The 57,167-nt window shown below is 61.7% G+C and carries 54 protein-coding genes and 1 tRNA gene (1 of these 55 running past the window's edge); 32 read left to right on the forward strand and 23 right to left on the reverse strand.

Going from position 1 to position 57,167, the window contains the following annotated elements; genetic code table 11:
- Together VFG26_RS07185 and VFG26_RS07190 are read right to left on the reverse strand one after the other, a co-directional pair.
- A partial coding sequence (locus VFG26_RS07185; protein ID WP_325023726.1) for an NAD(P)-binding protein occupies positions 1–527 on the reverse strand: 527 nt, incomplete at its 3' end.
- A gap of 183 nt (positions 528–710) precedes the next feature.
- Positions 711–795, reverse strand: a tRNA-Leu gene (locus tag VFG26_RS07190).
- A gap of 241 nt (positions 796–1,036) precedes the next feature.
- Here VFG26_RS07190 and sseA point away from each other — a divergent pair.
- Positions 1,037–1,900, forward strand: coding sequence for a 3-mercaptopyruvate sulfurtransferase (gene sseA / locus VFG26_RS07195; protein WP_325023728.1), 864 nt, complete (start codon positions 1,037–1,039; stop codon positions 1,898–1,900).
- A gap of 146 nt (positions 1,901–2,046) precedes the next feature.
- Here sseA and VFG26_RS07200 read toward each other — a convergent pair whose 3' ends face one another.
- Both VFG26_RS07200 and VFG26_RS07205 read right to left on the reverse strand, forming a co-directional pair.
- Positions 2,047–3,648: a glucan biosynthesis protein gene (locus VFG26_RS07200; RefSeq protein ID WP_325023730.1), complete on the reverse strand. Its 1,602-nt coding sequence runs from the start codon at positions 3,646–3,648 to the stop codon at positions 2,047–2,049.
- Positions 3,649–3,734: 86 nt separating this feature from the next.
- Positions 3,735–4,286 carry a glutathione peroxidase gene (locus VFG26_RS07205; RefSeq protein WP_325023732.1) on the reverse strand — a complete coding sequence of 184 codons (552 nt, stop codon included), beginning with the start codon at positions 4,284–4,286 and terminating at the stop codon, positions 3,735–3,737.
- Positions 4,287–4,511: 225 nt separating this feature from the next.
- Here VFG26_RS07205 and VFG26_RS07210 point away from each other — a divergent pair, with 225 nt between their 5' ends.
- From VFG26_RS07210 to VFG26_RS07260, 11 genes are all read left to right on the forward strand, one after another.
- On the forward strand, positions 4,512–4,787 hold the full coding sequence (locus tag VFG26_RS07210; protein WP_325023734.1) for a hypothetical protein: 276 nt from the start codon (positions 4,512–4,514) through the stop codon (positions 4,785–4,787).
- Between the two features lie 255 nt (positions 4,788–5,042).
- Positions 5,043–6,122 carry an HlyD family secretion protein gene (locus VFG26_RS07215; RefSeq protein ID WP_325023736.1) on the forward strand — a complete coding sequence of 360 codons (1,080 nt, stop codon included), beginning with the start codon at positions 5,043–5,045 and terminating at the stop codon, positions 6,120–6,122.
- Between the two features lie 355 nt (positions 6,123–6,477).
- Positions 6,478–6,696 (forward strand): hypothetical protein, encoded by a 219-nt coding sequence (locus tag VFG26_RS07220; RefSeq protein ID WP_325023738.1) that lies wholly within the window; start codon positions 6,478–6,480, stop codon positions 6,694–6,696.
- A gap of 23 nt (positions 6,697–6,719) precedes the next feature.
- On the forward strand, positions 6,720–7,142 hold the full coding sequence (locus tag VFG26_RS07225) for a hypothetical protein (RefSeq protein WP_325023739.1): 423 nt from the start codon (positions 6,720–6,722) through the stop codon (positions 7,140–7,142).
- 213 nt (positions 7,143–7,355) lie between these two features.
- Positions 7,356–7,901 (forward strand): hypothetical protein, encoded by a 546-nt coding sequence (locus tag VFG26_RS07230; RefSeq protein WP_325023742.1) that lies wholly within the window; start codon positions 7,356–7,358, stop codon positions 7,899–7,901.
- Positions 7,902–8,009: 108 nt separating this feature from the next.
- Positions 8,010–9,224 (forward strand): ABC transporter permease, encoded by a 1,215-nt coding sequence (locus VFG26_RS07235; RefSeq protein ID WP_325023744.1) that lies wholly within the window; start codon positions 8,010–8,012, stop codon positions 9,222–9,224.
- Positions 9,225–9,246: 22 nt separating this feature from the next.
- Positions 9,247–9,987, forward strand: coding sequence for an ABC transporter ATP-binding protein (locus VFG26_RS07240; RefSeq protein ID WP_325023746.1), 741 nt, complete (start codon positions 9,247–9,249; stop codon positions 9,985–9,987).
- Positions 9,988–10,170: 183 nt separating this feature from the next.
- A complete protein-coding gene (gene fabI / locus VFG26_RS07245) occupies positions 10,171–11,019 on the forward strand; it encodes an enoyl-ACP reductase FabI (RefSeq protein ID WP_325023748.1) in 849 nt (282 codons plus the stop codon).
- Entirely contained in the window at positions 11,016–11,633 is a 618-nt protein-coding gene (locus VFG26_RS07250) for a histidine phosphatase family protein (protein ID WP_325023750.1), read from the forward strand. Before fabI ends, VFG26_RS07250 begins: the two co-directional genes overlap by 4 nt.
- A 671-nt stretch (positions 11,634–12,304) precedes the next feature.
- Positions 12,305–13,393 carry a chorismate synthase gene (gene aroC, locus VFG26_RS07255; RefSeq protein WP_325023752.1) on the forward strand — a complete coding sequence of 363 codons (1,089 nt, stop codon included), beginning with the start codon at positions 12,305–12,307 and terminating at the stop codon, positions 13,391–13,393.
- A gap of 30 nt (positions 13,394–13,423) precedes the next feature.
- A complete protein-coding gene (locus VFG26_RS07260) occupies positions 13,424–14,128 on the forward strand; it encodes an NAD-dependent deacylase (protein ID WP_325024273.1) in 705 nt (234 codons plus the stop codon).
- On the opposite strand, the gene VFG26_RS07265 is transcribed toward VFG26_RS07260, so the two are convergent.
- The 9 genes from VFG26_RS07265 to VFG26_RS07305 form a co-directional block, all read right to left on the reverse strand.
- Positions 14,125–15,357: a class I SAM-dependent RNA methyltransferase gene (locus VFG26_RS07265; protein ID WP_325023754.1), complete on the reverse strand. Its 1,233-nt coding sequence runs from the start codon at positions 15,355–15,357 to the stop codon at positions 14,125–14,127. The genes VFG26_RS07260 and VFG26_RS07265 overlap by 4 nt on opposite strands.
- Positions 15,350–16,081: a TlyA family RNA methyltransferase gene (locus VFG26_RS07270; protein ID WP_325023755.1), complete on the reverse strand. Its 732-nt coding sequence runs from the start codon at positions 16,079–16,081 to the stop codon at positions 15,350–15,352. The genes VFG26_RS07265 and VFG26_RS07270 overlap by 8 nt, the downstream gene beginning before the upstream one ends.
- A gap of 24 nt (positions 16,082–16,105) precedes the next feature.
- Complete coding sequence (locus VFG26_RS07275; protein WP_325023757.1) at positions 16,106–16,474, reverse strand: DoxX family protein; 369 nt, start codon at positions 16,472–16,474, stop codon at positions 16,106–16,108.
- Between the two features lie 37 nt (positions 16,475–16,511).
- Positions 16,512–18,419 carry a 1-deoxy-D-xylulose-5-phosphate synthase gene (dxs, locus tag VFG26_RS07280; protein ID WP_325023759.1) on the reverse strand — a complete coding sequence of 636 codons (1,908 nt, stop codon included), beginning with the start codon at positions 18,417–18,419 and terminating at the stop codon, positions 16,512–16,514.
- A gap of 217 nt (positions 18,420–18,636) precedes the next feature.
- Positions 18,637–18,912, reverse strand: coding sequence for an exodeoxyribonuclease VII small subunit (locus VFG26_RS07285; protein WP_325023761.1), 276 nt, complete (start codon positions 18,910–18,912; stop codon positions 18,637–18,639).
- A 48-nt stretch (positions 18,913–18,960) separates the two neighbouring features.
- Entirely contained in the window at positions 18,961–19,905 is a 945-nt protein-coding gene (locus VFG26_RS07290; RefSeq protein ID WP_325023763.1) for a histone deacetylase family protein, read from the reverse strand.
- Positions 19,906–19,937: 32 nt separating this feature from the next.
- A complete protein-coding gene (locus VFG26_RS07295) occupies positions 19,938–20,819 on the reverse strand; it encodes an NAD(P)-dependent oxidoreductase (RefSeq protein WP_325023765.1) in 882 nt (293 codons plus the stop codon).
- Between the two features lie 99 nt (positions 20,820–20,918).
- Positions 20,919–21,701, reverse strand: coding sequence for a crotonase/enoyl-CoA hydratase family protein (locus tag VFG26_RS07300; RefSeq protein ID WP_325023767.1), 783 nt, complete (start codon positions 21,699–21,701; stop codon positions 20,919–20,921).
- Entirely contained in the window at positions 21,698–23,467 is a 1,770-nt protein-coding gene (locus VFG26_RS07305; RefSeq protein WP_325023769.1) for an acyl-CoA dehydrogenase, read from the reverse strand. Before VFG26_RS07305 ends, VFG26_RS07300 begins: the two co-directional genes overlap by 4 nt.
- Positions 23,468–23,509: 42 nt before the next feature.
- Here VFG26_RS07305 and VFG26_RS07310 point away from each other — a divergent pair, with 42 nt between their 5' ends.
- The gene (locus VFG26_RS07310; protein ID WP_325023771.1) at positions 23,510–24,511 is read left to right on the forward strand and encodes an L-threonylcarbamoyladenylate synthase; all 1,002 of its coding nucleotides are present in this window, start codon (positions 23,510–23,512) and stop codon (positions 24,509–24,511) included.
- 12 nt (positions 24,512–24,523) lie between these two features.
- On the opposite strand, the gene VFG26_RS07315 is transcribed toward VFG26_RS07310, so the two are convergent.
- From VFG26_RS07315 to VFG26_RS07330, 4 genes are all read right to left on the reverse strand, one after another.
- On the reverse strand, positions 24,524–24,706 hold the full coding sequence (locus VFG26_RS07315) for a hypothetical protein (RefSeq protein WP_325023773.1): 183 nt from the start codon (positions 24,704–24,706) through the stop codon (positions 24,524–24,526).
- Between the two features lie 96 nt (positions 24,707–24,802).
- Positions 24,803–25,912, reverse strand: coding sequence for an acyltransferase (locus tag VFG26_RS07320; protein ID WP_325023775.1), 1,110 nt, complete (start codon positions 25,910–25,912; stop codon positions 24,803–24,805).
- A gap of 125 nt (positions 25,913–26,037) precedes the next feature.
- Complete coding sequence (locus VFG26_RS07325; RefSeq protein ID WP_325023778.1) at positions 26,038–27,720, reverse strand: Clp protease N-terminal domain-containing protein; 1,683 nt, start codon at positions 27,718–27,720, stop codon at positions 26,038–26,040.
- 166 nt (positions 27,721–27,886) lie between these two features.
- Entirely contained in the window at positions 27,887–28,570 is a 684-nt protein-coding gene (locus VFG26_RS07330) for an SOS response-associated peptidase (RefSeq protein WP_325023780.1), read from the reverse strand.
- An 86-nt stretch (positions 28,571–28,656) separates the two neighbouring features.
- Between VFG26_RS07330 and VFG26_RS07335 the strand changes: the two genes are divergently transcribed.
- The gene (locus VFG26_RS07335) at positions 28,657–29,073 is read left to right on the forward strand and encodes a TIGR02301 family protein (protein WP_325023782.1); all 417 of its coding nucleotides are present in this window, start codon (positions 28,657–28,659) and stop codon (positions 29,071–29,073) included.
- Between the two features lie 158 nt (positions 29,074–29,231).
- The gene (locus VFG26_RS07340) at positions 29,232–29,477 is read left to right on the forward strand and encodes a hypothetical protein (RefSeq protein WP_013215949.1); all 246 of its coding nucleotides are present in this window, start codon (positions 29,232–29,234) and stop codon (positions 29,475–29,477) included.
- Positions 29,478–29,510: 33 nt separating this feature from the next.
- On the opposite strand, the gene VFG26_RS07345 is transcribed toward VFG26_RS07340, so the two are convergent.
- Positions 29,511–30,176, reverse strand: coding sequence for a LysE family translocator (locus tag VFG26_RS07345; RefSeq protein ID WP_325023787.1), 666 nt, complete (start codon positions 30,174–30,176; stop codon positions 29,511–29,513).
- A gap of 274 nt (positions 30,177–30,450) precedes the next feature.
- Between VFG26_RS07345 and VFG26_RS07350 the strand changes: the two genes are divergently transcribed.
- On the forward strand, positions 30,451–30,900 hold the full coding sequence (locus VFG26_RS07350; protein ID WP_325023789.1) for a hypothetical protein: 450 nt from the start codon (positions 30,451–30,453) through the stop codon (positions 30,898–30,900).
- Between the two features lie 124 nt (positions 30,901–31,024).
- Positions 31,025–31,786, forward strand: a complete 762-nt coding sequence (locus VFG26_RS07355; RefSeq protein ID WP_325023791.1) for a L,D-transpeptidase — start codon at positions 31,025–31,027, stop codon at positions 31,784–31,786.
- Between the two features lie 31 nt (positions 31,787–31,817).
- On the opposite strand, the gene VFG26_RS07360 is transcribed toward VFG26_RS07355, so the two are convergent.
- Positions 31,818–33,152 carry a dihydroorotase gene (locus VFG26_RS07360; RefSeq protein ID WP_325023793.1) on the reverse strand — a complete coding sequence of 445 codons (1,335 nt, stop codon included), beginning with the start codon at positions 33,150–33,152 and terminating at the stop codon, positions 31,818–31,820.
- Positions 33,153–33,233: 81 nt separating this feature from the next.
- Between VFG26_RS07360 and VFG26_RS07365 the strand changes: the two genes are divergently transcribed.
- From VFG26_RS07365 to VFG26_RS07400, 8 genes are all read left to right on the forward strand, one after another.
- A complete protein-coding gene (locus VFG26_RS07365; RefSeq protein WP_325023795.1) occupies positions 33,234–34,139 on the forward strand; it encodes a folate-binding protein in 906 nt (301 codons plus the stop codon).
- Positions 34,136–34,744, forward strand: a complete 609-nt coding sequence (locus tag VFG26_RS07370; RefSeq protein ID WP_325023797.1) for a DNA-3-methyladenine glycosylase I — start codon at positions 34,136–34,138, stop codon at positions 34,742–34,744. Before VFG26_RS07365 ends, VFG26_RS07370 begins: the two co-directional genes overlap by 4 nt.
- A 38-nt stretch (positions 34,745–34,782) precedes the next feature.
- Entirely contained in the window at positions 34,783–35,349 is a 567-nt protein-coding gene (locus tag VFG26_RS07375) for an HD family hydrolase (protein WP_325023799.1), read from the forward strand.
- Between the two features lie 109 nt (positions 35,350–35,458).
- A complete protein-coding gene (locus tag VFG26_RS07380; protein ID WP_325023801.1) occupies positions 35,459–36,511 on the forward strand; it encodes an NUDIX hydrolase in 1,053 nt (350 codons plus the stop codon).
- 186 nt (positions 36,512–36,697) lie between these two features.
- Complete coding sequence (nadA, locus tag VFG26_RS07385) at positions 36,698–37,756, forward strand: quinolinate synthase NadA (protein WP_325023803.1); 1,059 nt, start codon at positions 36,698–36,700, stop codon at positions 37,754–37,756.
- A gap of 39 nt (positions 37,757–37,795) precedes the next feature.
- The gene (locus VFG26_RS07390; RefSeq protein ID WP_325023805.1) at positions 37,796–39,454 is read left to right on the forward strand and encodes an L-aspartate oxidase; all 1,659 of its coding nucleotides are present in this window, start codon (positions 37,796–37,798) and stop codon (positions 39,452–39,454) included.
- The gene (nadC, locus tag VFG26_RS07395) at positions 39,451–40,332 is read left to right on the forward strand and encodes a carboxylating nicotinate-nucleotide diphosphorylase (protein WP_325023807.1); all 882 of its coding nucleotides are present in this window, start codon (positions 39,451–39,453) and stop codon (positions 40,330–40,332) included. The genes VFG26_RS07390 and nadC overlap by 4 nt, the downstream gene beginning before the upstream one ends.
- Before the next feature lie 99 nt (positions 40,333–40,431).
- Entirely contained in the window at positions 40,432–40,659 is a 228-nt protein-coding gene (locus VFG26_RS07400; protein ID WP_325023808.1) for a hypothetical protein, read from the forward strand.
- On the opposite strand, the gene ppdK is transcribed toward VFG26_RS07400, so the two are convergent.
- Positions 40,656–43,367: a pyruvate, phosphate dikinase gene (gene ppdK / locus VFG26_RS07405; RefSeq protein WP_325023810.1), complete on the reverse strand. Its 2,712-nt coding sequence runs from the start codon at positions 43,365–43,367 to the stop codon at positions 40,656–40,658. The two genes, VFG26_RS07400 and ppdK, sit on opposite strands and share 4 nt — an antisense overlap.
- 150 nt (positions 43,368–43,517) lie before the next feature.
- Here ppdK and VFG26_RS07410 point away from each other — a divergent pair, with 150 nt between their 5' ends.
- Together VFG26_RS07410 and VFG26_RS07415 are read left to right on the forward strand one after the other, a co-directional pair.
- On the forward strand, positions 43,518–44,924 hold the full coding sequence (locus VFG26_RS07410; protein ID WP_325023812.1) for a M20/M25/M40 family metallo-hydrolase: 1,407 nt from the start codon (positions 43,518–43,520) through the stop codon (positions 44,922–44,924).
- Between the two features lie 52 nt (positions 44,925–44,976).
- Entirely contained in the window at positions 44,977–45,909 is a 933-nt protein-coding gene (locus tag VFG26_RS07415) for a ribonuclease T2 (RefSeq protein ID WP_325023814.1), read from the forward strand.
- A gap of 45 nt (positions 45,910–45,954) precedes the next feature.
- Here the strand turns inward: VFG26_RS07415 and VFG26_RS07420 are convergent, their stop codons facing one another.
- Both VFG26_RS07420 and VFG26_RS07425 read right to left on the reverse strand, forming a co-directional pair.
- Positions 45,955–46,710 carry a hypothetical protein gene (locus VFG26_RS07420; protein WP_325023817.1) on the reverse strand — a complete coding sequence of 252 codons (756 nt, stop codon included), beginning with the start codon at positions 46,708–46,710 and terminating at the stop codon, positions 45,955–45,957.
- A 239-nt stretch (positions 46,711–46,949) separates the two neighbouring features.
- Positions 46,950–47,678 carry a TorF family putative porin gene (locus VFG26_RS07425; RefSeq protein ID WP_325023819.1) on the reverse strand — a complete coding sequence of 243 codons (729 nt, stop codon included), beginning with the start codon at positions 47,676–47,678 and terminating at the stop codon, positions 46,950–46,952.
- 443 nt (positions 47,679–48,121) lie between these two features.
- Here VFG26_RS07425 and VFG26_RS07430 point away from each other — a divergent pair, with 443 nt between their 5' ends.
- The 3 genes from VFG26_RS07430 to VFG26_RS07440 all read left to right on the forward strand — a co-directional run bounded on the left by VFG26_RS07430 (position 48,122) and on the right by VFG26_RS07440 (position 51,935).
- Positions 48,122–48,862, forward strand: a complete 741-nt coding sequence (locus tag VFG26_RS07430) for an SDR family oxidoreductase (RefSeq protein WP_325023821.1) — start codon at positions 48,122–48,124, stop codon at positions 48,860–48,862.
- A gap of 174 nt (positions 48,863–49,036) precedes the next feature.
- On the forward strand, positions 49,037–50,437 hold the full coding sequence (locus VFG26_RS07435; protein ID WP_325023823.1) for a glucosaminidase domain-containing protein: 1,401 nt from the start codon (positions 49,037–49,039) through the stop codon (positions 50,435–50,437).
- Positions 50,438–50,468: 31 nt separating this feature from the next.
- Positions 50,469–51,935, forward strand: coding sequence for a glucosaminidase domain-containing protein (locus tag VFG26_RS07440; RefSeq protein WP_325023825.1), 1,467 nt, complete (start codon positions 50,469–50,471; stop codon positions 51,933–51,935).
- A gap of 50 nt (positions 51,936–51,985) precedes the next feature.
- Here VFG26_RS07440 and VFG26_RS07445 read toward each other — a convergent pair whose 3' ends face one another.
- A complete protein-coding gene (locus tag VFG26_RS07445; RefSeq protein ID WP_325023827.1) occupies positions 51,986–52,957 on the reverse strand; it encodes a hypothetical protein in 972 nt (323 codons plus the stop codon).
- A gap of 132 nt (positions 52,958–53,089) precedes the next feature.
- Between VFG26_RS07445 and uvrC the strand changes: the two genes are divergently transcribed.
- Together uvrC and VFG26_RS07455 are read left to right on the forward strand one after the other, a co-directional pair.
- Positions 53,090–55,081 (forward strand): excinuclease ABC subunit UvrC, encoded by a 1,992-nt coding sequence (gene uvrC / locus VFG26_RS07450; protein WP_325023829.1) that lies wholly within the window; start codon positions 53,090–53,092, stop codon positions 55,079–55,081.
- Between the two features lie 69 nt (positions 55,082–55,150).
- Positions 55,151–57,167: the 5' portion of a mechanosensitive ion channel domain-containing protein gene (locus tag VFG26_RS07455; protein ID WP_325023831.1), read on the forward strand. Its footprint extends 647 nt past the window's final position; only the first 2,017 of its 2,664 coding nucleotides appear in the window; it begins with the start codon at positions 55,151–55,153; the stop codon falls past the right edge of the window.

A 57,167-nucleotide genomic window follows, 5' to 3' on the forward strand; every position in this document is an offset into this window, starting at 1 on the left:
AAAAAGCGTTTCACCGCGCCGATCGACAGCCGGCTGAGCGGCGTCGCCATGGTCTTTTCGTTTTGCGGAATGAGGAAGCGGTCGGCGACGGCGTTGCCGAAGCCCGCGACGATGAACTCGCGAAAACCTGTGACGTCACCGTCCGCCGCCGGACGGGCGTTGTAGGAGGCTTCGCACTCCCGGCGCAGGTCATCCGGCAGTTCGCCTAAGTGATACTGAATCGGCGCGTTTACGAGACGGCCGCCGGCGTAGAAGTAGGACTTGCGCTCGACGGTTGCCCAGTCGTCATCGCTCAGGTGGGCGAATGGGATCTGGGACGGCGATGCGTAGCGGCGCAGATGGAGAAAGTGGCCGGTGTAGTCGAAGCAGAAGGCATCGACCTCAGTCGTGCGGGTGAGCCCGCCGACCGCCGGGCAGCGCTCGAGCAAGAGATAATCGCGGCCGCTTGCCTGCAGGGATTGCGCTGCCGCAAGGCCCGAAATCCCTCCCCCAGCTACGAGCCATTTTCGCGGCGTTTGCGTCAGCATGCGAGGTTGTTGGCCTTAGAATGGGCCTGACGCAAGACGTAAATCGGCGACAAATTCCGCGATCGCGAAGCGGCTTGGCGATATCGGCCCTGGCGACGGGCTCGGCAATGAGACGGCACGCGGGAAAACCTTGGGTTGAGGATGCGGACGAAGCGGCGTTTTTCCGCGCTTCAAAGGAAGACGTGGTGCGGGCGGAGGGATTTGAACCCCCACGGCTTGCGCCGCTGGAACCTAAATCCAGTGCGTCTACCAGTTCCGCCACGCCCGCACGGGCTTCCGGCTGCCGGGCTTTCAACCCGCCGGCCGGTCGCGAAGGGCGTCTCATACTGAAAAGTGCGCTCGAAAACAACGCGTAAACGCGGCTTCCCCCTATGCCGAGATGCCGCAAAATGAACGGCCGGGCAGGCCGGCTGGTCTAATTCGCCGCTTCAACTTGCGGGCCCGTTCAGATTTGCCTATGTGCTTTGAACCGCCCGACACAGATGACCAGCTAACCCGTGGGATTTTCCTTGCCTGTTACAGCCAAGAATTGGATCGTCGAGACCGATTGGCTCGCTGATCACCTTTCCTCGCCCGATTTGATCATTCTCGATGGCAGTTGGCACCTACCGACCGCCAACCGCGACGCCAAAAAAGAGTATTTGGCAGAGCATATCCCGGGCGCCCTGTTTTTCGACATTGACGACCTGAGCGACGAGAAATCATCGCTGCCACACATGCTGCCCTCGACGGTGAAATTCGCCTCGCGGATGAAGAAGATGGGCATTGGCGACGGCGCCCGTATCGTTGTCTATGACTCGACAGGCATTTTCTCAGCCGCGCGCGTCTGGTGGACCTTCCGGGCCATGGGGCATCGCGACGTTGCCGTCTTGAACGGCGGTCTGCGTAAGTGGAAAGCCGAGGGCCGGCCGGTTGAAGACGGATTGCCGCCGAAGCGTTCGGAGCGACACTATTCGCCTCTGCAAAATACCGAAATCATTCGTGATCTCGATGACATGAAGGCGCTGCTCAAAAAGAACGGCGTGCAGATCGTCGATGCGCGGCCCGCGGGTCGCTTTGAAGGAACCGAGCCGGAACCCCGGCCGGGCTTGCGGCAGGGCCACATTCCGGGCTCCAAGAACATTCCTTCGCAGGAACTGCTCAACCCGGACGGCACGTATAAGTCGCCGGAGGAAATCGAGAAGCTGTTCAAGGCCGTCGGCATCGACATCACGAAGCCCGTGGTGACGACGTGCGGCTCGGGTGTTACGGCCTCGATGCTGGCGCTGGCGCTTGCTGTCGTCGGGCAGACGAACGCTGCTGTCTACGACGGCAGCTGGGCCGAGTGGGGCCAGGAGAACGGGCTACCCATCGAGACGGGCCCGGCGAAGTAAAAAATAGATGGTGGCGTGGGGCTCCCCCAACGGGGGGCCGGCCGCACGCGACGACCCTAGCGGAGCCTTTGCGGGCTCCGCTTTATGATCGATACGACGCGTCGCGCGGGAAGCGCGGCGCGTTTTTCGTTCCAAGCCGTTTCGTCTCAGGCCGATGCGGGGAAGTACTGGTAGAGCCACGTCTCGGACAGCGCGGCATCGCCTCTTCGCAGATAGGCGCGCAGATCAATCGGCCCGGCGCCCGCCTGCTTCAGATCGAACATCGCGCGCCAGCGATGGCGCTGGCCGACCACCGGATAGCTGGCAATATCCGAGATCGACCCGCGCGACGTGTTGACGACGAGTTCGACGCCGCTGCTGCGGTCCAAGCCCTCGAAGACCTCTCCCGCGAAGTCGATGACGAACTTCCGCGTGCCTACGGGCCTCGAATTGAAGTCCAGTCCCGGAGGGCCGCCGATGCCGGACCACGTTCCCACCGTTTGCGCGAGTTTTTCCGGGAACGGAATATCGTCGAGCCACGAGAGGCGGTAGCGGAAGACGCGCCGCTGACCGGCGGTGGCCTTCTCCTTCGGCACCCAGAAGGCGACGATGTTGTCCCACGTCTCGGTGTCGGTCGGCAGCTCGATGAGGTGCACGGCGCCCTCGCCCCAGGCATCCAACGGCTCCACCCAAACGGAAGGCCGCTTTTCGTAAAAGACGCCATCGTCCATGTAGTGGTCGAAGTTGCGATCTCTTTGCAGCAGTCCGAAGCCCTTGGGATCGCGATCCGAAAACGCGTTCGTCATGACGTGCGGAGGATTGATGATCGGCCGCCAGATGCGCTCACCATTGCCGGTCAGAATGGCAAGGCCGTCGCTGTCGTGAATTTCCGGCCGCCAGTCCCGCGGCTCCTGGCGCGTATCTTCCCCGTACCAGAACATGCTCGAGAATGGCGCGATGCCGATGTGGTCGATGTCGGCGCGAATGTGCAGCCGGGCCTCGATCTCCATCTCGATGCGGAAGGTACCGTTGGTCTGCTGCACCCGCTTCGTCTGCATGCGGTAGGCGCCGGCAACGCTTGGCCCGTCGAGCAACGCGTAGATGATCACGCCGCCGTCTGACTCCGGCGAGGCTTCAAGCCAATAATGCTTGAAGCGCGGAAATTCCTCGGGCTTCGACGTCGCCGTGTTGATGGCGAGGCCGCGCGCGGAGAGACCGTACTGGTTGTAGGGGGCTGAACTCCGGAAATATGAGGCGCCGATAGCTGCGAACCAATCGGTTTTGAGATCTTCCGCCATAATGCGGAAGCCCGCGAACCCGGCGCCGGTGCGCAGATCTTCGGCAGGATGACCGGCCGGGATCTCAAACAGATCATGGTTGTAGATGAGTTCGCGTGCCTGGCCGCCTTCGACAAGGCTGATGCGGACCGGATCGTGCGCGTATTTGTTCAGGTGGAAAAACTGCAGCGGATAATGGTCGGCATCGCCGACATGGACGGTTCGGTCGGCCCGGTAACGAACGCGCTGCGCCTGGTCATAGTCGATTGCCGCCAGCACATTCGGCGACGGGTTGATGGGTGGCTCATACGAATTGTGAGCAATGCGCCGCGCCTCCTCATCCAAGATGTCGAATGAGAACGGCTGGGGCGCCTTGAACTCGTTCTGCGGAATACCGGTCGCGGCGAGAGCCTTGAGTGGATGAGCGGCCAGGAACCCAGCCAGCCCTAAAGCTCCGCCCGACTTCAGAAGCATGCGGCGGCTGGCATTCATCGTCCGCCCTCTTTGATAATCTTTCCCACTCACGATCTGCTGCCCCTCTTGAACCGAACCTGAACAGAAACGCTCGAAGATGGATTTTAGTGCTGTGGGCCGGAAGATTTCTCCAAAGCCTTTTCGATCCAAGTGATTATTTCGGGCGCTGTCGGCGTTACCTTCGGGGGGAACGATCGCAGCAACCGGCCGTCGCGTCCTATGAGATATTTGTGGAAGTTCCAGGCCGGTACTCCGGTGGGTCCCATAGCTTCGGCCGCCCATTTGTAGAAGGGATGTGCGTCCGGACCGACGACCGAATGCTTCGAGGTCAGCGGAAAGGTTACGCCGAAAACGCCCTGACAAAACGACTGAATTTCACCATCCGGGGAAGGCTCCTGCTCGCCGAAGTCGTTCGATGGAACGGCGATCACCACGAGGCCGGATGTCTCATAGCGCAGATAGAGCTCCTGCAGTCCGGCGTACTGTTTCGTGAAGCCGCAGAGCGAAGCCGAGTTCACGATCAGCAATGCGCGGCCGCGCCAATCCGCGAGCCTCATCGGCGCGCCATCAATGCTGATGAATTCGAAGTCGTAAGCGGTGCCGCTCACGTCAGCCACGGGCGCCATGCTCGGCGGCGCCTTCCAAACTGAGTACATGCTCGTGGCGGCATTCCAAAGTTTCCGCAAATTTTGCCTCGCTCTATCAGACGTGTGTGGACGCTGGAGACGAATTATACACTCGGCGCCGCCTTTGCCAGCACCGGCAGGCCTCAAAGCCTAATGCTTTGTTCCGCTTGGAACAGCCGCTATGGTCGGCTCACGCGTAGATTGCCTCCATCAGATAGACCGAGCCTCAAGGCTTACCCCAGGGAGGAATTTGCAATGATGAAGCTCAGCTCGACAATCACGGTTGGCGCAGTTGCTGCGGCGCTTGCCAGCGGTGCCCTTTTCACCACCTCGGCACATGCCGGTGGAGCCGCGAAGGAATACTTCGTCCAGGACTACCGTTTCGCAAAGCCGATGCATGGTTATTCCGGTCATTCCGGAAATTACTATTGCGACTATCAGCGCCTGCCCAACCGCAAGTGCGTGACCAATGCCAACGGTACGGAGAGCTGCAAAATCGTGGGCTGGACGCTTCGCCAGTCGTGCCAATAACGGGCATGGCCTTTTACTGAACTTCCGAATTGATTGACCCGATCGAAGCTCCGGAAATCTCCGGAGCTTTTTTTTACGACCGCAATTGGCAATTACCGGATACAAAAACTCATCCGTATGCATCCGATCGTCTTCACCGAATTTCCAGCCTGTTCCAACCGATACAGCGAAGGTGGATTAGGCTCGATAACGTCGCTCCATGATGCCGGCGCCTTCCTGAGCTCGCTGGCGCTGAATTTTAGGGAGGAAACAGACATGAGCACGAACGATACCTACAAACCGCGGCGAAGCGGCTTCTTTGCAAAGCTCTTCTTTCTTTTCGTCGCGGTCGGTGCTGGCGCATTCGGCGCAATCGCCATTTCGCGCAGCGATTTGCTCGAAAGCAAAAGCGGCGGCGACGACACGATCAAGGAAGCAACAGCACCCGCGATTGATTGGGTCGCTGCCGCACCCGGCCGGATCGAACCCAAGAGTGGGCTGGTGCGCGTTGGCGCTCAGTTGCTCGGACGCATTGCCGAAGTGAACGTCAAGCTCAACGATCATGTCGAGGAAGGCGAGTTGCTGATCCGGCTCGACGATGAAGAGGCGCGTGCTCGCCTTCAGGCCGCCGAGACGGAGGCCGCATCTCGCAAGCGCGAGCGCGATGCTCAGCCCCTCGACAAGGCACGCGATGAACTTCGCACCGCGGAAGACAATGTGTTCTCCGCCGAACGGGCGCTCACCAATGCGCGCTTCGGATTGGAATATGAGTTGCAGGCGCAGCGTCAGGGGACGGGGAGTGCCGATCGCGTGAAGGATGCGCGCAACTATCTGGCGAATGCAAAAACCAAGCTGCAGAAGGAACGGGCAACCTACGCTTCAGCGCAAGCAAAGTCCGATATTCCTGCGCCGAACCGGCTTGAATCGGCCTTGCAGGCGGCGCGTTCGGACGTGTCCGTTGCCGAGGCATTGCTTGAGAAAACGCGCATTCGGGCGCCGGTTGCCGGCACGGTGCTGCAACTTCCGGCCAAGGCCGGTGAGATGGTGTCGCCGTCTCCCGATCAGGCACTCGCCGTGCTCGGCGATATGTCGGTCGTACGTCTCAAGGCCGAGGTGGATGAGACGGACGTCTCGAAGATCAAGGTCGGCGGCAAGGTGACTGTGAAGAGCAACGCGTATCCGGGCAAGGAATTCGAAGGCACGGTTGCGGCGCTCGCCCCGTCGCTGACATCGCCGCAATTTGCACTGCGCGGCGCACGCCGCCCGACGGACATCGAAGTTCTCGAAGTCACCGTCGATCTCGACGGTAATCCTCCGCTGCTGCCTGGCATGAGGGCGGACGCTTTTTTCAAGTGAGGAAGAAGCCAAATGCTGCTCCAGAAAAGCGCCGGCGCGTGATGTATGCCGGCGCTCTTTGAAGCGAGTGAGATGACCAGCGGCGGCTTGCTTCCTCCTTAGCGAAGCCGTTGCCGGTCGCTGACGCGGGGAGGATTGCGCGGAGTGAGACTGCAGTCTCATTTCAGCGCGCCTCCCCGACGGCTTTTTTGGCTTCTGTTGCGCGCTCTTCATAAGCTCGCGACGACGCAAACCAAACCCACAAAATTATTATCCGCCAACGTCGTGTCCCGTCAGGAACAGCGGAGAATCACTGTCTTTTGCATGATGTCGCCATGGAAACGACGGCTCCCAAAGCTGCTCAAGGAGAGAACAAATGTATGGCGAAATCAAAAAATTCCGCTCCGATCTGGGCATTGGCGTGATCCGCGCGGAAGACGGCCGGGCCTATCGCTTTGAAGGCTCCGACATCCGCAATCGCTTCGAAGAGCTCGAAGGCAAGGAAGTTCATTTCGAGCTTGGTGAGCTCAAGGCACGCGACATCATCGTGCTTGCGGGGTCGCCCTGGTCGGCCTTCGGCAGCATCGGCCTTTGATCTGCGTTCAGGAGACAAGTGCCATGCGTACAGAAATCAACCTCGCCGATGTTCCGGCCATCGACGCACACGCTCTTCACGTCCTGATGGACATGCTGCGCAGGAACGGCCAGGGACTGGCGCTCCTGCGGGGTCTCAACGAGGACGAGATCCGAGACATTGAAGACCGTCTCTGGCGTGCGTTTGACGGTGCGGAGACCGACCGTCTAGCTATCGCCTTGCGTTTCCGCTCGCTCGTTGCCGTGTTTGCAAATCGGCGTCTCAAGTCTTTGTTTCTGGAGCGCGGCTATCGGATCATTGCTTTCGCCGTGCGGGAAGCGGCGAGGCGCCCGCTGAACATCCGTTACGGGTTTAATGCGCAGCGGTTTTTATTGGCGCTCGATGCCGCTACGGCAACGCCGGTATCTTATCCAGCAGAGAGCATGATGCTGCCGCTCGCCGCCTAGATCGCTTTAGGAAAGCCTCAAGCGGCGCGCGCTCCGAAGCGTGCACCGCCGCTCGTTAAGCTCCTGGTACAGCTTGCAAAATCCGAAAAACTCCTGACCTCGTTCGCACTGTTCCGACCGGAACAGCGGAGAAGAAGTGCTCAAGGCATTCTCCTCACATAGCCGGTGAGGACCGGCGAACAGATAGAAACAAAGACGCCGCTGGAGGATGACATGACCAAGATCGCTTTCGCCCTTGCCGCCGCTGTGCTGGGATGCACCACGATGACCAACGTTGCCAATGCCGGCGTTCGCTTGGGCTTCGGTTTTCCGCTCGGATCGTTCGTCGCGCGTTCGCACGAGAGCTACAGCGCTGACGACTATCGCCCCAGCTACCGGCCGCGCAGCGTGCGTCGCGATTATCACGACGATGCGCCTGCTCGCAAAATCGCAAAGGCCAAGCGCGCGCCGAAGACGGAAGTCGCCAACGCCCCGGCGAAGGCCCGCCCGGCTCCCGCTGTTCAGACGGCCAAGCTCGACGACAAGCCGTCTTCCGATCCCGCCACGACGACTGTGATCGAAAAGACGCCTGACACATCAAGCAAAACACCGGTCAGCAAGGATGTGACGACGGGCTCGATCACGCCGGCTCCGGCAACGACCGAAAAAACTCAGTCTTCGGCGAAGTCGGACAAGGAGCCGGCTGCGGTTGAAGCCAAGCACGTCTGCCGCCGCTACTCACCCGCCATCGCCGGCCTCGTCGATGTGCCCTGCGAATAAAGCCTAACACTGATCATCCGGGCCTAGCCGCATGGCAGGCCTGGGAAACATCGAAGCTAGACGCTAACGTCGAAATCGCGGCCATTGCCTCACGGAGGGGAAAAGGTCATGGAACTTGCAGCTACTGCGCCCGCACTCGCAAGCAAAGGAATTGCGCGCACGCCGCAGCCTGGGGCGGGCAAACGCACAATGCCGATGGTGGCGAAGCTCGCCTATCGCAATCTCTTCCACGACCGCTTGAGCTTCTTCGTCACCGTCGTCGGCATCATGTTCTCGGTCGTACTCGTCGCCGTGCAGTCCGGCATCTATCTCGGATCGGCCAACAAGATCGCGGCCATCATCGATGCGGCGCCTGCGGATCTGTGGGTCGTTCCGCTCGGCACGAAGAGCTATGACGATCCCTCGTTCCTGTCGGGCCGCGAGCGCTACATGGCGCTGTCGGCGCCCGGCGTTGCAAACTCGGAAGATATGCTCGTCTCCTTCGCCCGCTGGCGGAAGCCGCTTGGCGGCGAGACGACGGTGCTGCTGATCGGCACGGCGGGTGACAGCCCGAAGGCACTGCCCTTGAACATCACCGACGGCAGCCGTGGGGCGCTCGAGGCACCGAATACGGTCGCGATCGACCGCAGCTATTTCAACGACCTGGGCGTCAGCGGATTGAATGACATCGCCGAGATCAACGGCTCCACGGTGAAGCTCGTCGCCATCACCAAGCGCGTGCGTTCCTTCACCACGCTGCCATTCGTCTTTACGTCGCTCGAAGAGGCGCGGCGCCTGGGCGGCGCCAATCAAAATCAGGCGAGCTACCAGCGTGTGACGCTTTTGCCCGGCGCCGATATCGAGACCGTTCGCCGCGAAATTGAGACGCGGCTTCCCGACACAGAGGTTTTGACGCAGGCCGAATTCCGCACGCGCAGCCAGGATTACTGGCTCAAACAGACGGGCGCGGGTGCGGCACTCGATGCAGGTAAATTGCTCGGCCTGATCGTCGGTATTGTCATCGTTGCCCAGACTCTCTATTCGAGCACAAAAGATCACATCAACGAGTTTGCCACCTTGCGCGCGCTCGGAGCCGGAGCGGGCTACATCGTCAAAGTCATTCTTATTCAGGCCATTTTATCAGGCCTTATCGGCTACGCCCTCGGGATGAGCCTTGCCCTCGTCGCCATCCAAGCTGCCCAGGATACGAAACTGACGATCATCATGACGATGCCGCTCGCCGTGCAGCTTTTTGCGATCACGATCGGCATGTGCATTTTTGCTGCGACCAGCGCCATCATCAAGGTCGTTCGTATCGACCCGGCCGTCGTGTTCAGCCGCTAACCGAATTTCCAGGAGACTAAACATGACTGAGCCGAGCAAAAGCCACGTGATCGTCGAAGCCCAGGGCATCGTGAAGATGCTCGGCACGGCGCCGAACGAGATCAAGGTTCTCAAGGGCATCGACCTCGAGCTTCAAACCGGCGAGCTGACGCTGATGATGGGGCCCTCGGGCTCGGGCAAGACGACGCTCTTGTCGATCCTCGGCTGCATCCTGTCGCCGACCCAGGGCAAGCTCACGATCGCCGGTCACGAGACGCAGAATATGAGCAAGGAGCAGCTCGCCAACCTGCGGCGCACGCACGTCGGGTTCGTGTTCCAGTCGTATAATCTCGTGCCGACGCTATCGGCGGTCGAGAATGTCATGCTGGCGCTCGACCTTCGCAATATCAGCGGCCGCGGTGCCTACGACCAGGCCGCCGCGGCGTTGGAGGCCGTTGGCCTTAGCCATCGCATCAAGGCCATGCCCTCGAAGATGTCGGGCGGCGAGAAGCAGCGCGTCTCGATCGCGCGCGCCTTGGCTGGGTCACCCTCGGTCATCCTGGCCGACGAGCCGACGGCGGCGCTGGACGCTAAGAATGGCATGGCGGTCATGGAATTGCTCGCTCAGGTTGCTCAGGACACCCGGCGGGCGGTGCTCGCCGTGACCCACGATCACCGCACGCTTCAATATGCCGATCGCATCGTGACGATCGATGACGGGCTGATCGCGGGCTCGGAACGGCCCAAGATCACGGGAAAAACCGTCGAGATGGTCGCCCACTAAGTCTGCCGGACCGTCCCGGGGACGGTCGGGTGGCTTAGAGGCGGCACCCCGGGGCTGGATTGCTGCCTCGGGCCAATGGCCGCGCATTCGCCTCAACCGGGCATCTGGACCGGGAGGGGCATTTGTGTAGGATGCGGCCGAACTTACCAATCCCAAATTGGAATAATTAAGGAATTAGCGCCCATGGCGGGGCCTCAAGCGAACACGGCCGTTTTTCCAGGTACAATCATGGCGGGCAAGCGAGGGCTCATCATGGGCGTCGCGAACAATCGCTCGATTGCCTGGGGCATTGCAAAGGCCTGCGCAGCGCAGGGCGCGGAAATTGCCCTTACTTATCAGGGTGATGCTCTCAAGAAGCGGGTGGAGCCGCTCGCTGCCGAACTCGGCACGAAGCATGTCCTTCCCTGCGATGTGACGGATGCGGCGTCCATGGACGCACTGTTCGAGCACATCTCCAAGACCTGGGGCAGCCTGGACTTCCTGGTCCACGCCATCGCCTTTTCCGACAAGAACGAGCTCGACGGGCGCTACGTCGACACGACGGAAAAGAACTTTACGCAAAGCCTCTTGATCTCTTGCTTCTCGTTCACCGCGCTCGCCCAGCGCGCCGAAAAGCTGATGCCCAACGGCGGCTCGCTGGTGACGCTCACCTATTACGGCGCCGAGAAGGTCATGCCGCACTACAACGTCATGGGCGTCGCCAAGGCGGCCCTCGAGGCGAGCGTGCGCTATCTGGCGGCCGACCTCGGCCGCACCGGCATCCGCGTCAACGCCATTTCCGCAGGTCCGATCAAGACGCTGGCGGCTTCCGGCATCGCGGACTTCCGCTACATTCTCAAGTGGAACGAATACAATTCGGCGCTGCGCCGGAACGTGACCATCGAGGATGTCGGCAACGCCGGGCTCTACCTGCTTTCGGATCTGTCGCGCGGCGTCAGTGGTGAAATCCACCACGTCGACAGCGGCTACCACATCCAGGGCATGAAGAACGAGGACGCTCCGGACATCTCCGTCGTCAAGAGCGAGGCTTGAGCGCGACCGCGCCAGCCACTGTCTCGTTGAAGCCGGGAATCACCCTCTATCTCATTCGCCACGGCGAAACCGATTGGAATCGGGAGGCCCGCTATCAGGGCCAGCGCGATATCCCGTTGAATGAAACGGGGATTGCGCAGGCGCGCCGGCATGGCCGGGTGTTGAAAGACATCGTGCCCTCGATCGCAGAGTTCGACTTCGTATCAAGCCCCCTCCTGCGCGCGATGGATACGATGCGGCTTGCCCGCACGGCGCTCGGGCTCGCTCCAGACGATTTTCGCACCGCTCCCGAAATCCAAGAGTTGAGCTACGGGCACTGGGAGGGCGAGCTCGCAGCAGAGCTTCCCGCGAAGGATCCTGAAGGGGTTGCCGGTAAATCCGCTGATCCTTTCGGCTGGAGGCCGCACGGCGGCGAGAGCTATCGCGATCTTGAGGATCGGGTTTCGGCGTGGCTCGGCACCCTGACCCGAGACACCCTTGCCGTCAGTCATGGCGGCGTCAGCCGCGTTGCCCGGGGCGCCCTTCTCGGCATCGACCGGGCCATCGTGCCGTTCCTTGAAGTTCCCCAGGACAGGATTCTGAAGCTTGCCAACGGCAAGATGCAGTGGATCTAGCAACCATCGTCATTCCCGCGAAGGCGGGGATCCGCCCAGACATCCGTCCATTACGAATTTCCGGCTTGGATGGATCCCGGCCTACGCCGGGATGACGGAGCAAATGGATGGGCCTTTGCGGAATGCGAGAGTGGCGAAGACGGCCGATGGGAATTGCCACGGCGAAGCGAAACGAAAAAGAGCCGGAGATGCGGCTCTCCGGCTCTTTCGCACTCCATTCGGAGTGCATGATGAAAGACCCTTCGAACCCGGAGGCTCAATCCGGGCGGAACGGTCTTTTATGAGCCGGCAGCGACTTCGGGCTGAACGATGCGACGCGGCTGGAGACCCGCCGTTCGGTTGGAACGGTTGATCCGCATTGCCGCCATCTGCGATCTTTCGATGCGCCGCGAGCTGCGGTCGGGCAGCGAACGCGGGCTCGGCCGAGTTGTCGATCGAATACGGATTCGTGGGTCTCGCCTTGTCCCATCATCAGCTGAAGGACGTGCAGGCGAACGCGTTACTGGCCAAGAGTTAATCTGCGTCGCCAGGCGTTGTCACGCGGCTTTGCGGGAGATGCGGTCTTGCCGCCCAGGTCTCCGGCTCCTAAGAAGAGCGGTGACGCAGCCCGGCAACAATCGTTGCAGAGCCACTGAATTTGCTCTTCGGGCAACCACTCCGATATCCAGGCAATGTCTCACAACACCTTCGGCCATCTATTTCGCGTAACGACCTGGGGCGAAAGCCACGGCCCTGCCATCGGCGCCGTCGTCGACGGCTGCCCACCCGGCATCGCGCTCGATGCCGCCGAGATCCAGACCTACCTCGACAAGCGCAAGCCCGGCCAGTCGCGGTTCACGACGCAGCGCCAGGAAGCGGACGCCGTCAAAATTCTGTCCGGCGTGTTTCCGGACGCTTCGGGCCAGCAGGTGACGACGGGGACGCCGATCGCGCTGCAGATCGAAAATACCGATCAGCGGTCGAAGGATTACGGTGACATCAAAGAGAGCTACCGCCCCGGCCACGCCGACTTCACGTATGAAGCCAAGTACGGCATTCGCGACTATCGCGGCGGCGGGCGTTCCTCGGCACGCGAGACGGCCTCGCGCGTTGCGGCCGGTGCGATCGCCCGGAAGATCATTCCGAACGTCCGCATTCGCGGTGCGCTTGTTCAGATCGGCCAGATCAAGATCAACCGGCAGAACTGGAACTGGGATGAGGTCGGCAACAATCCGTTCTTCTCGCCGGACGCGACGGCGGCTGAGCATTGGGCCGATTATCTCGACAAGATCCGCAAGTCCGGCTCGTCCGTCGGCGCCATTATCGAGGTCGTGGCCGAAGGCGTGCCGGCTGGCTGGGGCGCGCCGCTTTACGGCAAGCTCGACCAGGATCTTGCGAGCGCAATGATGTCGATCAACGCCGTCAAAGGCGTCGAGATCGGCGCGGGCATGGCGGCTGCGGAGCTCACCGGCGAGCAGAACGCAGATGAGATCCGCATCGGCAACGACGGCGCGCCGGATTTCCTGTCGAATAACGCGGGCGGCGTTCTCGGCGGCATTTCGACGGGTCAGCCCATCGTTTGCCGTTTTGCGGTGAAGCCCACCTCCTCGATCCTGACGCCGCGGCGGACGATCGACCAGAAGGGGCACGAGCGCGAGATCATCACCAAGGGCCGCCACGATCCGTGCGTCGGCATCCGCGCCGTTCCTGTCGGCGAGGCCATGATGGCGATCGTACTTGCCGATCACTTCCTGCGGCACCGGGGGCAGACAGGCGTTTAGAATCGGCGCCTGAAGTCCGGAGACGAGACAATCGCGCGTTTTGACAAGATCGTTATTCTGACCGGCGCCGGGCTTTCGGCGGAAAGCGGAGTCGCGACCTTTCGCGATCCCGACGGCATCTGGTCGAAGTACGATCTGCGCGACGTGGCGACGCCGGAAGGCTTCCAGCGCGATCCGGTGCTCGTGCACGATTTCTATAATTCGCGGCGACACGCGCATCGCGACATCAAACCCAACGCGGCGCATATCGCGCTTGCCCGGCTCGAGGCCGAGCACGGCGGGGTCACGATCGTCACGCAGAACATCGATGCGCTGCATGAAGCGGCGGGCTCGAAGTCGCTGATCCACATGCACGGCGAATTGATGAAAGCGCTTTGCGCCTTCTGTTCTCATCGCATGGTCTGGCGAGACGATCTGCGCGCCGACACGGCCTGTCCCTATTGCGGTTTGCCCGGCGGCATGCGCCCCGACGTCGTTTGGTTCGGCGAGATGCCCTACGAGATGGGGCGCATCAGTGGTCTGCTTGCCGAGGCCGATTTGTTCGTTTCGATCGGCACGAGCGGAAACGTTTATCCGGCGGCGGGATTCGTTGCCGAGGCAGCGGCGAACGGTGCGCATACGGTGGAACTCAATCTCGAGCCATCCGAGGGCGCGAGCCTGTTCGCTGAAGCGCACTATGGGCGGGCAACGGAAATCGTGCCCGCGTTCGTCGAGCGGATTCTTCGCGACCGTTAGCGGCGAAAGACGGCGACGACCTCGACGTGGGCGGAATAGAGGAACTGGTCGATCGGAGTGACGCTTTCGATCCTGTACCCGCCATCGACGAGGTGGCGCGTGTCGCGTGCGAGCGTCGCCGGATTGCACGATACCGCAACGATTGTCTTCACTTTCGAACGCGCCAGTCTCTGCGATTGCGCCTCGGCTCCGGCGCGCGGTGGGTCGAAGACTACGGCATCGTGCTCGTTCAATTCCAGCGGCGACAGCGGATCGCGGAAGAGATCACGCAGCGTCGCGGTGATCGGCTTCAGGCCGGATGTCTTCTTCACAGCCGCTGACAGCGCGGCGATGGCGGCCTTGTCGCCGTCGAATGCCGAGACGCGGGAACGCTCTGCCAGCGGAAACGTAAAGGCGCCGAGGCCGCAGAAGAGGTCCGCTACGGCTTTCGCTTTGCCGACAGCTGAGACGACGCGGCGTGCGATATCGGCTTCCGCCTCTTCGACCGCCTGCACGAACACGCCGGGCGGCAACACCACGTCCGCGGTACCGAAGGTGAGGAACGCAGGCAACGTCGCCACGACTGTTTCGCCGCCGACGCTGAAGCGCGCGAGCTTCATGTCACTGGCTTTGGTCGCGAGCGTTGTTCTAACCTCCGGCGTCAGCTGACGCTCGGTTCCCGAAATCTCGACATCGAGCCCGGCTTTCGTCAGCGTGATAGCGACGCGCGCCTCTCCGCGCTTCGAGAGAAGTGGCGCAATCAAGTTGCCGATAGCGGGAAGCGCTGCGACGATGCTCGGTTCGAGAACCGGGCACTCCGTGATCGCGACGAGGTCGTGGGACGAAGCTTCGTAGAAACCGAGGGCGACACCTTCGGGCGTGCGGACGGCTTTCGTCACGGCGCGGCGGCGCTTGCCTGCGGTTCGCTGAAGGGATTCGACCTTGGGATCGAGGCCACGCGCACGAAACGCGTCGGCGACGAGGTTGCGCTTCCATTCGGCATACGTGTCCGGCGCCATGTGCTGGGCGGTGCAGCCGCCGCATTTGCCGAAATGCACGCAGACAGGAGCCGCGCGCTCGGCGCTCGGCGCAAGCACGCGCTGCAGTCGCGCGCGGTCGCCCGAGATTTCCGCTTCGATGCGCTCTCCGGGAAGCGTGAACGGCACAAAGATGGATTGGCCCTCAAGGTCGGCCACCCCATCACCTTGCGCGCCGATGCGGCGGATCAAGAGTTCGCGCGCGTCAGTCATTACGCCGTGCTCCAAGTAGAAATTCAGCATTGCCGGAGCCGCCGAGAATGGGCGAAGGCATGTCGCCAACGACGCTCCAGTCAGGTTGTTGATCGATCCAGTTGCGGACGTTTTCCAACGCGCCCTGGCGCGCCGCTTCATCGCGCACAATGCCGCCGCTGCCGACGTTGCCCCGTCCGGCTTCGAACTGCGGCTTCACGAGGACCACCATCCACGCGCCGGGACCCGCGAGTTGCAGCGCCGGGCCCAAAAGCTTCGTGACCGAGATGAAGCTAACATCGACGGTAATGGCCGTCACGGCATCCGGCACTTCGTCACGCGACAGAGCGCGGGCGTCGCAGTTTTCCAGCGAGACGACGCGGGGATCGTCCTTGAGGCGCGGATGCAGCTGCGCGGTGCCGACATCGACCGCATAGATACGGCTGGCGCCTCTTTGCAGCAGGACTTCCGTGAAGCCGCCGGTCGAGGCGCCGACGTCGAGGCAGACTCTGCCCGCCGGATCGAAGCCGAAGCGCTCGAGCGCGGCCACGAGCTTTTCCGCACCGCGCGAAACGAAGGCCGGCGCTTCAGAGGAAACCTCGATGGCCAGATGCTCTTTCACATCCTGCGCAGGCTTATCGCAGATGCTGCCGCCAACGCGCACGAAGCCGCGCTTGATCAGATCCTGCGCGCGGGCGCGTGATGGCGCCAAACCGCGCGAAACAAGCATCTGATCCAAACGCATGGCCTATTGCCAATCTCATCGCTTTCAATCGGGCCGCAGTGCGTAGCGTCCGGAACCGTTCGCGAAGAGCAGCAGGAAGCCACCGGCCATCGCAAGGTTCTTCATGAAGTTGATCGCCTGCATCTGATCGGCGAAGTTCAAGTGAAAGACCAACGCGCTCGCAAGACAGAAGCCGGCGAGAAGAAGTCCGGCCCAGCGTGAGAAGACCCCTAAGAGAACGGCGAGACCCGCGCCGATCTCAAATGCGATCACGAGCGGGAGAAGCGCGCCGGGCAGCCCGTGCGATTCCATATAGGACTGGGCGCCGGCGTATCCGGAGATCTTGTTGATGCCCGAGCTGATGAATATTGCCGAAAGGAGAACTCGCCCGGCTAGGCTCGCGATCGCATGCATTTCACCCTCCCCACGTCACGTTGCTCTTATGAATGCTTCAGGCGCGCTCCCCCACGGCATCGGCGCGGCCCAGAGCCGAGAACACCGTCTCGACAATGCCGGATGCGTTAAGCCCGGCGGCTTCGTACATCGCTTCCGGCTTGCCGTGATCGATGAACTCGTCCGGAAGAACCTTCGAGCGCACGCGTAGACCGCGATCGAGAAGTCCTTCGTCGGCCAGGAACTGCAGTACGTGGCTGCCGAAGCCGCCGATCGATCCTTCTTCGACGGTGACCAGGACTTCGTGATTGGCAGCCAGTTCGCGAATCATGGCGAGATCGAGCGGCTTGGCGAAACGCGCGTCGGCGACCGTCGTCGACAGCCCGGCGGCGGCGAGTTGATCGGCAGCCTTCAGGCATTCGGAGAGGCGCGTTCCAAGCGACAGAAGCGCAATCTTGGAGCCCTGGCGCACGATGCGGCCCTTACCGATTTCGAGCGGCACGCCTTCTGCGGGCATTTCAACGCCGACGCCTTCGCCGCGCGGATAGCGCAGCGCGCTCGGCCGATCATCGATCTGCGCTTGCGTGGCGACCATGTGGACGAGTTCGGCCTCGTCAGCCGCGGCCATCACGACGAAGTTCGGAAGGCAAGCGAGATAGGTGATGTCGAAGGTTCCGGCGTGCGTTGCGCCGTCGGCGCCGACAAGCCCGGCGCGATCAATCGCAAAGCGCACGGGAAGGTTCTGAATCGCAACGTCGTGCACGACCTGATCGTAAGCGCGCTGCAGGAAGGTCGAGTAGATTGCGCAATAGGGCTTGTAGCCTTCGGTCGCGAGACCGGCCGCGAACGTGACTGCGTGCTGCTCAGCGATGCCGACATCGAAGGTGCGATCCGGGAATTCCTTGCCGAAGTGATCGAGGCCGGTGCCGGACGGCATCGCCGCGGTGATGGCGACGATACGTTTGTCCTTCCGCGCTTCCGCGATCAGGCTGTCGGCGAAGACCTTCGTGTAACTCGGCGCGTTGGGCTTGGGCTTCACCTGCGCGCCGGTCACCACGTTGAACTTGTTGACGCCGTGATACTTGTCTTCCGCGGCTTCTGCCGGAGCGTAGCCCTTGCCCTTCTTCGTCAGAACGTGAAGCAGGATCGGGCCTTGCGTCAGGTCACGCACGTTCTTCAGGACGGGGAGCAGGTGATTGAAGTCGTGGCCGTCGAGCGGGCCGACGTAATAGAAGCCCAGTTCCTCGAACCACGCTCCACCCTGCCAGAGGTGGCGCGTATATTCTTCGACGCGCGCCGCACGGCGCTCCCAGGCCTTCGGCAGAAGCTTCGCCAGCTGCTTGGCGTAGTCACGCAGGTGCACGTAGGTGCCGCTGGAGGTGACGCGCGCGAGGTAGGCCGAGAGCGCGCCCGTCGGCGGTGCAATCGACATGTCGTTGTCGTTGAGGACGACGATCAAGCGCTCGTCGCGCGCACCGGCATTGTTCATGGCCTCGTAGGCCATGCCCGCGCTCATCGCGCCGTCGCCGATGACGGCAATGACGTTGTTGTTCTTCTGGCTCAGGTCGCGCGCAACGGCCATGCCGAGCGCTGCTGAAATCGAGGTCGAGGAATGCGCCGCGCCGAAAGGATCGTAGGGGCTCTCGTCGCGCTTGGTGAAGCCGGAAAGGCCGCCCGGCTGACGCAGCGTGCGAATGCGATCGCGGCGTCCGGTGATGATCTTGTGCGGATAGGCCTGATGGCCGACATCCCAGATCAGCCGATCGTCCGGCGTGTTGAAGACCCAATGCAGCGCTACCGTCAGCTCGACGACGCCAAGGCCCGCTCCCAGATGGCCGCCCGTCTCGGAGACGGCATTAATCGTTTCGTGGCGAAGCTCCGCTGCGAGCTGCGGCAGCTGATCTTCCCGCAGTTGGCGCAGATCGTGCGGGGTCTTGATACGATCGAGTAGCGGGGTCTGGCTCACAGTTAAAACCTTAATTCAATGGCCACATGTGGCGTTGTGGAAGCCGGGCGGTAAACAATCATCCCCGAAAGTACAAGGCATTCATAACGCCTATCGCCGATCCTCCCAACTGTGGAGATTCGTTCGTGGCGCAATGCGCTTGCGTGCCGCAGAGATGTAAGTGCCGCCGAGTTTGAGCGTGCGCACCTTCAAGGCGCAAGTTCGGCGCCGTGGCCGTTCAAAATGGCGTACCGCCGTCCTTGTCCAACGGCGTGGTGCCGGTCGGGCTGCCGTCGGCGCCCAGCGTGAGCTTCTCCACCTTGGCCTCCGCCGCCTTCAACAGGCGATCGCAGTGGTCGCGAAGCGCTTCGCCGCGCTCGTAAATGGTGATGCTTTCTTCCAGGTCGACGTCGCCGCGCTCGAGCTTGCCGACGATGGCCTCAAGCTCCTTCAAGGCGCGTTCGAAGGTCATGTCCTTGATATCGGCGAAGTTTTCCGCTGCTTTGGTATTCATCTTTTCCTGTTTCCAAGCGTTCGGAGCGAGGAAAACCGGCTTTGCAGCTCAGTTTCCCGCGTCGATCAACGCCTTTACGTGGGCCGCGACGGATTGGGCAAGCCCCGTCAGATCATAGCCGCCTTCGAGTACCGAGACGACCCGCCCCCTGCAATGACGCCGCGCCACTTCACACAGAGATTCGGTCACCCAGTGGAAGTCCTGTGCGACAAGATTGAGCGAGGCCAACGGGTCTCTCTGGTGGGCGTCGAAGCCCGCGGAGATCAATAGCACGTCGGGAGCGAAGTCGTGCAAGGGCCCGAGGATTCGGTCTCGCATAGCTTCTTCGAAGCGCTCGCGTCCGTCACCCGCACGCAAGGGCGCGTTGAATATATTGCCGACACCCGTCTCCCGCAATGCGCCGGTGCCCGGGAAGAGCGGCATCTGGTGTGTCGAGCCGAAAAAGAGGTCCTTGTCGGACCAGAAAATTTCCTGCGTGCCATTGCCATGATGGACGTCGAAATCGACAACTGCGACGCGTTCAGCACCGTATTTCGCCCGCGCGTAATGGGCGGCAATGGCAACGTTGTTGAAGAAGCAGAAGCCCATTGCCCGGGCGCTCTCCGCGTGGTGGCCGGGTGGGCGCACCTGACAGAAGACGTTCGCTGCTTCGCCGGACATCACGATATCGACAGCATCGAGCGCTGCACCGACAGCGCGGCGGGAGGCTTCCCACGTACCCGGTGAGGCAACCGTGTCACCGTCGATGTATTTGCGCCCTTCATCGATGTGAGCGACGGCATCGGTGAGATCGGCGACGTAGCCGGCCCCATGCGCCATGCCAATGTACGTCTGATCGTCATCTCGGAGTGGTGCCTCGCGGCGTTCGAGAAGCGCGAAGCTCTCATGCGCGAGGGCTTCGTCGATGGCGCGCATGCGGTCCGGCCGCTCGGGATGGGATTCGCCCGTATCGTGGGCAAGAAAGGCGTGGTGCGTGATCAGTGCGGAGGTCATTTTTTTGTTTTCTCGCGCTCCGGCTCAAGGGGTCAGGCCAGTTCCGAAACCCTTGCGATGTGGACGCCCGGCGGCGGCTTGCTTTCCGCAGGGACGAAGAAATCAGGCGCTAACGGCACCGATTTGTCTACCCTGTAATGATCGAAATCCAGCACGCCGCCGACTTGCGATAGGAACGAATCATCAATCAGGAAATGGCCGGTGAAGGTTTTCGCTGGCTGGCTGAAGACGAGATAGGCAGCGTCGGCGACGATGTCCGGCGTGCGGCTCATGCGCATGAGCTTATCGCCGCCGAGAATGTTGCGCACGGCGGCGGTTGCGATCGTTGTCCGCGGCCACAGCGCGTTGACAGCGATGCCGTCCTTCTTCATCTCGTCTGACAGGCCCAGCACGCACATGCTCATGCCGTACTTCGCGATCGAATAGGCGACGTGTCCGGAAAACCATTTCGCCTGCATGTCGAGCGGCGGCGACAATGTCAGGATGTGCGGATTCTCGGCGCGCTTCAGATGCGGCAGGCAGGCTTTCGACGTCAGGAACGTGCCACGCGTGTTCACCTGGAACATGAGATCGAAGCGCTTTAGTTCGGTCTTCTCGATAGACGTCAGAGAAATCGCACTGGCATTGTTGACGCAAATGTCGATGCCGCCGAAGTGTTCGACTGTTTGGGCCACCGCGCGCTGTACGTCATCTTCGCTGCGAACATCGCATTCGACCGCAAGTGCTGATCCGCCCGCCTCCTCAATCTCTTTCGCCGCGGAGTGGATCGTGCCTTCAAGCTTCGGATTCGGCTCGGCCGTCTTGGCGGCAATGGCAATGTTGGCGCCATCGCTCGCGGCTCTCTTCGCAATTGCCAAGCCGATGCCGCGGCTCGCGCCCGTTATGAAGAGGGTTTTGCCCTTGAGTGACGCCATCGCGCTGCTCTCAATGCCGTTGAATCGGGGGTTCAACTTAGTACGCGAGGGGCAGTTGCGTAAGTGGCGGCGAGCGGGGCCAAATTTCGAGCCGCGTGCCTAGGCCGATTTGCCGAAGTTTGGCGGCCGCTTCTCGAGAAAGGCCGTGAAAGCTTCGATTGCTTCCGGCGACCGCAGCCGCTCACGGAAGGCGGAGGCTTCCTCGTCGGTCCGTTTCAAGATGTCAGCCGTATCGCCACGCAACATGCGCCGCGCGATCGCCAGGGCTTCCGGCGGCTTCTGGGCGAGGCGGCGCGCGGCTTCGAGCGCAGCCTTTTCCAACTCGGTACCTGGCACGATCGCATTCACAAATCCGGCGGCCAAAGCGTCGTCCGCCGACATCGGATCGCCCAGCACGAGCATCGCAAACGCGCGCGCGTAGCCCATGCGCTGCGGCATCAGCAGGCTCGAAGCCGCCTCGGGCGTTACGCCGAGGTCGAGAAACGGTGTCGCGAACGTCGCGTCGGGCGCTGCAAAAACCAGATCGCAATGGAAGAGCATCGTGGTGCCGATGCCGATCGCGGGGCCGTCCACCGCTGCGATCAGCGGCTTCTTAATGACCGGCAGAAGCCGGATGAAGCGGACGATATCTTGGCTGAGGTCGCCGGTGCCGCGCGCGGTCGATAGGAAATCGCCGATGTCGTTACCGGCGGTGAAGATCCCGTTCGAGCCTGTTATGATGTGGGCTGCGATGGAGCTATCGGCGTCGCCCGCTTCGATCGCATCGGTAAGCGCGCGATACATGGCACCGGTCAGCGCGTTCTTCTTTTCTGGCCGCGCAAAGCGGAGAACCTGCACGCCGTCGCCGCGCCATACTGCGACTTCTGCGGTTGCCGCCGTCATGCGAACACCGCGCCGTGGGCGTCCACCAGCACGGAGTCGGCGCCGTGCTGTATGGCTTCCGAAAGGCTTCTCGTCTCAGTCAGCAGATTTTCAGCGAAGAAACGGGCGATCGCTACCCGCGGCGATCCGGCGGGTTCACTCAAAGCGCCCTTCGCGAGGTAGGCGCCGCCGGCCGTGAGGCTCATCAGCCGCAGATATGGCGTTGCGGATGCGAGTGCTTTCTCGATGTTCCCTGGCAACATTTGCGCCATCCAGAGTGTCGAGGACTGCAGGCTCCCCTGCGCTTCGGCGAGGCGCTCCGCCATGTGGCCGAAGTCGCTGCGGTTCGCCGCGCGAACATCGGCGATGATATTCGCAAGACTAGCCAGAAATGCCGTCGCCGTTGCACCGCCGTCCAGCGTCAGCTTGCGCGTCACGAGGTCAATGGCTTGAATGCCGTTGGTGCCTTCGTAGATCGGCAGAATGCGCGCATCGCGGAGATATTGCGCGGCGCCCGTTTCCTCGATGAAGCCCATGCCGCCATGAACCTGGACGCCGAGGGAGGCCACCTCGTTGGCGACATCGGTCGAGAAAGCTTTCGCGAGCGGCGTGAGGAGTGCGGCGCGGTTCAAGGCATCCTTGCGCGTCCGTTCGTCCGTTCCGCGGTGCCCGACGTCGAGTTCCTTCGCGGTCGCGTAGCAGATCATGCGCGCGGCTTGAGTCAGGGCCTTCATCGTCAGCAGCATGCGACGGATGTCGGCGTGCTCGATGATCGGACTCATGCCGCCGACGCCGTTACTTGAGAGGCTTTTGCCTTGGCGGCGATCCTTGGCGTAGGCAACGGCGTGCTGAGTTGCGCGCTCCGCGAGGCCGACGCCTTGCGCGCCGACGCCCAACCGCGCGGCGTTCATCATCACGAACATGGTTGCGAGGCCGCGATTGGCTTCACCGACGAGGTAGCCGGTCGCACCACCGTTCTCGCCGAACTTCATCACGCACGTGGGGCTCGCCATAATGCCGAGCTTATGCTCGAGACCGGCGCAAACGACGTCGTTGCGTTCGCCGAGAGAGCCATCGTCATTCACGAGGAACTTCGGCACGAGGAAGAGCGAGATGCCGCGTGTTCCGGGCGGCGCATCTGGGAGCCTCGCGAGCACGAGGTGGATGATGTTTTCCGCCATGTCGTGATCGCCGTAGGTGATGAAGATCTTCGTGCCGGTAATGCGGTACGTGCCATTTCCCTGTGGTTCGGCGCGGGCCGACAACGGCCCCAAATCCGAGCCGGCGTGCGGTTCCGTCAGGTTCATGGTGCCGGTCCATTCGCCGGCGACCATCTTGGGCAGGAACTTCGCCTTCAGCTCAGCGCTGCCGCCCGCCTCGATCGCGTGAATGGCGCCCTGTGTGAGGAGCGGGCAGAGCCCAAACGAGACGTTGGCCGCGTTCCAGATCTCGCCCACGGGCGTCGCCACGATCTCGGGCAGATCTTGTCCGCCATACGCTTCGTCGCATGGCAGCGCGCTCCATCCCCCCGCCACGAATTGCTGATAGGCGGCAGCGAAGCCCGGCGGGGTCGTCACCTTGCCCTCAGATAATTTCGAGCCGACGCGGTCGCCGATCGCGTTCAAAGGTGCTAGGACCTCGGCGCCGAACTTTCCCGCCTCCTCGATGACGGCCACGACGGTATCGGCGTCAAGCCCAGGATAGAGCCCGCTGGCATCCATATCGTCCAAGGCGGCCACGGCCTTTAATGCAAAGACGATATCGTCTACTGGAGCCTGATAAGTCATGAATCGTCTCTCAATGCAGCTCGGGTTCTGCTCCCGAACACTATGCCGAACAATGGTGCGAGCAAACCGGGTGAAAAATTGAAGCAAGGCAGAATTGCTCCCGCCAACGCCGAGTGGATCGCGGAGGCAGGTCAGATGATCCGGTCGGGTGCGCTCGTCGCGTTTCCCACCGAAACAGTCTACGGCTTAGGGGCGGATGCTACAAACGGCGAAGCTGTCGCGCGCGTTTTCGAAGCCAAGGGTCGGCCGACGTTCAATCCGCTGATCGTGCATGTTCTTGGGCTCGAGCAGGCGCTGATCATCGGGCAGTTTTCGCCCGTGGCGCGGCGACTGACCGAGGCTTTCTGGCCGGGGCCGCTCACGCTGGTGGTGCCACGGAGCGACACTTCTGATGTCAGCGATCTGGTCTCGGCGGGGCTGCCGACGGTTGCGCTGCGAGCGCCCGAACACCCAGTCGCGCGTGCCCTGCTCGTGGAAGCGCAGCGGCCGCTGGCGGCGCCGTCCGCCAACCGGTCGGGCCACGTCAGCGCGACCCAGGCCCAGCACGTCGCAGCGGATCTCGGTGAGAAGGCCGCGGTCATTCTGGATGCCGGACCCACACCGCACGGCATGGAATCGACGGTCCTCAGTGTTGTGGGTGATACACCCACGCTATTGCGGCCGGGCGCCATAACGGTGGAAGCGATCGAGGAGGTTTTGGGTGAGCACCTCGCCCGTGGGGACGAGACGAGCAGCACGCCCGCCTCTCCCGGTCAGCTGGAAAGCCATTACGCGCCCCGCGCCAAGATGCGGCTCAATGCGTTCGAATGGGGGCCGGATGATGCTGTGCTGGCGTTCGGGCCGGTCGCTGAGGCCCCGGCGCGGGCCTTCATCAATCTCAGCCCGTCCGGCGATCTGGTCGAGGCCGCGGCGCATCTCTTTGCAGCGCTAAGGACACTCGATGCATCGGGCGCGGCGACGATCGTGGCGACGCCGATTCCGAAGCATGGTTTGGGCGAAGCGATCAACGACCGGTTGAAGCGGGCGGCGGCACCGCGAGATTGATGCGCGCGTCTCTTAGAGTGCGCTCGTTACAAGGATGATTTTGTTCAGAAGCGGGCCGAGTACCGGGCTTTCCATGACAAAGCCTTCGAAGCTGGCGCGCAGGTTTTCCAGTTTCAGCGTGGGGGTGAGTGCGTAAAGCGCCCCGTAAAGAACCGCTGTCGTCGCGCCGTTGACTATCAGGTACCGCCGCAACATCGGCCTTAGCCCTCCACGCCCTTTAACGCTCTCTTAAGGAAAGCACGGGCGCGGAGGTGAACTCAAGCCTTTTGCGGCGGCTTTGGTGAACGGCCGTCAGGCTGCAGGCAGCGGGACTGTGGATTGGCGCGGTGTCACCCGTCCGGTCACGATAGCCCGCAGCTTCAACGCGGGCTTCTCGATCACGATCCACGAGAAGACGGCTGCGGGTAGTACAATTGCGAAGGCAATAAGCGACAGCCAAACGGGCGCAATGCCGGGCATCAGCCACAGCAATGTCTGCTGCGTCGGGCCGGCAAAGATGTAGATGCCGAAGGACGCGTCGACCTTGTTGCAGACTGCGCGCAGGACGCCCAGCGTTTTCGTCGCCAGCCACAGGGACGCGTAACCCAGGAAGAGCGCGCTCGTGACTTCGGCAAGCGGCGTCTTCGCAAAGACAAGAAAGAGCGCGCCAAACGGCACAAGCAAAGCCGCGTGGATGACGAGATGGCGGCGCGCGAGATAGGCCAGAACGCCGCAGAAGAAGAAGACGATGAAGTAGCGCAGATTATCCGAGAATCCGAAGGCCTGGGCGTCGGCCGGCAATCCGAGCGTCACGGTGCTGACGACCAGGGCAATTCCCCCAATCGCAACCTTGCGCCAACGCTCTTCGAAGAGGCCCGCGAAGCCCAATAGAGCGAGAATGAGGTAGCAGATGACTTCGTATTTGAGCGTCCAAAGCGAAGAGTTGACGTAGTTCGCGTACGGCAGCGTTTCGAAGACGCCCGGCAGTGGCGCCGCGCCCGTCGTCAGTGCGAGCGTTTTGGCAACGTAGGCATAGAGACCGGGGCTCGCGAAATATTCGCCCACGGACAAGCCCGTCACCCAAGGGCCAAGAACAAACGATGTGATGAACACACAGACGATGAGCGCGGGGAAGATGCGCAATGCGCGGGCCGCGGCGAATTTCAGAACGCTGCGGCTGCGATCGAAGCTTTGCGCGACCAGCACGCCGCTCAAGATGAAGAAAACCTGCACCGCGTATTCGCCGAGCGACCGGCCGAGCCAGGGTTGCAGCGGCTCAGCGGCATCCGTTCCTGCGCTATAGAGATAGCTGTGAGAGATGAGCACGAAGGTCGCCATCAGCAGGCGAAGCACACCGAAGCTGTTGTCCTCGGGCGACATGATATCGGCGAGGTAAAGTTTTGGGCGATGCTGGGTTGTCATGGGCTTCGCGTGCTGCTTCCAATAGAAATGGGAGCACACTGTTTAAATCGGACAGGTAAACACTAACCTCTCTTTCAGATTAACAATCGCTTGCGCAGCGCTTTGCTTTGAAGCGTCGTTTGTTTTCAAGCTCCGGCTTCTTTCAGTGGACGATCCTCGCGCGGGAGCGCCGCTTTCGCGGAAGGCCAGCTAGCGGCGATCCAATCGTCGGTGCCGAACAGCCAATGCCAGAAGCGACGCCGGCGGCTATAGCGCTCGATGATGAAGCGGTTGGTCGATTCCATGTGATCGTTGAGCGCGGCGAGCGTTTCGGCAGGCAGTGCCGCGTCGCGGTCGATGGTTTCAAGCCGGTTCAGAATGGAGGCAACATCTGCCGCCGATTCCGTGCGCCATTGATCCATCGAGCCTGCGAGCGTGTGCTGGTTCTCGTTAACCTTCAGCAGCGCCTCGTGGACCTCGGTGAGATCCTGCGTGTACGCCTGATGCTTCGCGGCTGCCGTTTCGATTTCGGCTTCGACGGCGTGCTCGACTGCATTCATGCGCTCCACGAGAGCCACAGCGAGTTCGGTCAGCGCACTGTTATGGGTATCAAGCTTGTTCGACACGCTATCGATCTTGTCCAAGCCGCCGAGCAGCGCTTCAGGGTCTTGCGCTTCTTTCGCTTGCACGAGCACGCCGCTGACGGCGGCTTCCAATTTCAACAGGCCGTCGGCAATCTCAGCTTGCCCCCGATTGTCAGAGCCGAGCACCGCCTCCTCGATCATTTCGAGGCGCTCGGCGATTGGCTTGAGGTCGATGACAGCCTCTGGCGCGCGGGGGTTTGCGATCGCGGATTCGAGGTCCTGAAGGCGCGTTGAGAGCAGTGCCCAATTCTGTGAGATTTCCTGCAAACGAACTTGCACTGCGTTGTCGATGGCCTCGAGCTTCCCCAGAAGCGGAAGGTTCTGGGCCGGATCGCCGCCTCCCTCTCGGAGTGTCGCCTCCAGAGCGCCGATGCGCTCGATCAACACGGTGTGGCCGCGCGCCTGCTCATCTTGATAGCCGAGGGTATCGCGGCTCAAATCGCGGATGAGGCCCGCGATGATGTGGCGGTCGTTGGCCAGCTCGTGGCGAAGCGCGCGCACCGATTGTTCAAGTGCATCGATGCGGGAATTCTGCAGTGCGTCGGCGGGCATTCCCAGATAGTCATTGCGATAGCCGGCCCGGGCATATTCCCCAGAGTAGCGAAGCGGGCTTGGCGGATAGCGGCCATCCGCGCGCGTCAGAGGCGGCAGAGGTTCCGGCATCTGCGAAAAGCGTGCGGAGAAACGCATGAGCAGTTCCGACTGCGGGAAGTCCGATCGCTGGTCGAGCAGCACATGCAGCAGGTCATCAACCGCGATGGCCGAATTTCTGCGCGCCGCTGCGGATGATGCGAGGCGCAGAAGCTCGGCCAATTCGTCGGAACGGCGTGGCGACACGGCGCCGGGTCCTGACACGGCCGGAATGTCACCGGCGATAATGGTTGCCGTTTCGCGCTTCAGGGCGACGACGCGGATGCCGTGCGCTTCGAGAGCGGCCGCGGCTGGATCAACGCGCGTCATCGCATTGAGCAGGTGTTCGATGCGAACCTCGCCCGCGCGATGGGCGGAAGCGATGTCGTAGGCCTGATTGAAGGATGCGAGCACGGCGTCGTCGACGAGCACGGGCCCGGCTTGCAAATGACCGCGCTTGCCATTTGCAGGGGATGTTTCGGCAGCGAACATCCCGTCCGCCGGCGTCCAGGTCTGCTGCGTTCTGAGGTCGAGGTCTTCGCCGTGATACGCCATCGCGCTCTCCCCGTGCACACAATCCCGCCGTGCAGCCGAGCCCCACGTCCGGCCAGGCTAACCCCTAGCTATCTGCATTTGGATATCAAATAGCGTTTCAATTTAAGGGTTATATTCAGGTTAGCGCCGATTTAGGCAGTACGCGAGCCATTGGGATGTCGGGAGTTCAAAGAAGCGTCAGAAATTCCGGCTCTTGAAGCTCCGGTCCTTCAGCGCGCGGATTGTTGAGCTTCGGATTGACGGCGGTCGCAGTGAGTTGTCCTGAGCGCAGCGGCTTCAGGAGATCGAGCACACCTTCGGCGGTGCCTGGGCGGCAGTCGAGCCAACGCTCGAAGTCCCCCTGCTCGATGATGACCGGCATCCGGTCGTGCAGTCGGGACATCTCTTCATTTGCTGACGTCGTCAGGATTGCCATCGTCTCGATCTGGCTGCCGTCAGCGCCGAGCCAGTCTTCCCAGATGCCCGCAAGCGCAAAAAGCTCCTGGTCTTTCATGCGGATGAGATGCGGCCGGCGGGCCTTGCGATCGCCCGTCCATTCATAGAAGCCAGATACGGGGATGAGGCAGCGGCGGTGGCGCATAGCGCCGCGGAACGCCGGCTTTTCGGCCGCGGTTTCGGCGCGGGCGTTGATCAGTGGCGATGTGAGCGAGCGGGGATCCTTCAACCATGACGGGATGAGCCCCCAGCGCACCAGCTGGAGCTCGGGGCGGCCGTGCACGTCGTTGCGGGCGATCAGCGTGGGCTGAGACGGCGCGATATTATACCGGGGCGGGAAATCTTCGACGCTTGGCGCGTCAAAGAAGGCCCGCACGGCCTCCGGTGGAGTGGTCAAGCTGTATCGCGCGCACACGGGCGGGCCGGTCCTTTTGATGCCGAATGTAAGTGAATATAAGCGTTCGCTGGGCGATCGCCCAGAATCTGGTTTAAGCGAAGCTCATGAGAAAGCCGGACGCCCCCGTGAACCGCCGCAGCTTGAACTTGAAGGCCCCGCTTTTGGCCCTGAGCCTGCTGCTCACGGCCGGCGGCAACACTGCCTTTTCTGCGCCTGACACCAAGGTTTACGACGACCGCCTGCTGCGGCTCTCAGAGATCCTTGGCGCGGTCCACTATCTTCGCGAGCTTTGCGGCGCCAACGAAGGCCAGTACTGGCGCGACCGCATGCGGGATTTGATGGATGCGGAAGGCTCGTCCGCGCTGCGACGGGCGAAGCTCACGCGCGCCTTCAACCAGGGGTATCGCAGCTACAGCCGCACTTATAATACATGCAGCCCTTCGGCTCAGACGGCCATCACCCGGTTTCTTTCTGAAGGCTCGGAACTTTCCGACGGGCTTCTAAAGGCCTTCCCCAATTAAGTGCTGCCCAATCTCGCTTAACAGCCGGTCACTCCTTTTCACACGGTTTACTGTGAATAGTGGCAACGCCGGTCTATCGGAAATGACCGTGCTAGGTGACAAACGGTGGGGTCCGTTTTGCATATGCGACGGCAGGTAGAGGGAAGATTGAGAGCGACATGCAGTGCTTTGAGGACATCGATACGAAGAACCCGACGCTGAAGGCGCTGGATCTTATTCTCGCTGCGTGGGACGAAGGTGTCGATACGGGGGTAGAACCGCAGCAGATGGCATATGCGGCGCTTTTCACGGCGCTGACCGATCTCGTTGCCATATACGGCGAAGACGCGGTTATCCATCTGACCCGCGGGCTCGAGAAGCGGGTCGTCGAAGGCGAATTCACGCTGACGCGGCGCGATCAATAATAAAGAGCTTTGCTACGGCGCCGGGCGGGGATTTCAGAAGTGCCCCGCCTTCAGGATGACTTCGGCGATGAGCACGCCGCCGAAGAGCGCGAGCAGGATGCCGGCGATCCGGTTCAGGATCTGAAGGACGTGAAGGTCGATCCGGTTCCGGTAGCGGCTGATGAACTTCGACAGCGTTATCCACCACAGCATACTGCCGGTGACGATGGACGACACCATCAGCAGCACGTCGACGTTCGAGTGGACTTCGACGAATGTGGTGACGCCGCCGAAGACGGCGAAGAGTCCGAGGACGGCGCCGGGATTGGTGATGGTGAGGAAGAACGTCTGAGGGATGTCCCAGGCAAAGTCCTTGAGGCGGGCCGTCTTGGCCTCCGCGTCCGACGTCATCTTCACTCTCGGCGCGCTGAAATAAAGACGAAGCCCGAAAGCGATGAGCGCCAGGCCGCCAATGACTTGAATGGCGGCGCGATGGGCTTCGACGACGCCTGAGACCGTGCCTACGCCCAAGCCTGCGCAGAGCGCGATGAGGCCGTCGCCCATTACCGAGCCAATGCCAGCCGCGACCCCACCCCAGAAGCCTCGTTCGATCGCGCGCTGGATGCACAGCACGTTGACAGGGCCGACCGGGGCGGCGATGAGCATCCCCACGATCAATCCGACGGGGATGATGAGCGGGTTCGGGATATAACTCAGCAAGGGGTATGTGCTCGATATCTGAGTTGGAAACCGCTGGCGCTACGCGGCGCTCTCGCATCCAACACGGGTTCGCGCGTCACGGCTATAGGGATCAACGAAGGGCGCAACTGCAATGTGGAGAATCCCTCGGGCGACTTGCAAAGAGCGGCTTTGGTCTTTCCGGCATGCCCTCATTCGACGGGCAGGCCTCGCGAATCTCGTGGTAGTACTCGTAGTAGCGCTAAGCCTCCTTGTCCACGCTGCAGGGTCAAGAGCAGCCGAGCCCAGCGGCACCGTGAAGTTGCCGCCGCACGTTGAAGACCTGCGCGATGTCATTCTGACGGCTGCGCGATCAGGCAACATTGAAGAACTCAAGACCGCGTTCGAAGTCAGCGGCGTTGTTCCCGACTTGGGCGGCGAAGCGGGAAGCGATCCAATCCAAACGCTGAAGGACCGCTCAGGCGATCACGGCGGCCGCGAAATTCTTGCTGCCCTCATCGAAGTTCTGGATATGCCGCCGGTGGCTTTGCCTCTCGGCAATGACATCGAGAACAACCTCATCTACGTCTGGCCCTATCTCGCAGAACGGCCCCTCGACAAACTCTCGCCCGCCGAAGAGGTCGATCTCTACCGTCTCGTAACGCCCGCGAAGGCTGAGGAGATGCGTGAGAAAAAGCAGTGGCTCTGGTGGCGGCTCGTGATCGCCGCCGACGGCACCTGGACCTCGTTCAAAAAGGCCGACTGATCGCCGTCTTTGCGCGCACTCCATTTCGACTTGCAGCACCAATCGCCGCACCGGGCTTTTAGCGACGGATCAATGGGGTTACTCCGCTTCTCTCTAAATAGATGAAAATGCGGAGGGCCTATCGATGAAGAGGACATTGCTTATTGCGACTGCCGTTTTGAGCTGCGCAATCGCAACACCGGGCTATGCCTTCCACCCATCCGAAGAAACGTACGGATACGTTCCTCCCAAAAAGCTCGACCGCGCTCAACGCGAGAGTGCAGAGAGAATGGGCCAGCAACTGTTCGGCATGGGCTGGGATTGGGACCGGCCGCAGGCCGGCGATCGCGGCGACTCTTCTCGCGATCCGGGCAGCGCACCTGGCTTGCTCACCGGCGGCCCCCGCCCCAACATCAAGGCGACCGCGCCGCGCAAAGTATCGTTCACGGGTGGCTACGAGCCCGGCTCCATCGTGGTCGATACGGCGGGCCGGCGTCTTTATTATATATTGTCGTCCTCGACGGCCTACAGCTACCCGATCGGCGTTGGCCGGGAGGGGTTCACTTGGGCTGGCACCGAGAAGATCACACGGACGGCCGACTGGCCGGACTGGATCCCGCCGGCCGAGATGCGTGCCCGCAGGCCTGAGCTTCCCGTGCGGATGTCGGGCGGCATTCGCAACCCGCTCGGCGCCAAAGCACTCTATCTCGGCAATACGCTCTACCGCATCCATGGCACGAACGAAGCTTCCAGCATCGGAACGGCGTCGTCTTCAGGCTGCATCCGCATGACGAACGGCCACGTGATGCATCTGGCGTCCCTGGCTGGTGTCGGCACGACCGTACATGTGCTCAAGCGGTTGCCACCGGCAACGGCGCGCGTGGCCAAAAGCGGCAGCGAAGGCTGACCGTTTCTGCCGCAGCAGCGTTAGCCTAGTCTCAGCCGGAGTAGCCCTCGAGAAAACCGACGGGCTCTCCGGCGGCCGGCCCCAAGATTTCGCCGTCCCACATGACCTTCCGTCCGCGAATGATCGTGCCGACGGGCCAGCCTTTGACCTTCACGCTGTCATAAGGTGTCCAGGCGGCGCGGCTTTCGATCCAGTCGTTGGAGATCGTCTCTGTCCGATGCAGGTCGACGACGGTCAGGTCGGCGTCATAGCCGACGGCGATGCGGCCTTTCGAGCGAATGCCAAACAGCCGTTGCGGTCCGTGGCTCGTGAGATCAACCAGCCGTTGCAGAGACAGACGTCCGGCATTGACGTGATCGAGCATAATCGGAACCAGCGTCTGGACGCCCGTCATCCCGGAGTGCGTGTCGGGATACGCGTGATCCTTCTCCTCGCGCGTGTGCGGCGCGTGGTCTGAGCCCAAAATGTCGACGACGCCCGATTGGAGTGCGGCCCAGATCGCGTCGCGGTGACGGACATCGCGGACGGGTGGGTTCATCTGAACATAGGTGCCGAGGCGCTCGTAGGCTTCGGGGCCGGCGAGCGTCAGATGGTGCGGCGTGACCTCGACAGAAGCATAAGTTTTGTGATGGCCCAGGAAGTCCATCTCCTCGGCCGTCGAGACATGGAGAACGTGGACGCGCTTGCCGTGCTTTTCGGCTAATCCGACGAGCCGCTTGGTCGCGATCAGGGCGGCCTCAGGGTCGCGCCATTCGGGATGGGAGGATGGATCGCCCTTCCGGCGCAAATGCATTCGCGACTTCAGCCGGGCTTCATCTTCCGCGTGGAAGGACGCCCGCCGGGATATCTTGGCAATGATCTTATCGAGCGTGACGCCATCATCCACGAGGAGATCGCCCGTCGAAGAGCCCATGAAGACCTTGATGCCGGCTGAGCCCTCGCGTTTTTCGAGATCCGGAATATCGGCGACGTTCTCGCGGGTGCCGCCGACGAAGAAGGCAAAGTCGCTATACATCCGGTGCCGCGCCCGGCGCACTTTGTCGGCAAGTGTCTCGGCGGTCGTCGTCAACGGCTTGGTATTGGGCATCTCGAAGACGGCAGTCACACCGCCGGCTACCGCCGCACGGCTTCCCGTCTCGAGATCTTCCTTATGCTCAAGGCCGGGCTCCCGGAAATGCACTTGTGTGTCGATGACGCCGGGGAGAATGTGAAGGCCTTGCGCTTCGATGATCTCCGCCGCGGCCGCCGACCGGAGATCGCCGATGGCTGCAATCTTGCCGTCGCGGATCGCAATGTCGCGGACGCCTTCCCCATCATGATTGACGACCGTCGCGCCACGGATAACGACGTCGAAAGTCTCAACCATCGTGCTGTACTCCTTGATCTTTCATGCGAGAAAGCCCCGCATACGTAACTCTTTCCCCGTTTGCAACCGAGGCGTGAATTCATGTCTGCCGCAAAGATAGTGCGACTTGCAGATCGCGGTGTCGTCAGCATCACAGGCCGCGACAGCGAAAAGCTCCTGCAGAGCCTGGTGACCAACGACATCGAAGGTCTTGGCGAGGGGGAGGCGCGGTACGCTGCGCTGCTTTCGCCGCAGGGCAAAATCCTCTTTGACTTTTTCGTCACGCGTCAGGGCGAAAGCTACTTTCTCGACGTCTCTGCGGAGAGCGTAGGGAACTTTATTAAGAGATTAACATTTTATAAGCTTCGTTCAGATGTCATCATTTCGGATGTTTCGGCTTCGTTTGAGCTCTATGCGATCTGGGGGGATCCCGCCGATGCTTTTCCTGTGGATTGGGTCATGCGTTTTTCGGACCCCAGACATTCCGTTCTGGGAGTTCGTCTGATGGCGAAAGCCCGGTCATCCAGCTCGGCTTTCGCTGATGCGGAGAGCGAAACAGCATTGCGCGAGTACGATGCTCTTCGCATTTCTCTGGGCGTGCCGGAGGGTGGACGCGACTACAAATTCGGCGACGCCTATCCGCACGAAGCCGACTTCGATCTCTTCAATGGCGTGTCGTTCTCGAAGGGCTGCTACGTCGGTCAGGAGATCGTGGCGCGGATGCAGAACAAGACGGTCGTTCGCAAACGTGCCGTAAAAATTTCAGGCGCAGCTCCCCTCACCTCAGATACGGACGTCCTTCTCGGTGAGGTTTCAATCGGACGGGTCGGCACCGTCGCCGGCGCCGACGCCATCGCGATGCTTCGCCTCGATCGTGCGCTTGAAGCCAAGCAGAAGAGTGAGACGCTCACCGCGGCCGGGGTCGCAGTCACGGTCGATGATATCGCCCTTGAGCGTTACGCGGCATCTGCGGCGGCGCGGGCGTCAACGGCTCTGCCGTCCTCATGATCACATCAGCAGAGATCCAACGTTGTTCGTGGGCCGGCAGCGATGCCGTTTACATCCGCTATCACGATGAGGAGTGGGGCGTCCCGATGACGGAGGACCGCGACCTTTTCGAGAAGTTAGTGCTTGAAGGATTCCAAGCCGGCCTCTCCTGGATCACAATCCTCCGGAAGCGCGAAAATTTCAGGAAGGCATTTCACAACTTCGATGCCGCGCGCATCGCGAGATACTCATCGCGAGACGTCGATCGCCTTCTTGGGAACGAGGGCATTATCCGGAACCGCGCCAAGATCGAAGCCACGATCTCCAACGCCAAGGCCTATCTCAAGATTCGCGAACGCATGCCGTTTGCCCAATATATATGGGGTTTTGTTGATGGCCGGCCGATCATCAACGCCCTTGCATCAAGCAATGACATCAAGCCCGAGACCGACGTTTCTAAGAGAATGAGCAAAGCGCTCAAGGCCGATGGGTTCCGCTTCGTCGGATCGACGACTCTTTATGCCTTCATGCAGTCGACCGGCATGGTCAACGACCACTTGGTCTCGTGCTTCCGGCATGCGGCGTGCGCGAAACTTCAAAAGAAGCTGAGCATCGCAAGCCCATGAGCCGGTCACGCGACAAAACACCGAGAGCGTGGCAGCGGATGCTTTCGGGGCGGCGTCTCGATCTACTCGCGCCCGATCCTCGCGACATCGACATCGAGGATATCGCGCATGGGCTCGCACGTGTCGCACGATGGAACGGACAGACGAAGGGCGATCACGCTTTCTCCGTCGCTCAGCATTGCGTCATCGTGACCGATATCTTCACCGCGCTATGGCCTCAATCGACTTCGAATGAGCGCCTCGCAGCATTGCTTCACGATGCGCCCGAATACGTTGTCGGCGATCTGATCAGCCCTTTCAAAACTGCGATCGGTCTCGACTACAAAGCGTTCGAGCTGAAGCTGCTCGAAGCGATCCATGAGCGGTTCGGTGTTGGGCAATTGAGTGTCGCTGTTGCGGCGGCAATCAAGGACGCGGACACAATCGCGGCTTATTACGAAGCGACGTTGCTTGCGGGATTCGAGAAGAGTGAAGCCGAAAGATTTTTCGGAATTCCGCGGGTGCCGCTGGAACTTCATAGAACCTTGGACGTTCTGATTTCCGTACCGGCGAAGGATGCCCAGAGGGACTTTCTTTTAAGGTTCGGGAATTTGTCACCGCACTGACAATCTGGCTACATTGGGGCTAAATCACGGTTTTCAGTTAGATGGTCTATCTGAAATTCGCCATGATCGCCCACTAGCTCGCCTCATGGGGAGCACGGGGAAGATAAACATGAACATGGAACTTTCTGGCAGGAGAAAACCGACGCCTGAAAAGTCTCAACTCGCGCCTGATGAGGACCACGAGCTAGAGCCTTCTCTCGGCATCGGACTAAATGCGGCGATCGTCGCCGTATCAGATAACGAACCGGTTGCACTTGTCGTGCGGGGCGATCCGGACAGCATCGGTGCAACAGACGTATTGCCGTTCGGGCCTTTTAATCCGCGCGAGCACAGAACATTGGAGAGCGGCTTACGAGCCTGGGTGCAGGACCAGACCGGTCTGGACCTCGGCTATGCCGAGCAACTTTATACCTTTGCTGATCGTGGCCGCCACGCTGACGCAGGCGCCACTCCTAATATTGTTTCGATCGGTTATCTTGCATTGACGCAAGCTGTCGGACACCACGGTTTGACGAATGGTCTCTGGCGGAGCTGGTACCAATACTTTCCGTGGGAAGACTGGCGTCGCGGGCGTCCTGAAATCATCGCCCGTGACATTGAACCTCGCCTCAAGGCCTGGGCTGACAAGCCCGTGCCCGGGACGAGCACGCAACCTTCGATCGCTCGTGGCGATCGCGCCCGTATCTGCTTTGGCCTCAACGGCACTGCCTGGGACGAAGAGAAGGTTCTCGAGCGTTTCGAGCTTCTCTACGAAGCGGGTCTTGCCGACGAAGCCCTCCGGGATGGACGGCCCAGCGCCGCAGAATGGACCGACAGGCCCAAACTCGGTTTGCCGATGCAGTCCGATCACCGGCGGATACTCGCGACAGCCATTAGCCGTACGCGCGCCAAGATCAAATACCGGCCCGTCGTCTTCGAATTGATGCCCGATGAGTTCACACTCTACGAGCTTCAGAAGACCGTCGAAGCCATTCTTGGTCCGCATCTGCATAAGCAAAACTTCCGCCGGCTCGTGGAAGGCGCAGGCCTCGTCGAGCCGACCGGAGAAGTCAAAACCCGAACGGGAGGACGACCGGCGAAACTTTTCCGGTTCCGTCGCGAAGTTCTTCTCGAGAGACCTGCACCTGGCGTCAGGGTGTCAGCGCCTCCCAGCCGAAGCTAAATCGGCATGGTCTAATTCCAGGGCGGATCACCTCCGCCCTGGAAATTTGTTCGCACATCCATTACTTTAGATACGTTAAGGAATGCTCGTGCGGAGCATTTCAATTGAGGGGTGAGCACGGCGGTCTGCCGGCGACTTTCACACCCCGAATATGCTCGATTGGAGCATATATGGAGGGCGAATACAATGGCTGCTTTGGTTTCAACTCTGGCAAAGCCGGTGACTTCACGGCTTGGCCCCCAAACGGCCCCTGCGTTTGCATGGTCCCCTGCCCTCGAGGCGGAGATGGCGCCGCTTTACGCGCGCGTGAAGCACATTATCACGCCGATGGAGTGGCCTCACTACGTGCCACTCATCAAGTCGATCAATGTGCTCAAGGCGCAGCGCAACGCCGTGATCCTGGCACATAACTATATGACGCCTGAGATCTTCCACTGCGTCGCAGACTTCCGCGGCGACTCCCTTCAGCTCGCCAAGGAAGCCGCGCGGACCGATGCGAAGGTCATCGTGCAGGCTGGCGTGCATTTCATGGCCGAGACCTCCAAGCTGCTGTCGCCGGAGAAGACGGTTCTCATCCCCGATATGCGTTCGGGTTGTTCGCTTGCTTCGTCGATCACGCCGGAGGATGTCCGCATGCTCCGCGAGGCGTATCCCGGCGTGCCGATCGTCACCTACGTGAACACGTCCGCAGCGGTGAAAGCCGAGTGCGACATCACCTGCACATCTTCGAACGCCGTCCAGGTCGTCGAAAGCCTCGGCGTACCGCGCGTGCTGTGCATCCCCGATCAATATCTGGCGAAGTGGGTTCAGTCGCAGACGAAGGTTGAAGTCATCGCGTGGAAGGGCGCCTGCGAAGTGCACGAGCGCTTCACCGGTGAAGAGCTTCGCGCCATGCGCGCCGACGAGCCTGGCCTCAAGATCATCGCGCATCCCGAATGTCCGCCAGACGTGATCGAGGCTGCGGACTACACGGGTTCGACATCAGGTATGATTCATTGGGTGAAGGACAAACGTCCGGCAAAGGTTATGCTCGTCACCGAATGCTCGATGGCGTCGAATGTCGCCGTCGAAGTTCCCGACGTCGAGTTCATCCGCCCATGCAATCTTTGCCCGCACATGAAGCGCATCAGTCTTGAGAACATCTACGAGAGCCTTGTGCACATGCAGCATGAGGTGACTGTGGATCCAGATGTCGCCGAACGTGCCCGTCGCGCGGTTGAGCGTATGGTCAATCTGACCAACTAACGAACTCTTCGGGACCACCTGCCCCGGGAGGGCAATGTCATGGCTCAATCGACGAAGCGTCCCGCCGCACCGAACTTCAGCGGCTTCAAAGGCGAGCCCGGCCCGGGCGACGTCGTGATCATTGGCGCCGGCCTCGCTGGGCTATTCACGGCGCTGAAGCTTGCGCCGCTGCCCGTGACGGTAATCGCCGCAGCACCGCTGGGCGAAGGCGCATCGAGCATGTGGGCGCAGGGCGGCATCGCCGCTGCGGTCGGCGAAGGCGACAGCACAGCGAAGCACGCCGCCGACACGATCGAAGCGGGCGCGGGCATCGTCGATCCGGAGATCGCACAGCTCGTGGCCGAGGAAGGTCCCGATCGCATCCGCGATCTTCTCAGCTTCGGTGTTCCGTTCGATCGCGATCTCGAGGGGCACTACGTTCTTTCGAAGGAAGCGGCTCACTCCGAGAAGCGCGTCGTCCGCGTGTCGGGCGACAAGGCCGGCGCTGCCATCATGCAGGCGCTTATCGCCGCGGTGCGCGCTACACCGTCGATCCGCGTGCTCGAAGGCTACGAGGCCGACGATCTCATTGTGGCAGACGGCCGCGTCGAAGGTGTCCGGCTGATCCGGCCGACAGCGCTTGGCAACGGCCGCTATGCGTTCGTTCCGGCGTCTGCGGTCGTCGTTGCGACGGGCGGCGTCGGCGCGCTGTTCGCGCTAACGACCAATCCCTCCTACGCCAAGGGCGAGGCCCTTGCCATGGCAGCGCGCGCGGGCGCTGTGATTGCGGACGTTGAGTTCGTGCAGTTTCATCCGACCGCCATTGATGCCGGCATCGATCCGGCGCCGCTGGCAACCGAGGCTCTGCGCGGCGAAGGCGCGACGCTCGTCAATTCGGACGGCGAACGCTTCATGCTGGCGATCGATCCGCGTGGAGAGCTTGCGCCACGCGATGTCGTCGCGCGCGCCGTCTACAACGAACTCAATGCGGGCCGCGGCGTGTTCCTCGATTGCCGCACGGCGATCGCGGATTTCGAAAAGGAATACCCGACCGTTTGGGGTCATTGCCGCCGCGCCGGAATCGATCCCTCGAAGGATCTGATCCCCGTCGCGCCGGCCGAGCACTATCATATGGGCGGCATCGCGGCTGACCGGAACGGACGAACGAGCCTCACCGGGCTTTGGGCTGTCGGTGAAGTTGCTTCGACGGGCCTTCATGGCGCCAACCGGCTTGCGTCCAATTCGCTGCTCGAGGCGGTGGTGTTCGGCGCGCGCGTCGCCAACGACATTCGCAGCCTACTCCCGCACGATCGCATCGGGCACTTCGTCGTGCCGCATCGAATTCCGGGTAGCGGCCGTGCGGCGGATACCGCTTCGCGGCGGGAGGCGATGGAGAGCCTGCGCGCAATCATGACGAAGTACGTTGGCGTGCAACGTTCCGGCAAAGGCTTGAAGACGGCCCTTGCTGAACTCAAAGTGCTGAGCGCGGCCGTTTCGAACGATCGCGTTCTTTCCAACATGCTTCTTGCCGCGCAACTGATCGCGGGCGCTGCGCTCCTTCGCAAGGAGAGCCGCGGCGGTCATTACCGCACGGATTATCCGAAAACGAACCCGGCGCTGCAGAAGCGCACGTTCCTGACGCTCGCCGATATCGAGGCGATTGGCGACAAGCCCAAAAAACCTCAGCTCGCACCGGTACTGGCTCCATGCGGGACATGACGGCGGCTTCCTCCTCCCCGCTCGCGACGCTTCCTCGCAATCTCGTTCTGGCAGCCGTTCGAGGCGCGCTGGACGAAGACTTGGGCCTGTCAGGCGACATCACCACGGATGCGACGGTCTCTGCGCATGCGCGGTCGGACGCTGTGATCGCGGCGAGAAAGCCCGGCATCGTTTCGGGTCTCGCGCTTGCCGAAGCGGCGTTCCGCGAGCTCGATGCCGATTGCGATTTCACGGTCCTGATCGAGGACGGAAGCGCTGCTGCAGCGGGCGATACGATCGCGCGCATCTCGGGGTCGTCGCGCGCCGTTCTATCGGCGGAGCGCGTCGCGTTGAACTTCATGGGCCGCATGTGCGGGATCGCGACGCTGACCCGCCGCTATGTCGATGCGGTTGCGGGCACGAGCGCTCAGATCGTCGATACGCGAAAGACGACGCCGGGCCTTCGAGCCTTCGAGAAGTATGCCGTGCGCTGCGGCGGCGGGCACAATCACCGCTTCGGGTTGTTCGACGCGGTTCTCATCAAAGACAATCACATCGTTGCGGCGGGCAGCATCGAAGCGGCAATCAAATCCGCGAAGGCTGTTGCCGGGCACATGACGAAGATCGAGGTCGAGGTCGACACGCTCGAACAGCTCGAAATCGTCATGCGCGAGAACGTCGACTGCGTGCTGCTCGACAACATGGGACCGGACGAATTGCGCAAAGCCGTGAGAATGGTCGCAGGCCGGTGCCTTACGGAAGCGTCAGGCAGCGTCAACCTCGATACGGTGCGAGCCATCGCGGAAACGGGGGTCAACATGATTTCCGTCGGAGCGCTGACGCATTCGGCGCCCGTTCTCGATCTTGGGCTCGATTTTATCGCGGCTGACAAGGCTTAAGCGCGCGAGAGCTTGAATTCGCCACAGTCGCTGCGCATCTGGCATTCGCGTCCAGAAGAATGTGATAGAAAGGGGCGGTTGAACATGGAGGGACATTCCATGGCCATGCAGTGGATCGTGCTTTGGGGTGCAACCGCGATCACCGCTTCCGTTCTCGCGGGCATTCTGGCCGGCATCAAGAATCGGGACCTGTCGTATTGGATCGGCTGGAGCTTCATCCTGCCGCCGCTCGTCGTCTGGCTGCTGTTCCTTCCGAAGTACAAGGGCGCGCGGCCGCGCCAGCCGAGCCTTGATGAGATCGACCGCCGCGAGAACGGTCCGTTCTAGGACGTCTTCTGTTCCCGGCGTCTCCGCTTGATTGCGGCTTGGGCGGCTGAAAGGCGCGCGATCGGCACGCGATAGGGCGAGCAGGAAATGTAATCCAGATCGACCGTCTCGAAGAAGCCGATCGACTTCGGATCGCCGCCGTGCTCGCCGCAGATGCCGGTTTTGAGGTCGGGCTTTACCGAGCGGCCGCGCTCCACGCCGATTTTCACGAGTTCGCCCACGCCTGACTGATCGATCGACACGAAGGGATCGGTCGCGATCACCTCGTGCTCCAGATAGTTCGACAAAATCGGCGCGGCATCGTCGCGCGAAAGCCCCAGCACCGTTTGCGTCATATCGTTCGTGCCGAACGAGAAGAAGTCCGCGCCCAGCGGCCCCGCCGCGATGTCGGCTGCGCGTAGCGCTGCCCGCGGCAGTTCGATCATCGTGCCGATGTCGTAGGGGATATTGACGCCCGTTTCCGCTTCCACGGCTTTTGCCGTGTCCGCGATCACCTCGCGCAGGATGTCGAACTCCCGGCGGTAAGCGATGAACGGGATCATGACCTCCGGCCGGACGGCCTCGCCCGTTTTCTTCTGAGCGTTGACGGCGGCTTCAAAAATCGCGCGGGTCTGCATGCGCGTGATTTCCGGGAATTTGATGCCGAGGCGGCAGCCGCGGAAGCCCAGCATCGGGTTAAATTCCTCGAGCTCGGCGACGCGTGCCTTGAGCCGCATCAGATCCATACCAAGGGCGGCGGCGACTTGCGCCGCCTCGCGATCTTCATGCGGCAGAAACTCGTGCAGCGGCGGATCGAGCAGCCGGATCGTGACCGGCAGCCCGGCCATGATTTCGAACAGCTCTTCAAAATCGGCGCGCTGGACGGGAAGAAGTTTGTCGAGCGCCTGCTGACGCCCCTCCTCGTCTTCTGCGCAAATCATCTCGCGAACCGCGAGGATGCGCTTCTCCTCGAAGAACATATGCTCGGTGCGGCAAAGGCCGATGCCTTCGGCGCCAAACGAACGGGCCTGACGCGCATCGCGCGGCGTGTCGGCGTTCGTTCGCACTTTCATGCGGCGGGTTTTGTCGGCCCATTCCATGATGGTCGCAAAGGTGCCCGACAGTTGCGGCGGCAGCATCTTGGCTTTGCCGGCGTAGACGCGCCCGGTGCTGCCGTCGATCGAGATGATGTCGCCGGATTTGAACGTGCGCGCGCCCGCCCGCATGATGCCGGCGTTGGCGTCGATGCGGAGTGTTCCGGCACCCGACACGCAGGGCCGCCCCATGCCACGCGCAACGACCGCCGCGTGGCTGGTCATGCCGCCGCGCGCCGTCAGGATACCGACGGCGGCGTGCATGCCGTGCACGTCCTCCGGGCTCGTCTCGGAGCGGACGAGGATGACGTCGCGGCCCTTGGCCTTGAGCGCTTCGGCCATTTCCGAATGAAACACGATCTCGCCGGACGCGGCTCCTGGAGACGCCGGCAGGCCCTTGGCGATGAGGTCGTGCTCAGCGACGGGATCAATTGCCGGGTGAAGAAGCTGATCGAGCTGCGCGGGCTCGATGCGAAGAAGGGCTTCGTCCTGCGAGATGAGGCCTTCGGCTGCGAGATCGACCGCAATCCTGAGGGCCGCGTCCGTCGTTCGCTTCGCCGCGCGAGTCTGCAGGATCCAGAGCTTGCCCAGCTGAATGGTGAACTCGACGTCCTGCACATCGCGATAGTGTTGTTCGAGCCGATCGAAGATGCGCCGCAGCTCGGAGAAAACTTCCGGCATCGTCACTTCGAGCGACGTCTCGGGTGCGTTCCCTGCGCTTTTCCTCGTCAGCGGGTGCGGCGTCCGAATGCCGGCGACGACATCCTCACCTTGCGCGTTGGGAAGGAATTCGCCGAAGATTTCCTTCTCGCCGTTCGACGGATTGCGCGTGAAGGCGACGCCGGTTGCGGAGTTGTCTCCGAGGTTACCGAACACCATTGCCTGAACGGTGACGGCCGTTCCCCAATCGTCGGGAATGTCGTGCAGACGGCGATAGGTTTCAGCGCGCGGGTTGTGCCAGCTGTCAAAAACGGCCGCGATGGCGCCCCACAGCTGCTCGCTCGTATCCTGCGGAAAGGGCGCGCCGTGCTCGCGTTCAATCGCGGCTTTATAATCGGCGATGATTTCGTGCCAGGCTTCGGCGTCGAGATCGGTATCGGCGGCAAAGCCGTTCAGGTTCTTGAAATTCTCGAGGATGTCTTCGAAGGCGCCGTGATCGACGCCCAGCACGACGTCGCCGTACATCTGGATGAAGCGGCGGTAGCTGTCGAAGGCGAAGCGGGGATCGCCCGTGAGCTCGGCCAAGCCCTCGACCGTCTTGTCGTTAAGGCCGAGGTTCAAAATCGTGTCCATCATGCCGGGCATGGATGCGCGCGAGCCGGACCGGACCGACACGAGAAGCGGCCGCTTCTCGTCACCGAATTTCGCCGAGACCGTGTTGCCGATGGCTTCCAGCGCGGCCATCACCTCGCCCTTCAGGGCCTCGGGCAGTTTCGAGCCTGCGGCGAAGAAGGCCTGGCAGACCTCGGTCGTGATGGTGAAGCCCGGCGGCACGGGAAGGGCGAGCGAGGCCATTTCGGCAAGGTTGGCCCCCTTCCCGCCCAGCAGTTCGGCCATGCTGGCGCTGCCCTCGGCGTTGCCGGGTACGAAGGCGTAAACCCATTTCTTTTTGCCGTCGGCGTGTGGCTGTGCCATCAGACCTCCAATGCGGTCTTCTTGCCGCCCATCATTCTCGTCAGGACTGACCGGCGCAGGGAGAGGTGGCATAGCAAATGAGGCCCGCTATTCCTAGCTTGGGAAGTCAGCTCCCCCGCCGCAGGCCAGCAACCCGGAAAGTCTAGCACGATGAGCACGCTTGAAACCGTTCTCGATACCCTCGGCCAGTCGAAGGCGGCCGGTCTCGACCGCCTGTTCGAGCTTTTGCGCATCGATAGCGTCTCGACCGACCCCACTTATAAGGCCAGCTGTGTCAGAGCCGCGGAATGGTGCGCGGCAACGCTCAAGGATATCGGGTTTGCCGAGGCCAAGGTTGTGCCGACAAGCGGCCATCCGATGGTTGTTGCGCACGATCGCGCCGAGCGCGATCCGAATATGCCGCACGTGCTGTTCTACGGCCATTATGACGTGCAGCCGCCCGATCCCCTGGATTTGTGGAAAACGCCGCCGTTCGAACCGCGCATCGCCAACGAGCCCGAGAATGGCGACGTGATCATCGCCCGCGGGGCCGAGGACAACAAAGGCCAGCTGATGACCTTTTTCGAGGCGGCGCGCGCCTGGAAGACTGTTGCGGGTGAATTGCCGATTGCCGTTTCGGTTTTGATCGAGGGCGAAGAAGAGTGCGGGTCGCCGTCGCTGCCCGACTTCCTTGCTCGCTACGGCGACGAGTTGAAGGCCGATCTGGTACTCGTTTGCGACACGGGCCAATGGAACAAGGACACGCCCGCCATCACGACGATGCTGCGCGGTCTTGTCGGCGACGAACTCGTCATCACGGGTCCTTCGCGCGATCTTCATTCCGGTATCTATGGCGGTCCAGTCGCCAACCCCATTCGCGTTCTTGCGAAGGTCATGGCCGCGCTCCACGACGACACCGGCAAGGTCGCCGTTCCGGGATTCTATGACGGTGTGAATGAGCCCAGCGCGGAGCAGATCGCACAGTGGAAATCGCTCGGCGTAAGTGGCGAGCAATTTCTGGGTTCCGTTGGGCTTAAAAATCCCGCCGGAGAAAAAGGCCGCTCCGTCATCGAGCAGCTGTGGTCGCGGCCGACACTCGAGTTCAACGGCGTGACGGGCGGTTATCAGGGCGCAGGAACGAAGACCGTGATCCCCGCAAAGGCATCGGTGAAGGTCACGTGCCGGCTCGTGCCGGGGCAAGATCCCGAGCACGTCATGAAGGCCATTCACGATTACGTCGCGACGCTCATTCCTGAAGACTGCAAGGCGACTTGGCTCGGCGAGCGCAGCGGTTCAGGCGCGATCATGTTCAACACCGATGGCGCGTCGATGCGCGCGGCGGCGCAGGCACTCGAAGAGGAATGGGGCAAACCGGCCGTTCTCATGGGATCCGGCGCGTCCATTCCCATCGTCTCTTCGTTCCGGGATGCGCTCGGGATGGACAGCTTGCTGATCGGTTTCGGTCTCGACGACGATCGCATTCACTCGCCAAACGAAAAGTACAACGTGCGGAGCTTCGAGAAGGGCGCGCGCAGCTGGGCGCGCATTCTTGCAGCGCTTGCAAAGCAAACGCCGTAACTTGCGATCGTTGTTGGCCTGATGTCTGGAACCTCGAACCCGGGGCGCTGAAATGCTGAGACCGCATCTGCTATTGACGATCCTGGTCTTCGCGCTCCTCGGGCTCTACATCGCGTTTTTCGTGGCCGGGCATAACTCCGCGTTGCCGCCGGACTCGTTGCCCAGCGGGACAGGCGCGGGCAGCGGCTCGAGCGGATCCGATGAACGCGCGGACAATTACGATTACGACTCCGGCTCGCAATCGAACCGCGGCGGCCACGATTCCGACGTGCCAGGCCGGTTCGATTACTATTCCCTCGTTCTATCGTGGAGCCCGAGCTACTGCGCCGATCGGGGTCGCGATGACGGCACGCAATGCAATCGCCGCGACGGACGCCGCTATTCGTTCGTGTTGCATGGCCTTTGGCCGCAATACGAGAACGGCTATCCTTCGGACTGCCGGCTGCCAAGGCGGCCGTTCGTGCCGGATCCCGTCATCAACAGCATGCTCGACATCATGCCGAGCCGCGGGCTCGTCATTCATGAGTATCGCAAGCACGGGACGTGCTCGGGACTGGACCCGGCTCAATACTTCGCGACTTCGCGCCGGCTGTTCGAGAGCATCACTATTCCGGAGCGCTTCCGCAATCCGATGGAGGCTCAGACCGTGCCGGCGGCGGACGTCGAGCGTGAATTCCTACGCGCCAATCCGCAGTTCGGGCCCGGTATGATCGCCGTCGTTTGCGGCGGGTCGGGTGGCAGCCTGCGCGAGGTTCGCTTCTGCCTGTCGCGGGATGGTAAGCCGCGCGATTGCGGGCGGAACGAGACTAAGCGCAAGCTCTGCAGGGCGAACCAGGTCTTCATCCCTCCCGCGCGCTCGACGAAGGATGACCGATGGGGAAGCGAACGCGCGGGGCCGCCGAACGGCAATGCGGGTTCGACCGTAGGCTCGTCGCCACTCCCGGGGCCGCGCATGGATTACGATTACGGGCGCGTGGCGCAGTAATTGCGATACCGGAAAGCAGCTGCGAGGCGATGCCTGCGGGCGTCCTTAAGCCACTTTGCGGGCGCGTTCGGGCCGCCATGAGCGCGGCGCATCGGCGATCCAGCCGACGCCAGGGTCATGAGCAAAGTTTTCCAGCCCCAGCGGATCGAAGCTCCAGCCGGAGGCGACGGCGAAGACATTCTCTTCCGTCGGGTGCAGAAGCAGCTGCCCGCCGAGATCGCCATGACGGTCCGCTATTCCCCTGACTTCGACATAGACCAGCCCGAGGCGGCGCTCCTCGGGCGTTATCTTGCCGAGCTGCCAGACGATACCTGGCTCCCCTATCGCGAAGGCTCTTTTGAGCAGGCCCTCGTCCATGCGGGCCCAGGCGAAGAAATCGATGATCGGGAAACTCGCGAAGTACTGGACGCTCTGAAAACGCCTGCCGAGATGCTTCAGGAGCGGCGCCGCCTTGTCGAGGAACGGGGCTCCAGCCGGAACGGGCAACGACTCCCCGGCGACGATCGTCCAGCCGCGGACCGGCGGGGAAATGAAGAGCAATCCTGCCGAGATCTCGGGATCATAGATCGCGCCGATTCCCGAACTCCAGTTTGCAGGACGCAGTCCCGTCAGACCCAACGCGTCGGCCACTGCCTCACTGTCTTCCGTCCGAATGGCAAGCCAAGCCATGTCGCGGCCGAAGGCGCGCGGCCGATCGGGCGCGTTCGCCAAGCGGACGTGGTGCATCATGAAACGGGGCACCAGGACCTTGCCGGCGATCAGCGTGGTCAGGATGACGAGTGCGATAACCGATATGGGCACGGATTGAGCCGCACGATTGACCAGGAGACCTCTGTCAATCCTTGGCCTGAGTTGCGCCATTACTCAAGTGATGCCGATAAGGACGCTGGTGAAAAGCTGCGAAGCGTTGCCTATGCGGGCTTTTTGATAATGCCGCCACACGCGTTCCGCGAACCGGCCGCCGCGCATGCCGATGCAAAAAAGAAAAAACCGGGGCCTGGACTGGCCCCGGTTGATATAAAGACGGGAGATCGTCTCGATTATGGAAGGTTGACGCCTGCCGTGAAGACGAAGCGCGAGTCCGTGAACGAGGTATCGATACCATCAGATCTGCTGAGGTTCGTGTCCCAATAGCGGAAGTCCATGAAGTACTTGTCGACCGTGAGCTTCAGACCCGCGTTCCAGTAGACGTAGTTGTCAGCTTCGCAAGCGCAAATCGAAACCAGACCTTCTTCGTTACGGGTGCCCGCGGTGTAGCCAACGGCACCGCTGATGACCGGCGTGAAGATGTGGAAGTTCGGCAGCGTGTAAGCAGCGTTGCCTTCGATCGTCCACGTCTCGCCGTAGTTGGCACCCTGGTCCGGCGTGTAATAACCCGTCAATCCAGTCGTCAGGTTCGTTACAGGCGTGATGGAGGCCGCAATCTTGAACTCGACGTAGTCGCCCTCGGAGCTGCCTGGGATCGAGTTGTTGGGATAGGTGTAGTAGAGGACACCGAGATCCCAGCTTACAGGCCCCGTGACGGGACGGACGCCGGCGTAGATGTCAAGCTCGAACGGGCCAAAGGGTTCAGCGATATTGGAGCCCCAGAAGTCGAGGTACCAGGTGAGGTTCGGCGTGCCGTACGTGAATTCGATGAACGGCTGGAATGCGGGATCTTCATTATTGAAGGAAATACCGCGGAAGATATAGTCGCTGGTGCCCGTGATAGCGATCGAGTAGCCGAACTTCCGTTCTCCATCGCCGTCAGCAAGCGCAGCTGAAGACATGCCAATCGCTGCAACCGCGGCGCAACCGGCAGCCCCCAAGAAACCTTTTAAATTCGTCATAAGACAACCCCCGTCCCAGATCTGCGGCTCGCAAAATCCGCTCTATGCGGACAACGCGACTCTCAACCGCTCCGTCACAAGGAAAACTTTTTCACGCAAACCATACAAGTCCCTACGCGTCGCAATCCGTGACTTAGACCGGGTATGTCACATAGCGGCAACTGTGCTGCGATTCGGAGCCGTTGCCTTGCAGTTCTGCCTTGATTTTATGCACAATCTGAGTGCCGGGAGCGCCATGACGATGCTTAGTTGCTGAAAAGAACGCCAATCGGCTTGGTCAGTGTTCAGCGCGAATTCGCCGTACCTCAGCCTTTTCGCCGCGTAAAACCGAGTGTGATCAATCGGACACAAATTCGGCTCCCCTCTTTCCCATTACAGTGATCATGAACGAAGCTCACAACCACCCGCGCACTGCTCTTATCACCGGCGCCGCCCGTAGAATCGGGCGCGCACTTGCGATGGACCTCGCTACCCATGGCTGGACCGTCGCCATCAACTACCGCAAATCAGATGCGGAAGCCGAAAGCCTTGTCAGTGAAATCGTGCAAAGCGGCGGGCGGGCGAAATCCTTCCGCGCCGATCTCGCCCAATCGGAGGCAGCTCGCGAGCTGCTGGCGGAGGTCGTTCGAGATCTCGGGCCGCCGACCGTGCTCATCAACAACGCTTCCGAATTTCAGCCCGACACGATTCAGAGTCTGGATGACGCCACCTGGGATCTTCACCTCGGCATCAATCTCAAGGCGCCGATGTTCCTCGCCCAGGCGATGGCCGCGAGCCTGCCGGAGGGTTGCGAAGGCAACATCATCAACATCATCGATCAGCGCGTCTGGAATCTGACGCCCGAATTCTTCTCCTATACGATCTCCAAGGCCGGGCTTTGGACGGCGACGAGAACACTCGCTCAGGCGCTCGCGCCCCGCATCCGCGTTAATGCCATCGGCCCTGGACCTGTGATGCGGAGCATCCATCAGACGGACGAAGACTTCCTCCGCGAGAGCCAATCAACGCTGCTGCAGCGCGGAGCCTCAGCCCAGGAAATTGCCGAAACCGTTCGCTTTATTCTCGCCACGCCTTCGCTGACAGGCCAGATGATCGCCCTCGATGGGGGGCAACACCTCACGTAACCAAGCGCCGCGACCGCTCGCCCCTGCCGCAATCTGACCGCTCATCTTTCTCATTACGGCCTAATTGGTCCGCGACTCTCCGAGTCGTACCCAAATGGGGGTTTATCAACTGTTTCTTAACGTTAAGCGTCTACGAACCTTAATGGTTTGTTGGGCGCCTCACGGGGGTGCCGCGTGCTCAAGGGTGTTACCATGATTGGCCGTGTTCGAACGCCGCTGGCGTTCGTCCTCGCAGCAACCGCGCCTTTGGTTGCTATGTCGCTGCCAGTTGCGGCGGCGGGTCTTCCTCAGGTCAAACTCAGCGCCAAGAACCACGTTCCCGCGTGTGCCACTCCGGGACGCCTCATGGGGTTCTTGGAAAGCCGCAATCCCCGCATCGACCCGCGCTTTGAGAAAATCGCCGCCGATTACATGCGCATCGGCAACGAACTCAAGGTTCGCTGGGACATCGCCTTCTTCCAGATGATGCTCGAGACCGGCAACCTGACCTTCAAGGGCGACGTCTCGGCCAAGCAGAACAACTTCGCGGGCATGGGTGCGACCGGCAAGCGCGCGCCCGGCGAGAGCTTCCCCGACGTCAGCACCGGCGTCAAAGCCCATCTCCAGCATCTCCTCCTCTATGCCGGCGAGCATCTCGACAATCCAGTCGCCGAGCGCACGCGCAAGGTCCAGGAATGGGGCGTGCTCACGGAGTGGCAGAAGTCACTCAATGGTCCGACGGACTACACGCAGCTCGCCAAGCAGTGGGCCCCCTCCTCGCGCAATTACGCGCGCGACATCTCCGCTCTCGCCGAAACCTTCTATGGCACCCCGTGCAAAGGCGCTGATCCCAAGCCCGAACTGATGGCCTGGGCGAAGCCCGGCAACGCCATGACTCCGAACGCTGGCAAGCCGGCGTCCGCCGTTCAAACTGCGTCAGCGGAAGATCCGGTGAAGCCCGGCAAAATTTCCGGTGCCGACCTTGCCCGCCGCGCCGTCGAAGAGGCCCGCAAGTCGGGATCCTTCGTCCGTTCAGGCCTTGGCGCGGAATCGCTCATTCCCGTAACCGAGTCTGCGCCCGCCGTCGGTGAACCCGCCGCCGGCAATGACGCACCGGCGTCGTTCAAGATCATCAACGCAGTTGCGCCGGAAGATTCGTCCGCCGCAACGGCAGAGGCAGCATCGGGCTCATCCAGCACGACTGCCAACACGCGCGGCCCGGCGGACCAAGCTCCGCTCGAAGCACCCGCGAAGAAGAGCTCAACGAAAAAGATCCAGACAGCAGCTTTGGGTGCCGGAACGAAAAGTTCCGCCACATCTGGCGTCACGAAGGCGGCCATCATGGTGCCGCCTGCAGCGCCCAAGCCAAAGTGCAAAGTCTGGACGGCAAGTTATGGCGGTGGCCGCTCGGTGATCATCCGCGCGCGCGCCGACCAGCAAGAGAATTTCACCGTCCTCGATGTCAATGAAGGATCGGAAAAACGAGAGGCCGAGGCCTACATCGCTGCCTACGCAAAGGGTGGTGAGACCATCGGCGAATTCTCCAATCCCTCCCAGGCCCTCGACAAAGCTTTTGAGCTCTGCCCCGACGGCTGATCACCAACACTAATTTTCGAAGGATAGTTGGATGGCGACGAAGTCGCTTGCATCGCGTATTTTTGCCTGCACTCTAGCAACTGCCTCGTTCGCGTTTGCGATCGGCGCTGCTCATGCCGCTCCGCCCATCAGAATGAGCGAGAGCAACCAAGTTCCAGCTTGCGTTACGCCGGAACGGCTGATGGCCTTTGTGGCCGAGCGGAACCCCAACCTCGATCCGCGCTACAGCGAGATCGCCAACTTGTACAAAAAGTACGGCGAAGCCTGGCGCGTTCGCTGGGACTACGCGTTCTATCAGATGGTCATCGAAACGAACTATCTGAAGTTCCGCCGTGAAGGCGGCAAGCGCGGCGACGTCTGGGAAAATCAGAACAACTTCGCCGGAATCGGCGCGACCGGTGGTGGTGTCCGCGGCGAATTCTTCCCCGACATCGCGACCGGCGTGCATGCGCAGATCCAGCATCTCGTCGCCTATTCGGGCGAGCGGCTTGCGAGCCCCGTTGCGAAGCGCACACGCGAGAACCAAGACGACATCGCATCGCAGTCGAAGCGTCTCGGGCGTCCGGTGACCTTCGGCGATCTCGCGCGCCGCTGGGCAGCCGATCGTGCCTACGGCCGCTCGATCGACATCATCGCCGGGCTTTATCAGAAGCGCTTCTGCAATCCGTCGCAAGCGGCTGACGGCGCGATGACGGCTCCGGCCATGCAGAAGCGCAGCGAAGGGTTCGCGCCTTTCCTACCGCCTTCCGGCCTTGGCGGACCGAAGCCGGACGCAGCATCGGGAGCCGAAAAGGCTCTTCGCAAGACAGCGCCAGCGGGGGCTTCAGCCCCCGCCTCCAAGGGCCGCACGAAGATGGACGCTCCAAAGAAGGCGGCATCTAAAGCCCACAAGAAGACAGCACCAGAAAAAGCGAAATCGAAGCCCTCCGTGGCTTCGAAATCGTCTTCGGAGCCGGTTGCCGCACCCGTTGCCACCAATGGTCCAGCCCCGGTCGCGCCGAAAGTCATCAACGTCGCTTGGGGCGGCACCACCGTCATCGAGCGGCAGCCGCCGGCCCCTGCGGGCGAAGCCACGATGAACACGACCGCGGCGGCTCAGCCCGCAGCGCCGGAAGCCGGTGGATCCTCCGGCTTCTTTTCCATGCCGTGGCTTCCGACGTTCAAAATCGCTCCGAGCCAGGAGCAGCCTTCACGCCTTGGCGGTCCGCTGCCGGCGGAACTCGGCGCGGCTGCGAAAGCTGCGCAGACGGCGCCCGCAGCGCCCTCGGACCGATGCAAAGTGCTTTCCGCCAGCTACGGCGGCACGAAAACGTTGCTGCTCCGCTCGCGTCTGCGCGGCGAGACGCAATACACTGCGCTCACCATCGTCGATGGTTTCGAGAAGTCGATGTATGACGCTTATGTGCGGACGGAAGCTGCTGGCGCCGAGATCATTGGCGAATACCCGACGCAGGAAGCCGCGCTCACCGACGCCAAATTCAACTGCCCTCAGCAATGAGTGAAGCCGAGGCGCGTTCTCTTGCGAGATCCGCTTCTCTCTCCCCTCACCTACTCTGAAGATGGCGCGAGATATTTGAGCGCCGCCGTCGACACCGCACCGCCGACCACGCAGGGAATACCGACTGCGACTTGGCCCGTCGCCGCTGCCGCGACGCAGCCCAGAGCGAAGACGGTCTGACCCGCCTGCCCCCACCAGTTGTAGTTACGTAGGCTTTCCGGGCCTTTCGCCTTCAGTTCGTCGATGGATGCGACCGCATCCTTGCGCAATTTCGCGAGTTCCAGCGTTTCAGCGGCGTCGATGACTTCAGCGAGCGGCTTTTGGAGCTTGACATCGCTGTCGCTGGCAATCTTCTTCAAGAGCTGCAGGAGATCGTCATTGCGCGAGGCATTTTGCGCCAGTGTCCATTTCGCCATCGCACCGATCGTCAGCAGTTCGACCTTGTCTTTGTCGAGGGACAACTCAAGCCCTGCAACGATGCGGCGGACTGGCGCTTCCCAGCCGGTTGCGAAGTAATAACCCCAGTTCAGATCGATGACGCCCGCATCATCCTTGAGCGATAGTGCCGTCATCGTCGGTTTGTTGCCGTAGATGTATTTATCGATCAGCACTTTTCGCGCCGGCATGCGTTCGACGAACTTCGTCATTGTGTCGCGCCAGCCTGGTAGACCCGAATAGGCGATCGCCTTCACGATCAGGATCTGATCCTCCGGCGGCAGCGGGAACATATTGGCAATGAGGTCATCGGCGATCTTTGGGTTGGAGCCCAGAACACCGGCGACAAAGCCGATGTAGACGCCTGCCTGATCCATGTCCCTCATGGCGCCCAGCGCCGACATGGCTTTGACCGCCTCGGAAACGCGGCGCGGCTCAGGATGCTTGCGGTATTCGTTGATCCATTTCAGAAGCTCCGGCTGGCTCTGAAATGGCTTCGGCGCCTTTTCCTTCATGGGCTTTGCGAGGGCCAAGCCCGGCAGGATCGCCATCAATAAAAGGCCGAGAACGGCGATAACGCGACGCATAACACTCCCCCGGCGCTGCCTTATTCCTCAATGTCGTTAAGGGCTTGCACACGACGCCCCTGGCGTGGTGATTTTGTGGCGCAAGCCCAATGCCTTGCTTGACCTCGGCGGCAGCCCAATTTTAGGTGCGCCATGACCGAAGAGCCGACCACATTCACATCGCCGCCGGAAACACCCGCAAAGACGGGGCCGGAGGTGATTGCTGCCTATCTGAAAAACCTGCCGCAGAGCCCGGGCGTCTACCGGATGCTCGATGCCGCAGGCGATGTCATCTACGTTGGCAAAGCGCGCTCGCTGCGGGCGCGCGTCTCGAACTATGCGCGGCTCCAGGGCCATACGAACCGCATAGCGCGGATGATCCTGACGACCGCGTCGATGGAGTTCGTCACGGTCCGGACGGAAGCCGAAGCGCTTCTGCTCGAAGCCAACCTCATCAAGCGCTTCCGCCCGCGTTTCAACGTCCTCATGCGGGACGACAAGTCGTTCCCTTACATTCTCATCTGCCGCGATCATCGGGCCCCGGCCGTGATGAAGCATCGGGGTGCGAGGAACCGCAAAGGCGACTACTTCGGCCCGTTCGCTTCGGCAGGCGCCGTCACGCGCACCATCAACATGCTGCAGCGCGCCTTTCTTCTGCGCTCATGCTCGGACAGCGTTTTCGAGAGCCGCACGCGGCCGTGCTTGCTTTATCAAATCAAGCGCTGCTCAGCGCCGTGCACGGGCGAGATCGGGCTTGAGGAGTACAACGGGCTCGTCGATGAGGCCGAGCGGTTCTTGAGCGGCGGCAGCCAGACGGTGCGGCGCATGTATCAGGATCTGATGCAGGAGGCCGCCGACAAGCTCGAGTTCGAGACGGCCGCGCGCTATCGCAACCGGCTTTGGGCTCTCGCGCACGTCACGGCCGATCAGTCGATCAATCCGGAAGGCGTGGAGGAAGCCGACGTCTTTGCCGCTCATCAAGAGGGCGGGCAGACGTGCATTCAGGTGTTCTTCTTCCGGACCGGCCAGAACTGGGGCAATCGCGCCTATTATCCGAAGGCCGACCGTTCGCTAAACGTGGAAGATGTGCTCGATAGTTTCATCGCGCAGTTCTACGACGACAAGCCCGTTCCGCGGCTCATTCTGCTATCGAACGACATTCCGGATCGCGAGCTTCTCGCGGAGGCCTTGAGCACGAAGGCAGAGCGAAAGGTCGAAATCCGGGTGCCATCGCGCGGCACGAAATCGACCATCGTCGAGCATGCGCTGGCGAACGCGCGCGAAGCGTTGGGCCGGAAGCTCGCGGAGAGTTCGTCGCAAGCGCGCCTTCTCGAAGGGATTGCGGAGCGCTTCGGTCTCAATGCGGTGCCGCGGCGGATCGAGGTCTACGACAACAGTCATACCGGCGGCACCAACGCCGTCGGCGCCATGATCGTTGCGGGCCCGGAAGGGTTCGTCAAAGGCCAATACCGGAAGTTCAACATCAAGTCTCCGGATACGACGCCGGGCGATGATTACGCCATGATGCGCGAGGTGCTGACGCGGCGGTTCAAACGTATTGCGGAAGCCGAGGTAGCAGTCGAAATCAAATCCGAAGTCGCCGAGATCGCGGCGGACGCCACGGGCGGGCCGTTGTCGCCAATCATCGTTGCGGAAGACGATACGGCGGAGGAACGTGCGTTTCCGGATCGGCCCGATCTCGTGCTGATCGACGGCGGTCTCGGACAGCTTACGGTCGCGCGCGAAGTTCTCGCCAGCTACGGCCTGCACGACATCGCACTGATTGGCGTTGCCAAGGGGCCCGATCGCGACGCGGGCCGCGAGCATTTCCACCTGCCCAATCGCGAACGGCCGATTATGCTCGAGGCCAAGGATCCCGTTCTCTATTTCATTCAGCGGCTGCGGGACGAAGCGCATCGCTTCGCGATCGGCACGCATCGTGCGAAACGCGCAAAATCGCTTGGCGCAAACCCGCTGGACGAGATTGATGGCATTGGGCCCACGCGCAAGCGGGCGCTTCTCAATCACTTTGGCTCAGCCAAGGCCGTATCGCGCGCGGGTGTGGAAGACTTGAAGGCTGTGGAAGGCATTTCCGCCGATATGGCCAAGAAAATCTATGATTTCTTCCACGAACGTGCGGGATAGTCGCGGGGCGTGCTTTAGAGTCTAGCCAGATGCATGCCCCCTGCCATATTTTCGCGGAACTTGGGGGCGATGGCCCTTCTTCCTGATTGCCAATCCACCGTTGCCATTTTCAAAGGCTCTGTTCCGCCGATGCTGAGACGTGCACTTGCGACCATAGCGATAGCCGCTCTTTTCGGCGTCCCAGGAGCCTTGGCCGACGAAAATTCGTGGACCGCAAAGGCGACGCCAGCTGCCGCGGCTGCGGCACAGGCTCCCGCTCCGGCGGCGCCATCTGCTCCGCCCTCGAAAGCTGCTCCGGCAGCGGATAGCGCCACGGAGAAGGCTCCGGCCGAAACCGCGCCGGCACCGGCGGAGGCAGCTCAGCCCGCTGACGCGCCTGCCGCCGCCTCAGAACAGCCCGCGGAGGGCCCTGCCGCGCCTTCGCCTGAGACTGTCCCCGCAACGCCTGCGGCACAGCCTGCCGCGCCGCCGCCACCAGCACTTCCTGCTGAAGTCAGCTCGACCATCAGCAGCATCGTCAGCGACATGGATGGTGCCGAGAAGACCCTATCGTCGATTTCCGATGTCAATAACGACCTCGGCCGCTTGCGCGACGACATCGACGGCGTGATCTCCAAGACAACACAAACGGCCGATGGGCTACGCCCGCGCCTCTCCGATCTGCAGGTTCAAATCAAGCGCCTGGGCGAACCGCCCGCCAAGGATGCGCCGCCGGAAGCTCCCGCCGTTGCAGCAGAGCGTGCGCGGCTTGCGGTGCAGGAAGCGGAGGTCTCAGGCGCCATTAAGACGCTTGAAGTCACGTGGTGGCGCGCGCGCCAGGCGATCGACAAGATCACCGAACTCAGGCTGCAGATGTTCGTTCGCAGCTTGACCGAGCAGATGTCCAGCCCGCTGCTCCCAGCCTTCTGGGATGACATTGCGCGGCAGAAGGCGAGCGTGCAATGGCGCCTGGAATACAATGCCCAAGACTGGTGGAGTTCGATCAGCAGGCAGAAAGGCAGCGTTCTTATCCTTTGGGCGGCATCCGTCGGCCTCTACCTGCTGCTGAAGGCCGTCGCACTTTCCGTCACGCGGTACCGGCCGGGACCTAACGCAACGCCGCCCACCTTTTTCCAGCGCGCGGCATCAGCTTCATGGATTGCGCCCGTTCGCGCTATTCCGGGCATTGCTGCCATTCTTCTGCTCTATGGCGGGCTCGAATATCTGGGGCTGCTCTACTATCCAACCGCGGCGCCGGTCGGCGCGGCGTTCTTCAGGTACGCGCTCGTTTTCACCGCCGTCTCGGCCCTGATCGTTTCCGTCTTCGCGCCCTACCGGCCCGAACGCCGGCTCATGGCTTTGTCGGATCGCAGCGCCCGGCGCATTGCGGCGCTGCTGATGATTTTGGCGCTGATTTTCTCGATCGACCTCTTTCTTTCGAAGTTCGGACAGATTCTCTACTTCCCGCTCTCGATGAGCGTGGCGCAGTCGCTGTTCACGAGTCTTGCTTTCGCGTTCGTGCTGATCGGCCTGCTGCTGACGCCCTTCGAGTCGAGCGAGACGACGCTTGCCCCGCCTGTCGGACGTGGTGAACCGCTCTGGTTCAAGCTGCCGCTCGGAATCGCAGCGGTCGCAATCATCGGCTGCTGCCTTTTCGGTTACATCGCCATGGCGCGGTTCCTGGCGCAGCAGCTGGTCATGACCGGCGTTGTCGGCCTCATCGCCGTGCTGCTCTATCTCGCCATTCGCGCGCTAACGCGGGGAAGCACCACGTCGCGCGGACACATCAGCATCTTCCTCGAAGAGCACATGGGCTTTGACGAGGTACGCCGCAAGCAGCTCGCCTGGCTGACCGAGATCGTGTTGACGCTTGGCGTCGCGCTCGTGACGTTCCCGGTTCTGCTTCTGCAGTGGGGATTTGCATCGTCCGACATTCGGGACTGGTTTGAGAGGTTGCTCTTCGGGTTTGAGATCGGACAGATCCGCATCTCGATCGTCAAGATCCTGATGGGCATCGCGCTCTTCGTCGCCGTCGTGTTCATGACCCGCATGATTCAGCGGCGCCTCCGCGAGAACATCCTGATCGCGCCGAAGATGGACACGGGCA

The sequence above is a fragment of the Hyphomicrobium sp. genome (genome assembly GCF_035687085.1).
In the GTDB taxonomy this organism is placed as follows: domain Bacteria; phylum Pseudomonadota; class Alphaproteobacteria; order Rhizobiales; family Hyphomicrobiaceae; genus Hyphomicrobium_B.

Coding starts and splice junctions, on each gene's coding strand:
- VFG26_RS07200 (WP_325023730.1), bottom strand. CDS start 3,648: ATGAATGCCAGCCGCCGCATGCTTCTGAAGTCGGGCGGAGCTTTAGGG.
- VFG26_RS07205 (WP_325023732.1), bottom strand. CDS start 4,286: ATGTACTCAGTTTGGAAGGCGCCGCCGAGCATGGCGCCCGTGGCTGAC.
- VFG26_RS07210 (WP_325023734.1), top strand. CDS start 4,512: ATGATGAAGCTCAGCTCGACAATCACGGTTGGCGCAGTTGCTGCGGCG.
- VFG26_RS07215 (WP_325023736.1), top strand. CDS start 5,043: ATGAGCACGAACGATACCTACAAACCGCGGCGAAGCGGCTTCTTTGCA.
- VFG26_RS07220 (WP_325023738.1), top strand. CDS start 6,478: ATGTATGGCGAAATCAAAAAATTCCGCTCCGATCTGGGCATTGGCGTG.
- VFG26_RS07225 (WP_325023739.1), top strand. CDS start 6,720: ATGCGTACAGAAATCAACCTCGCCGATGTTCCGGCCATCGACGCACAC.
- VFG26_RS07230 (WP_325023742.1), top strand. CDS start 7,356: ATGACCAAGATCGCTTTCGCCCTTGCCGCCGCTGTGCTGGGATGCACC.
- VFG26_RS07235 (WP_325023744.1), top strand. CDS start 8,010: ATGGAACTTGCAGCTACTGCGCCCGCACTCGCAAGCAAAGGAATTGCG.
- VFG26_RS07240 (WP_325023746.1), top strand. CDS start 9,247: ATGACTGAGCCGAGCAAAAGCCACGTGATCGTCGAAGCCCAGGGCATC.
- fabI (WP_325023748.1), top strand. CDS start 10,171: ATGGCGGGGCCTCAAGCGAACACGGCCGTTTTTCCAGGTACAATCATG.
- aroC (WP_325023752.1), top strand. CDS start 12,305: ATGTCTCACAACACCTTCGGCCATCTATTTCGCGTAACGACCTGGGGC.
- VFG26_RS07265 (WP_325023754.1), bottom strand. CDS start 15,357: ATGACTGACGCGCGCGAACTCTTGATCCGCCGCATCGGCGCGCAAGGT.
- VFG26_RS07270 (WP_325023755.1), bottom strand. CDS start 16,081: ATGCGTTTGGATCAGATGCTTGTTTCGCGCGGTTTGGCGCCATCACGC.
- VFG26_RS07275 (WP_325023757.1), bottom strand. CDS start 16,474: ATGCATGCGATCGCGAGCCTAGCCGGGCGAGTTCTCCTTTCGGCAATA.
- VFG26_RS07285 (WP_325023761.1), bottom strand. CDS start 18,912: ATGAATACCAAAGCAGCGGAAAACTTCGCCGATATCAAGGACATGACC.
- VFG26_RS07290 (WP_325023763.1), bottom strand. CDS start 19,905: ATGACCTCCGCACTGATCACGCACCACGCCTTTCTTGCCCACGATACG.
- VFG26_RS07295 (WP_325023765.1), bottom strand. CDS start 20,819: ATGGCGTCACTCAAGGGCAAAACCCTCTTCATAACGGGCGCGAGCCGC.
- VFG26_RS07300 (WP_325023767.1), bottom strand. CDS start 21,701: ATGACGGCGGCAACCGCAGAAGTCGCAGTATGGCGCGGCGACGGCGTG.
- VFG26_RS07305 (WP_325023769.1), bottom strand. CDS start 23,467: ATGACTTATCAGGCTCCAGTAGACGATATCGTCTTTGCATTAAAGGCC.
- VFG26_RS07310 (WP_325023771.1), top strand. CDS start 23,510: ATGCCGAACAATGGTGCGAGCAAACCGGGTGAAAAATTGAAGCAAGGC.
- VFG26_RS07315 (WP_325023773.1), bottom strand. CDS start 24,706: ATGTTGCGGCGGTACCTGATAGTCAACGGCGCGACGACAGCGGTTCTT.
- VFG26_RS07320 (WP_325023775.1), bottom strand. CDS start 25,912: ATGACAACCCAGCATCGCCCAAAACTTTACCTCGCCGATATCATGTCG.
- VFG26_RS07325 (WP_325023778.1), bottom strand. CDS start 27,720: ATGGCGTATCACGGCGAAGACCTCGACCTCAGAACGCAGCAGACCTGG.
- VFG26_RS07335 (WP_325023782.1), top strand. CDS start 28,657: ATGAGAAAGCCGGACGCCCCCGTGAACCGCCGCAGCTTGAACTTGAAG.
- VFG26_RS07340 (WP_013215949.1), top strand. CDS start 29,232: ATGCAGTGCTTTGAGGACATCGATACGAAGAACCCGACGCTGAAGGCG.
- VFG26_RS07355 (WP_325023791.1), top strand. CDS start 31,025: ATGAAGAGGACATTGCTTATTGCGACTGCCGTTTTGAGCTGCGCAATC.
- VFG26_RS07360 (WP_325023793.1), bottom strand. CDS start 33,152: ATGGTTGAGACTTTCGACGTCGTTATCCGTGGCGCGACGGTCGTCAAT.
- VFG26_RS07365 (WP_325023795.1), top strand. CDS start 33,234: ATGTCTGCCGCAAAGATAGTGCGACTTGCAGATCGCGGTGTCGTCAGC.
- VFG26_RS07370 (WP_325023797.1), top strand. CDS start 34,136: ATGATCACATCAGCAGAGATCCAACGTTGTTCGTGGGCCGGCAGCGAT.
- VFG26_RS07375 (WP_325023799.1), top strand. CDS start 34,783: ATGCTTTCGGGGCGGCGTCTCGATCTACTCGCGCCCGATCCTCGCGAC.
- VFG26_RS07380 (WP_325023801.1), top strand. CDS start 35,459: ATGAACATGGAACTTTCTGGCAGGAGAAAACCGACGCCTGAAAAGTCT.
- nadA (WP_325023803.1), top strand. CDS start 36,698: ATGGCTGCTTTGGTTTCAACTCTGGCAAAGCCGGTGACTTCACGGCTT.
- VFG26_RS07390 (WP_325023805.1), top strand. CDS start 37,796: ATGGCTCAATCGACGAAGCGTCCCGCCGCACCGAACTTCAGCGGCTTC.
- nadC (WP_325023807.1), top strand. CDS start 39,451: ATGACGGCGGCTTCCTCCTCCCCGCTCGCGACGCTTCCTCGCAATCTC.
- VFG26_RS07400 (WP_325023808.1), top strand. CDS start 40,432: ATGGCCATGCAGTGGATCGTGCTTTGGGGTGCAACCGCGATCACCGCT.
- ppdK (WP_325023810.1), bottom strand. CDS start 43,367: ATGGCACAGCCACACGCCGACGGCAAAAAGAAATGGGTTTACGCCTTC.
- VFG26_RS07410 (WP_325023812.1), top strand. CDS start 43,518: ATGAGCACGCTTGAAACCGTTCTCGATACCCTCGGCCAGTCGAAGGCG.
- VFG26_RS07415 (WP_325023814.1), top strand. CDS start 44,977: ATGCTGAGACCGCATCTGCTATTGACGATCCTGGTCTTCGCGCTCCTC.
- VFG26_RS07425 (WP_325023819.1), bottom strand. CDS start 47,678: ATGTCTTCAGCTGCGCTTGCTGACGGCGATGGAGAACGGAAGTTCGGC.
- VFG26_RS07430 (WP_325023821.1), top strand. CDS start 48,122: ATGAACGAAGCTCACAACCACCCGCGCACTGCTCTTATCACCGGCGCC.
- VFG26_RS07440 (WP_325023825.1), top strand. CDS start 50,469: ATGGCGACGAAGTCGCTTGCATCGCGTATTTTTGCCTGCACTCTAGCA.
- VFG26_RS07445 (WP_325023827.1), bottom strand. CDS start 52,957: ATGCGTCGCGTTATCGCCGTTCTCGGCCTTTTATTGATGGCGATCCTG.
- uvrC (WP_325023829.1), top strand. CDS start 53,090: ATGACCGAAGAGCCGACCACATTCACATCGCCGCCGGAAACACCCGCA.